At 71.5% G+C, this 57,671-nt stretch carries 40 protein-coding genes, 2 tRNA genes, 3 pseudogenes and 2 other annotated features (1 of these 47 running past the window's edge); of the genes and pseudogenes, 38 read left to right on the top strand and 7 right to left on the bottom strand.

Annotated elements, in window-relative coordinates; all coding sequences use genetic code 11:
* From HP550_RS20515 to HP550_RS20450, 14 genes are all read left to right on the top strand, one after another.
* A protein-coding gene (locus tag HP550_RS20515; RefSeq protein WP_343048298.1) for a site-specific tyrosine recombinase XerD crosses the window boundary here: on the top strand, positions 1-496 show its 3' portion. Its footprint begins 446 nt before the window's first position; the window shows 496 of its 942 coding nt (coding positions 447-942); its start codon lies beyond the left edge, outside the window; it ends in the stop codon at positions 494-496.
* A gap of 115 nt (positions 497-611) precedes the next feature.
* Entirely contained in the window at positions 612-1,427 is an 816-nt protein-coding gene (locus HP550_RS20510; protein ID WP_210768369.1) for a ParA family protein, read from the top strand.
* A complete protein-coding gene (locus tag HP550_RS20505; RefSeq protein ID WP_425484468.1) occupies positions 1,396-2,325 on the top strand; it encodes a segregation and condensation protein A in 930 nt (309 codons plus the stop codon). Before HP550_RS20510 ends, HP550_RS20505 begins: the two co-directional genes overlap by 32 nt.
* Positions 2,322-2,969: an SMC-Scp complex subunit ScpB gene (gene scpB / locus HP550_RS20500; RefSeq protein ID WP_175349545.1), complete on the top strand. Its 648-nt coding sequence runs from the start codon at positions 2,322-2,324 to the stop codon at positions 2,967-2,969. The genes HP550_RS20505 and scpB overlap by 4 nt, the downstream gene beginning before the upstream one ends.
* Entirely contained in the window at positions 2,966-4,453 is a 1,488-nt protein-coding gene (locus tag HP550_RS23145; RefSeq protein WP_343048297.1) for a pseudouridine synthase, read from the top strand. The genes scpB and HP550_RS23145 overlap by 4 nt, the downstream gene beginning before the upstream one ends.
* The gene (locus tag HP550_RS20490; RefSeq protein ID WP_175349544.1) at positions 4,450-5,559 is read left to right on the top strand and encodes a prephenate dehydrogenase; all 1,110 of its coding nucleotides are present in this window, start codon (positions 4,450-4,452) and stop codon (positions 5,557-5,559) included. The genes HP550_RS23145 and HP550_RS20490 overlap by 4 nt, the downstream gene beginning before the upstream one ends.
* Entirely contained in the window at positions 5,541-6,248 is a 708-nt protein-coding gene (gene cmk, locus HP550_RS20485; protein WP_175349543.1) for a (d)CMP kinase, read from the top strand. The genes HP550_RS20490 and cmk overlap by 19 nt, the downstream gene beginning before the upstream one ends.
* Positions 6,245-6,934, top strand: coding sequence for a 1-acyl-sn-glycerol-3-phosphate acyltransferase (locus HP550_RS20480; protein WP_175349542.1), 690 nt, complete (start codon positions 6,245-6,247; stop codon positions 6,932-6,934). The genes cmk and HP550_RS20480 overlap by 4 nt, the downstream gene beginning before the upstream one ends.
* Positions 6,931-7,734, top strand: coding sequence for a class I SAM-dependent methyltransferase (locus HP550_RS20475; protein ID WP_175349541.1), 804 nt, complete (start codon positions 6,931-6,933; stop codon positions 7,732-7,734). The genes HP550_RS20480 and HP550_RS20475 overlap by 4 nt, the downstream gene beginning before the upstream one ends.
* Before the next feature lie 56 nt (positions 7,735-7,790).
* On the top strand, positions 7,791-9,266 hold the full coding sequence (gene der / locus HP550_RS20470) for a ribosome biogenesis GTPase Der (protein ID WP_175349540.1): 1,476 nt from the start codon (positions 7,791-7,793) through the stop codon (positions 9,264-9,266).
* Positions 9,263-10,306 carry a hypothetical protein gene (locus HP550_RS20465; protein ID WP_175349539.1) on the top strand — a complete coding sequence of 348 codons (1,044 nt, stop codon included), beginning with the start codon at positions 9,263-9,265 and terminating at the stop codon, positions 10,304-10,306. Before der ends, HP550_RS20465 begins: the two co-directional genes overlap by 4 nt.
* Positions 10,307-10,333: 27 nt before the next feature.
* Positions 10,334-10,407, top strand: a tRNA-Pro gene (locus tag HP550_RS20460).
* A gap of 966 nt (positions 10,408-11,373) precedes the next feature.
* Positions 11,374-12,117, top strand: a complete 744-nt coding sequence (locus HP550_RS20455) for a hypothetical protein (protein WP_210768358.1) — start codon at positions 11,374-11,376, stop codon at positions 12,115-12,117.
* A 124-nt stretch (positions 12,118-12,241) separates the two neighbouring features.
* Positions 12,242-12,511: a hypothetical protein gene (locus HP550_RS20450; protein WP_175349537.1), complete on the top strand. Its 270-nt coding sequence runs from the start codon at positions 12,242-12,244 to the stop codon at positions 12,509-12,511.
* A gap of 774 nt (positions 12,512-13,285) precedes the next feature.
* Here HP550_RS20450 and HP550_RS20445 read toward each other — a convergent pair.
* The gene (locus HP550_RS20445) at positions 13,286-16,708 is read right to left on the bottom strand and encodes a P-loop NTPase fold protein (protein WP_175349536.1); all 3,423 of its coding nucleotides are present in this window, start codon (positions 16,706-16,708) and stop codon (positions 13,286-13,288) included.
* Between the two features lie 1,635 nt (positions 16,709-18,343).
* Here HP550_RS20445 and HP550_RS20440 point away from each other — a divergent pair.
* Both HP550_RS20440 and HP550_RS20435 read left to right on the top strand, forming a co-directional pair.
* Positions 18,344-19,885, top strand: coding sequence for a membrane dipeptidase (locus tag HP550_RS20440; RefSeq protein WP_175349535.1), 1,542 nt, complete (start codon positions 18,344-18,346; stop codon positions 19,883-19,885).
* Positions 19,886-20,409: 524 nt separating this feature from the next.
* Entirely contained in the window at positions 20,410-21,405 is a 996-nt protein-coding gene (locus HP550_RS20435) for a hypothetical protein (RefSeq protein WP_175349534.1), read from the top strand.
* 494 nt (positions 21,406-21,899) lie between these two features.
* Here the strand turns inward: HP550_RS20435 and HP550_RS20430 are convergent.
* The 4 genes and pseudogenes from HP550_RS20430 to HP550_RS20415 all read right to left on the bottom strand — a co-directional run.
* Positions 21,900-22,843, bottom strand: a pseudogene (locus HP550_RS20430) (IS3 family transposase); the annotation flags it as partial.
* Positions 22,410-22,544 (bottom strand) — a sequence feature (AL1L pseudoknot). Its footprint overlaps the pseudogene before it by 135 nt.
* A gap of 161 nt (positions 22,844-23,004) precedes the next feature.
* Entirely contained in the window at positions 23,005-25,734 is a 2,730-nt protein-coding gene (locus HP550_RS20425; protein ID WP_175349533.1) for a patatin-like phospholipase domain-containing protein, read from the bottom strand.
* 346 nt (positions 25,735-26,080) lie between these two features.
* Positions 26,081-26,530, bottom strand: coding sequence for a DDE-type integrase/transposase/recombinase (locus tag HP550_RS23235; RefSeq protein ID WP_425484472.1), 450 nt, complete (start codon positions 26,528-26,530; stop codon positions 26,081-26,083).
* A 379-nt stretch (positions 26,531-26,909) separates the two neighbouring features.
* Positions 26,910-27,203: a transposase gene (locus HP550_RS20415; protein ID WP_175349531.1), complete on the bottom strand. Its 294-nt coding sequence runs from the start codon at positions 27,201-27,203 to the stop codon at positions 26,910-26,912.
* A 709-nt stretch (positions 27,204-27,912) separates the two neighbouring features.
* Between HP550_RS20415 and HP550_RS20410 the strand changes: the two genes are divergently transcribed.
* The 18 genes from HP550_RS20410 to HP550_RS20325 all read left to right on the top strand — a co-directional run bounded on the left by HP550_RS20410 (position 27,913) and on the right by HP550_RS20325 (position 52,162).
* Entirely contained in the window at positions 27,913-29,901 is a 1,989-nt protein-coding gene (locus HP550_RS20410; protein ID WP_175349530.1) for a phage tail sheath C-terminal domain-containing protein, read from the top strand.
* 13 nt (positions 29,902-29,914) lie between these two features.
* Positions 29,915-30,436 (top strand): phage tail protein, encoded by a 522-nt coding sequence (locus HP550_RS20405; protein WP_175349529.1) that lies wholly within the window; start codon positions 29,915-29,917, stop codon positions 30,434-30,436.
* Positions 30,437-30,444: 8 nt separating this feature from the next.
* Entirely contained in the window at positions 30,445-31,239 is a 795-nt protein-coding gene (locus HP550_RS20400) for a hypothetical protein (protein WP_175349528.1), read from the top strand.
* A gap of 68 nt (positions 31,240-31,307) precedes the next feature.
* On the top strand, positions 31,308-32,129 hold the full coding sequence (locus HP550_RS20395; protein WP_175349527.1) for a hypothetical protein: 822 nt from the start codon (positions 31,308-31,310) through the stop codon (positions 32,127-32,129).
* Complete coding sequence (locus tag HP550_RS20390; RefSeq protein ID WP_175349526.1) at positions 32,126-32,857, top strand: Pvc16 family protein; 732 nt, start codon at positions 32,126-32,128, stop codon at positions 32,855-32,857. The genes HP550_RS20395 and HP550_RS20390 overlap by 4 nt, the downstream gene beginning before the upstream one ends.
* On the top strand, positions 32,854-34,839 hold the full coding sequence (locus tag HP550_RS20385; RefSeq protein ID WP_175349525.1) for an ATP-binding protein: 1,986 nt from the start codon (positions 32,854-32,856) through the stop codon (positions 34,837-34,839). The genes HP550_RS20390 and HP550_RS20385 overlap by 4 nt, the downstream gene beginning before the upstream one ends.
* Entirely contained in the window at positions 34,836-35,102 is a 267-nt protein-coding gene (locus tag HP550_RS20380) for a type 2 periplasmic-binding domain-containing protein (RefSeq protein ID WP_210768357.1), read from the top strand. Before HP550_RS20385 ends, HP550_RS20380 begins: the two co-directional genes overlap by 4 nt.
* Positions 35,103-35,395: 293 nt before the next feature.
* Positions 35,396-38,692, top strand: coding sequence for an eCIS core domain-containing protein (locus HP550_RS20375; protein ID WP_175349523.1), 3,297 nt, complete (start codon positions 35,396-35,398; stop codon positions 38,690-38,692).
* Between the two features lie 35 nt (positions 38,693-38,727).
* Entirely contained in the window at positions 38,728-39,384 is a 657-nt protein-coding gene (locus HP550_RS20370; RefSeq protein WP_175349522.1) for a hypothetical protein, read from the top strand.
* The gene (locus HP550_RS20365; RefSeq protein ID WP_175349521.1) at positions 39,381-39,704 is read left to right on the top strand and encodes a hypothetical protein; all 324 of its coding nucleotides are present in this window, start codon (positions 39,381-39,383) and stop codon (positions 39,702-39,704) included. The genes HP550_RS20370 and HP550_RS20365 overlap by 4 nt, the downstream gene beginning before the upstream one ends.
* Entirely contained in the window at positions 39,691-40,809 is a 1,119-nt protein-coding gene (locus HP550_RS20360) for a hypothetical protein (protein WP_175349520.1), read from the top strand. Before HP550_RS20365 ends, HP550_RS20360 begins: the two co-directional genes overlap by 14 nt.
* A complete protein-coding gene (locus tag HP550_RS20355; protein ID WP_175349519.1) occupies positions 40,806-41,321 on the top strand; it encodes a phage baseplate assembly protein V in 516 nt (171 codons plus the stop codon). Before HP550_RS20360 ends, HP550_RS20355 begins: the two co-directional genes overlap by 4 nt.
* A 25-nt stretch (positions 41,322-41,346) precedes the next feature.
* Complete coding sequence (locus HP550_RS20350; protein WP_175349518.1) at positions 41,347-41,679, top strand: hypothetical protein; 333 nt, start codon at positions 41,347-41,349, stop codon at positions 41,677-41,679.
* The gene (locus tag HP550_RS20345; protein ID WP_175349517.1) at positions 41,676-42,050 is read left to right on the top strand and encodes a GPW/gp25 family protein; all 375 of its coding nucleotides are present in this window, start codon (positions 41,676-41,678) and stop codon (positions 42,048-42,050) included. Before HP550_RS20350 ends, HP550_RS20345 begins: the two co-directional genes overlap by 4 nt.
* On the top strand, positions 42,047-44,578 hold the full coding sequence (locus HP550_RS20340) for a baseplate J/gp47 family protein (protein ID WP_175349516.1): 2,532 nt from the start codon (positions 42,047-42,049) through the stop codon (positions 44,576-44,578). The genes HP550_RS20345 and HP550_RS20340 overlap by 4 nt, the downstream gene beginning before the upstream one ends.
* A 134-nt stretch (positions 44,579-44,712) precedes the next feature.
* Complete coding sequence (locus HP550_RS20335) at positions 44,713-47,196, top strand: baseplate J/gp47 family protein (RefSeq protein ID WP_175349515.1); 2,484 nt, start codon at positions 44,713-44,715, stop codon at positions 47,194-47,196.
* Complete coding sequence (locus tag HP550_RS20330; RefSeq protein WP_175349514.1) at positions 47,193-49,658, top strand: hypothetical protein; 2,466 nt, start codon at positions 47,193-47,195, stop codon at positions 49,656-49,658. The genes HP550_RS20335 and HP550_RS20330 overlap by 4 nt, the downstream gene beginning before the upstream one ends.
* A complete protein-coding gene (locus HP550_RS20325; protein WP_175349513.1) occupies positions 49,655-52,162 on the top strand; it encodes a DUF6519 domain-containing protein in 2,508 nt (835 codons plus the stop codon). The genes HP550_RS20330 and HP550_RS20325 overlap by 4 nt, the downstream gene beginning before the upstream one ends.
* Before the next feature lie 414 nt (positions 52,163-52,576).
* Here HP550_RS20325 and HP550_RS20320 read toward each other — a convergent pair whose 3' ends face one another.
* Complete coding sequence (locus HP550_RS20320) at positions 52,577-52,903, bottom strand: hypothetical protein (protein WP_175349512.1); 327 nt, start codon at positions 52,901-52,903, stop codon at positions 52,577-52,579.
* A gap of 23 nt (positions 52,904-52,926) precedes the next feature.
* A pseudogene (locus HP550_RS20315) lies at positions 52,927-54,165 on the bottom strand (IS3 family transposase).
* Positions 53,770-53,886: a sequence feature (AL1L pseudoknot), on the bottom strand. (Overlaps the previous pseudogene by 117 nt.)
* 294 nt (positions 54,166-54,459) lie before the next feature.
* Here HP550_RS20315 and HP550_RS20310 point away from each other — a divergent pair.
* The 4 genes and pseudogenes from HP550_RS20310 to HP550_RS20295 form a co-directional block, all read left to right on the top strand.
* A complete protein-coding gene (locus HP550_RS20310) occupies positions 54,460-55,479 on the top strand; it encodes a hypothetical protein (protein WP_175349511.1) in 1,020 nt (339 codons plus the stop codon).
* A gap of 199 nt (positions 55,480-55,678) precedes the next feature.
* Positions 55,679-56,350: a hypothetical protein gene (locus HP550_RS20305; RefSeq protein ID WP_175349510.1), complete on the top strand. Its 672-nt coding sequence runs from the start codon at positions 55,679-55,681 to the stop codon at positions 56,348-56,350.
* Positions 56,351-56,679: 329 nt separating this feature from the next.
* Positions 56,680-56,759, top strand: a tRNA-OTHER gene (locus HP550_RS20300).
* A 377-nt stretch (positions 56,760-57,136) separates the two neighbouring features.
* A pseudogene (locus tag HP550_RS20295) lies at positions 57,137-57,671 on the top strand (hypothetical protein); the annotation flags it as partial.

The following is a 57,671-nucleotide window of genomic DNA, read 5'->3' as shown; positions in this document are numbered from 1 at the left end:
GCTGGTCTACGGGACCGGTGCGCGCATCTCCGAGGCGGTCGGCCTGGATGTCGACGACCTCGACCGGACCCCGGGGCGCGCGTCCGTGCGGCTGTTCGGCAAGGGCAGCAAGGAGCGCGTCGTGCCGCTGGGCTCGTTCGCGCTCGACGCCGTCGAGGCGTACCTGGTCCGGTCGCGCCCGGCGCTGGCCGTGGGGAGCAGGGGCGGCTCCCCGGGGGTCTTCCTCAACACGCGGGGTGCCCGGCTCAGTCGGCAGAGCGCGTGGGCGGTGCTACGGGTGGCCGCGCAGCGCGCGGGACTGGCGGGCGCGGAGCACATCTCGCCGCACACCCTGCGGCACTCGTTCGCCACGCACCTGCTGGCCGGGGGAGCGGACGTGCGGGTGGTCCAGGAGCTGCTCGGTCACGCGTCGGTGACGACGACGCAGATCTACACGATGGTCACGGCGGACACGCTGCGTGAGGTCTATGCGGCGTCGCACCCGCGGGCACGATGAGCGTCTCGCGTGCGTCGGACTGTCGCGCGGTCATCGGCGGCCGTGCTCCGGTAGGTTGTCCCGCGTGGTGAGCCAGCAGACGACCGACCCGCAGCTCGACGCCGTCGGGCGGCCGATGCCCGTGTTCCCCGAGCCTCCGCCGCTCGCGTCGCACGGTCCGGCGCGAGTGATCGCGTTGTGCAACCAGAAGGGTGGCGTCGGCAAGACGACGACGACCATCAACCTGGCCGCTGCGCTGGCCGAGTACGGGCGCAAGGTGCTCATCGTCGACTTCGACCCGCAGGGCGCCGCGTCCGTCGGCCTCGGGATCAGCCCGCACGAGCTCGATCGCACGGTCTACAACCTGCTCATGGAGCGGGACGCGGACATCCGCTCGATCATCCAGCACACCGCGACGCCCGGTCTGGACCTGCTCCCCGCCAACATCGACCTGTCCGCCGCCGAGGTGCAGCTGGTGGGCGAGGTGGCGCGCGAGTCCGTGCTGGCCCGGGTGCTGCGCCCGATCCTCGACGACTACGACGTCGTGATGATCGACTGCCAGCCGTCCCTCGGGCTGCTCACGGTCAACGCCCTCACCGCCGCGCACGGCGTGCTCATCCCGCTGGAGTGCGAGTTCTTCGCCCTGCGCGGTGTCGCGCTCCTCGTGGAGACCATCGAGAAGGTGCGCGACCGGCTCAACCCGCGGCTCGAGGTCGACGGCATCGTCGCGACGATGTACGACCCCCGCACCCTGCACGCGCGGGAGGTCGTCGCCCGGGTCAGCGAGGCGTTCGGCGACAACCTGCTGCACACGGTCATCAGCCGCACGGTGAAGTTCCCCGACGCCACCGTCGCCGCCGAGCCGATCACGACGTACGCCCCGACGCACTCCGGTGCAGCGGCCTACCGTCAGCTGGCACGTGAGCTCGTCGCCCGTGGCGACGCCGCCTGACGAGCGCGCGGTCCCGCCCGAGCAGCCCACACCCGGTGGGTCGATGTCGGCCGCGCCCGTGGGCACCCAGGCCTTCGAGGTCCATCTCACCAACTTCAGCGGCCCGTTCGATCTGCTGCTCGGCCTGATCGCCAAGCACAAGCTCGACATCACCGAGGTTGCGCTGGCGCAGGTCACCGACGAGTTCATCGCCCACATCCGGGGCGCCGAGAAGCAGTGGGACCTCGGCCAGGCCAGCGAGTTCCTGGTGATCGCCGCGACGCTCCTGGACCTCAAGGCCGCGCGGCTGCTGCCGTCGGCCGACGTGGAGGACGCGGAGGACCTGGAGCTGCTCGAGGCCCGCGACCTGCTCTTCGCGCGCCTGCTCCAGTACCGCGCGTACAAGCTGGTCGCGGCGGACCTGGCGGAGCGGTTCGCCACCGAGGGGCGCCGGTTCCCGCGCCTCGTCAGCCTGGAGCCGCACCTGGCCGCCCTGCTGCCCGAGCTGATCTGGCAGATCGGCCCCGAACAGCTGGCGGCTCTGGCGGCGAAGGCCGAGCAGCCGAAGGCGGCGCCGCCCGGCGTCGACATCAGCCACCTGCACGCCCCCGCGGTGAGCGTCCGCGAGCAGGCCGCCGTCCTGGTGGACCGGCTGCGGCACGGCGGGTCCATGTCGTTCCGAGCGCTGACGGCCGACGCCGGCGCGACGGTGGTCGTGGTGGCCCGCTTCCTCGCCCTGCTGGAGCTGTTCCGGGAGGGTGCGGTCGCGTTCGACCAGGTCACCCCGCTGGGCGAGCTGACCGTGCGGTGGACCGGCGCCGAGGACGGCGAGATCGAGGTGTCCGACGACTTCGACACGCTGGACACGACACTCGACGAGGAGCTTGCCCGCGACGGGGCACCCGAGGAGGACGCATGAGCGAGCAGACGGTTCCGCTGGACGAGTCAGAGACGGCCGCAGCCGATGAGCTGGCCTTCGACGTCGACGACCTGCCCGGGGGCGCGCTGGCCGCGCTCGAGGCGGTGCTCATGGTCGCCGACGAGCCCATCCCGGCCGTCCGGCTGGCGACCGTGCTCGCGCTGCCGACCTCGCGCGTCGAGGCGCTCCTGGACGAGCTGGCGCGCGAGTACCGCGGCGAGACCGGGGGCCGCCCTCGCGGGTTCGAGGTGCGACGGGCCGGCGACGGCTGGCGCGTCTACTCGGCGCCCGTGTACGCGGACGTCGTCGGGCGGTTCGTCCTGGAGGGACAGACCGCACGGCTCACGCAGGCCGCGCTCGAGACGCTCGCCGTCATCGCGTACCGGCAGCCCGTGACCCGCGGGCAGGTCTCCGCCGTGCGCGGCGTGAACGTCGACGGCGTCGTACGCACCCTGACGACGCGCGGTCTGGTGGCCGAGGTGGGCACCGATCCGTCCAGCGGTGCGGTGCTCTACCAGACCACGGGATACTTCTTGGAGCGGATGGGGCTGTCCAGCCTGGACGAGATGCCTCCGCTCGCGCCCTACCTTCCTGACATCGACTCCTTCGAGGGTGTCGATCAGGCGATCGGAGACAGCAGATGAGCCCGCAGGAACGACGGTCAGGGGGCGCCGGCTCCTCCGGTGGTCAGTCCGGCGGCGGACGGAGCGGCGGCTCCGGTGCACCGCGCGGCAGCGGCGGGTCCGGCGCGAGCCGCGGCGGCAGCGCCGGCGGATACCGGGGTGGGAGCTCCGGCGCCTCCGGTGGCGGCGGCTACCGCGGGGCCGGCGGCGGCGAGGGCTACCGCGGGGGCAGCACCGGCGGCGCACGCGGCGGCAGCTCCGACGGGTACCGCGGCGCCGGCACCGGGGGTGGGTCGCGAGACGGCGGCGGCTACCGCGGCGGTCAGAGCGGCGGCGGGTCGCGCGACGGTGGCGGCTACCGCGGCGGTTCCGGTGGTGACTCGCGTGACAGCGGGGGCTACCGCGGCGGTTCCGGTGGTGACTCGCGTGACAGCGGGGGCTACCGCGGCGGCTCGGGTGGTGACTCGCGTGACAGCGGGGGCTACCGCGGCAGTTCCGGTGGCGACTCTCGCGACAGCGGGCGCTCCCGGGGTGCCGACTCGCGCGGCAGTGCCGAGGGCTACCGCGGTGGAGCCTCAGCGGGCGGCAGCGCCCGTGGGGCTACGGGCGGAGCGTCGCGCGGCGGGCCGAGCTCGTCCTCGCGCGGCGGCGCACCCCGTCCCAAGAGCGGTAGCGGCTACCCGCGCAGCGGTGGGACCGGGCGTCCTCGCACCGACGGGGCGTCGAGCCGGCCCAAGAAGCCGAGCCGCACCCCCGAGGTGACGATCGACGTCCACGACCCCGACGGCGTGCGCCTGCAGAAGGTGCTCGCGGCGGCGGGCCTCGGCTCGCGGCGGTCGTGCGAGGACCTCATCTCGGCGGGCCGCGTGACGGTCGACGGCAACAAGGTGCTCGAGCTCGGTGTGCGCGTGGACCCGCTCACGGCGGTCATCCACGTCGACGGCATGCGCGTGCAGCTCGACTCGTCGATCATCACCATCGCGCTGAACAAGCCCAAGGGCGTGGTCTCGACCATGCACGACCCCGAGGGCCGGCCGTCGATCGGGCAGTTCGTCTCCGACCGCGAGGAGCGGCTGTTCCACGTCGGCCGCCTGGACGCCGAGACCGAGGGCCTGATCCTGCTGACCAACGACGGGGACCTGGCCAACCGCCTGTCCCACCCGTCGCACGGCGTCACCAAGGTCTACCTGGTCCAGCTGGAGGGGCGCGTCACGCCCTCGCTCGGTGCACGGCTGATCAAGGGCGTGGAGCTCGAGGACGGCCTGGCCAAGGTGGACAAGTTCCAGATCGTCCAGACCACCCCGCAGGCCAGCCTGGTGGAGATCGAGCTGCACGAGGGCCGCAACCGCATCGTGCGTCGCATCTTCGACGAGGTCGGCTACCCGGTCACGCAGCTGGTCCGCACGCAGATCGGCCCGATCCGTCTGGGCGACCTGAAGCCGGGTCGCACGCGCGTGCTCTCGAAGACCGAGGTGGGCTCCCTGATGACACGGGTGGGCATGTGACGCTGGCGACGCGAGGCCCGGTGCGGATCGTCGGCACCGGGCTGCTGGGCACGTCGGTGGGGCTCGCGCTCGCCACCCACGGCGTGGACGTCGTCCTGCACGACCCGTCGCGCACGGCCCTGGCGCTCGCGCGCGACGTGGGCGCCGGCCGGCCGGCGGGCCCGGACGACGCCCCGCCGACCCTGATCGTCGTCGCCGCGCCGCCCGACGTCACGGCGGACGTGGTCCGAGCCGAGCTCGCGGCGTACCCCGACGCGGTCGTCACCGACGTGGCGAGCGTCAAGGGCTACGTGCTGGCGGAGCTCAAGGCCGCCGGCGCGGACCTCACGCGGTACGTCGGCTCCCACCCCATGGCGGGCCGCGAGCGCTCCGGACCGTCCGCCGCGGTGCCGGACCTGTTCCTCGGGCGGCCGTGGGTGATCGCCGACTCGGGCACGTCGAGCCCCGACGCGGTGCTGGCCGTGCGCTCGCTCGCCGTCGACCTGGGCGCGGTGCCTGTGACGATGGACGCCGACGCGCACGACGCCGCGGTCGCCGCGGTCTCCCACGTGCCGCAGGTCGCCGCGAGCCTCGTCGCCGCGCGCCTGCGGGCGACCGACGAGGCTGCGTTGGGCCTCGCCGGGCAGGGCCTGCGCGACGTCACGCGCCTCGCGGCCTCCGACCCGGCGCTGTGGACCTCGATCCTCGCCGCGAACGCGTCGGCCGTGCGCGACGTCCTGGTGGAGCTGCGCACGGACCTCGACACCGTGATCGACGCGCTGCGCCAGGCCGCCGCGGCGGACGGTCCGGAGACGATCGAGCTGGGCGCGCTCGCCACCTTGGCCCAGGCGATCGCCGACGGGAACGCCGGCGTCGCGCGGATCCCCGGCAAGCACGGCGGCGCGCAGCGGACCTACGGCGTCGTCACCGTCCTGGTGCCCGACGCCCCGGGGGAGCTGGCGCGGCTGCTCACCGAGGTGGGCGAGGCCGGCGTGAACCTGGAGGACCTGCACCTCGAGCACGCGGCCGGCCGACCGGTCGGCATGGCGGAGATCTCGGTGCTGCCCGGCAGCGTGGAGCACCTCGAGGCGGAGCTGACGGCCCGCGGATGGAGACTGGTGAGTTGAGCAGGGCGATGGTCGTGGCGATCGACGGACCCTCGGGTTCCGGGAAGTCGAGCGTCTCGCGGGGCGTGGCGAGCGCGCTGGGGCTGGCGTACCTCGACACAGGCGCGATGTATCGCGCGGCGACGTGGTGGTGCCTGCACCAGGGGGTTCCGCTCACCGACACCGCAGCGGTGGCCGCGCAGGTGCGGGGGCTTCCGCTGGTCATGGGGACGGACCCGGCAGCACCGACCGTCCACGTCGGTGGGATCGACGTCGGCGAGGCGATCCGGGAGACCGCGATCTCGTCGGCGGTCAGCGCGGTGGCGACCAACCTCGAGGTCCGTGCCGAGCTCGGCCGGCTCCAGCGGGTGGCCATCGACGAGGCACGCGAGCGCACGGGGATCGTCGCCGAGGGGCGGGACATCACGACCGTCGTCGCGCCGGACGCGGACGTGCGCGTGCTGCTGACCGCCACCGAGGACGCGCGGCTGGCGCGGCGCGCGCGCGACGTGCACGGCTCCGACGACGCCGCCGCGGTCGAGGCGACGCGCGACCAGGTGCTGCGTCGCGACGCCGACGACTCGACGGTGGTGCAGTTCCACGTCGCTGCCGACGGCGTGGTCACCGTCGACTCCTCGCACCTCGACTTCGACCAGACCGTGCAGGCCGTGCTCGACGTCGTCGAGTCGGTCGTCGGCCCTCGGTCGTGAGCACCACCGTGGGCCCGTCCGAGAGCGGCCCGCGCTGGGCGCGCTGGATCGGCCGGTTCCTGGCGCGCGTCGTCTGGAACACCGAGGTCGTCGGCTCCCACCTGGTGCCCACGGACGGGCCGGTCCTGTTCGCCGCGAACCACACCGGCATCATCGACGGCCCGATCGTGCTCGGCGTGTCCCCCCGGCCGTCGCACATGCTGGTCAAGTCGGAGATGTTCTGGGGTCCGGTCGGCTCGGTGCTGCGCGCCGCGGGGCAGATCCCGGTCGAGCACGACGGCGGACGCTCCGCGCTGAACAACGCGCTGGTCGTGCTGCGGCGCGGGGGTGTCGTCGGCGTGTTCCCCGAGGGCAACCGTGGCAAGGGGGATGCGGCCAGCGCCCGCGCCGGGATCACCTGGCTCGCCCTCAACGCGCATGCGCCGGTGGTGCCGGTGGCCGTGCTCGGCACCCGTCGGACGGGGGAGTCGGTGGGCCACGTCCCCGGTCTGCGGCGTCGGCTCGCCATCGAGTTCGGGGCGCCGCTCGTCCTGGAGCGCGCCGCGGGGACGTCCGGCCGGGTGGCCCTGGAGAACGCCAACGAGGCGATCCGCATCGCGCTGGCGCAGCTGGTCGACGGCGCGGTCGTCCGCACCGGCCTGGCGCTGCCCACCGACGACCCGAACCGCGAGGGCCCGTCGCGATGACGCCCTGGGAGTGGGACCGGTCGCTGTTCGCCGGCACCGCCCGGCACTACGTCGTCGGCCGCCTGCCGTACCCGCCGGAGCTGGCGGACGCGCTGCGGGACGCGCTCGGCCTGGACGGCACGGGCCGTCTGCTCGACGTCGGCTGCGGACCTGGCTCGCTGACGCTGCTGCTGGCACCCCTGTACTCGGCATCCGTCGGGGTGGACCCGGACTCGGACATGCTGGCCGAGGCGGCCCGCGCCGCGGGCTCGGCACCGGTGCAGTGGCGGCAGCTGCGCGCCGAGGACCTGCCTGCCGACCTCGGCACCTTCCGCACCGTCGTGTTCGCCCAGTCCTTCCACTGGATGGACCAGCCCCTCGTCGCCGAGCGCGTCCGCCCGATGCTCGCCGCCGGCGGTGTGTGGGTGCACGTGGCGGCGATGACCCATCGCGGGCTCGACGGCGATCTCCCGCTCCCGCACCCGCCCTGGGACCGGATCGACCAGCTCGTCGTGGACTACCTCGGTCCCGTCCGCCGTGCGGGGTGCGGGGTCCTGCCCGAGGGGACGCGCGGAGGCGAGGAGGACGTGATGCGCGCGGCGGGCTACCGGGGACCGGAGCGGCTGGTGGTCCCGCGGGGCGAGGTGGTCGAGCGGACCACCGACGACGTGGTCGCGGCCGTCCTGTCCCTGTCGAGCTCAGCCCCGCACCTGTTCGGCGACCGGTTCGTCGCCTTCGAGCGGGACCTGCGCGAGCTGCTCGGCGGGGGCCCGTTCGCCGAGCGGGCGCGCGACGTGACGGCTGTGATCTGGCGGCCGTGACCGGGCTCTCGCGCTGGTAGTCGTCCTGCGGTCGGTGCGCAGGGGACAATGGGTGCATGACTGAGCCCGATCCCACGCCCGCGCTGCCCGACGAGGCCACCGAAGCCGACCGTGAGCGGGCGCTGCGCGCAGGGCTCACCGACTACGAGCTCGAGGACGAGGACCTTGCCCTCCTGCACGCCGGGGACGTCGGCGAGATCGGCGAGGAACCGGTCGTCGTCTTCCCGGTGCTCGCCGTCGTCGGCCGCCCCAACGTCGGCAAGTCGACGCTGGTCAACCGCATCCTCGGCCGCCGCGAGGCCGTCGTCGAGGACAAGCCGGGCGTCACGCGCGACCGGGTGAGCTACCCGGCCGACTGGTCGGGCAAGCGGTTCACGCTCGTGGACACCGGCGGGTGGGAGGTCGACGTCGCCGGCATCGAGGCCAGGGTCGCGCAGCAGGCCGAGGTCGCGATCTCACTCGCCGATGCCGTGATCTTCGTCGTCGACGCCACGGTCGGCGTCACCGAGACCGACACCCAGGTGGTCAAGCTGCTCCGCAAGGCCGGCAAGCCGGTCGTGCTCTGCGCCAACAAGGTCGACGGACCGGCCGGCGAGGCGGACGCGGCCAACCTGTGGTCGCTCGGCCTGGGTGAGCCGTACCCCGTCTCCGCTCTGCACGGCCGCGGCACCGGGGACCTGCTCGACGCCGCGATCGAGGCGCTTCCCGAGGTCTCCGCGCACGGCACCCCGATCCCCGACGGGCCGCGCCGCGTCGCGCTCGTCGGTCGCCCGAACGTCGGCAAGTCCTCGCTGCTCAACAAGGTGCTCGGCGCCGAGCGCGTCGTCGTCGACTCTGTCGCCGGCACCACGCGCGACCCGGTCGACGAGCTCGTCGCGCTCAAGGGCAAGCCGTGGGTGTTCGTCGACACCGCCGGCATCCGCCGCCGCGTGCACCAGACGTCAGGCGCCGACTTCTACGCCTCCCTGCGTACGCAGGCCGCGATCGAGAAGGCCGAGGTGGCCGTCGTCCTGGTCGACGCCTCCGTGAAGCTGACCGAGCAGGACACCCGGGTGATCACGCAGGTCATCGAGGCCGGTCGCGCTCTAGTCATCGCGTACAACAAGTGGGACCTCATGGACGAGGACCGCCGCCCGTTCCTCGAGCGCGAGATCGAGCAGGACCTCGTGCAGGTGCAGTGGGCGCCCCGCGTGAACATCTCCGCCAAGACCGGCTGGCACACCGACCGCATGGTGCCGGCACTCGAGCGCGCGCTCGAGTCGTGGGACATGCGCATCTCGACCGGGCGCCTCAACGCGTTCCTGGGCGAGCTCGTCGCGGCCCACCCCCACCCCCTGCGCGGAGGCAAGCAGCCTCGCATCCTGTTCGCCACGCAGGCCTCGACCCGGCCTCCGCGGTTCGTCATCTTCGCCACCGGCTTCCTCGACCCCGGCTACCGCCGGTACATCGAACGTCGCCTCCGCGAGACCTTCGGCTTCGAGGGCACGCCCATCTCGATCTCCGTGCGGGTGCGGGAGAAGCGCAAGCGGTGACTCTCGACGGGCCGGTGCAGCGGCGACGGCCTCTGCTGAGGCTCGGGCTGCCGCGCGACCCCGCGTCGAGCAGCCACATCACCGGCTTCCTGGTGATCACGCTGGCCACCGTCATCGTCACGCGCCTGCTGCTCAGCCTCACCGGCTTCCCGCAGCTGGGCGGCGGGGGAGTGCACATCTCCCACGTGCTGTGGGGTGGCCTGCTCATGGCTCTGGCGTTCGTCGTGCTCATGACGTTCCTCGGTCCGGTCGTGCGACGGTTCGCCGTCCTGCTCTCCGGCATCGGCTTCGGGCTGTTCATCGACGAGGTGGGCAAGTTCGTCACCTCCGACTACGACTACTTCTGGGAGCCGACGGCGGCGCTCATCTACCTGGTCGTCATCGCCCTGGGCCTGTTCGCCGACGTGCTGCAGCGCCGCCACCCGCGCGACCCCGCGGAGTTCCTCGCCGCCGCCGCCGACCAGGCCGTGGCGGGTCTGGCGGGGGGCTTCAGCGCCCGTGAACGCACCCGGGCGCGCTGGTACCTGTCGCGGGCCGGCGACGCCCCAGGGGCCGACGCGGTGGGCGCGCTCCTCGACGCCGTCGAGCACGACGCCGTCGAGGTGCCGGACCCGATCGGAGCCCTCTCGCAATGGATCGTGCGGGCGTCCCGGTGGCTCGTGCGCGCCCGCTGGGTGCCGTGGGTGACCGTCGCCGTGCTGGTCGCGACCTCGGTCGTGACCCTGGGACGCGGCATCTACGGCTGGTCCGCCAGCGCCGACGAGCCGGTGTGGCTGGTGGTAGGGATCGTGCTCAGCGGACTCGCGTCGACCGCGTTCGCCGTGGTCGGACTGGCCAGGGTCCGCCGTGACCGCGAGGCGGGCTACCGCTGGTTCCGCCGCGCCGCACTCGTCGCCCTGCTGGTGACGCAGATCTTCCTGTTCCGGCTCTCGCCGTGGGACGCCACCATCGGGCTCGCGGTCGACCTGGTGATCCTCGCGGTCGTCGCCGCCGAGCTCGACGTGATCGCCGGTGACCGGACCACCTCGCCCGTGGGGTAGAGTTTCGGAGGCTTCTGCGGGAGCCATCGGGCTGTGGCGCAGCTTGGTAGCGCACTTGACTGGGGGTCAAGGGGTCGCAGGTTCAAATCCTGTCAGCCCGACGTATCAGGCCTGGTGAGACGGTGTCTCACCAGGCCTGAGATTTGATCGGCGGGCCGAAGCCCCACGCAAATCCCACACTTTCGATCGGTCCGCGCGGCGGCAGCCGAGGGTGTTGTGCAGCGTCGTGCCTGGTGGGAGCGGTAGCGCGGCCAGCGGCGGACCGCCCGCGGGGCGGCGGGTCGCAGGTTCAAGTGCGGTGAGGCCGCTCTATCTGGCCTGGTGAGGCGCTCGAGCGCCGTCTCAGACTTGATCGACGGGCGCGGGCGGTCGCTGGTACTCGCCGACTCGACCCCGTAGCCCAGCTACGTTGGCCTCGGTGAACGGTGCCGTACGCGGCCCCGCAGTCTCCCCGTCCGCTCGGCCCCGGCGTCCGGCGCCGAGCGGACAGATCCCGGGCACGACGGGCCTCAGGCGGAGGGGAGCGCGTCGGCCGGTGCGAGCCGTGTTGCGTGTGCTTCGGGGTTGAGCCTTACCGCCTCTCGACGACGAACACTGAGCCGTAATCGACGTCGATGCCTGCTTGGTTTTCAGCCGTCGTTGACGTCTTCCAGACCGACGCGTACGGCCGTGGGGTCTGCCGCGGGAGGAGGTCAGAGTGTCACCTATCCGTGCAGCAGACCCACGCGATCTCGGCTGGCGGGTGCTCACGTCGTACAGTCAAACGGTGAGCACAGCATCGTGGTGGCTATCACTGAGTCCTCGCCGGAGGAGGAGGAGCGGATGCACGGAGCGCTCCTGACTCATCATCCAGAACATGGAGCCGCCCTTCGGCTCGCCTTGACGGCGACTGAAGACTTCCGCGAGGACGGCGGAGCGAACCCTCCGACCCGCTCGCCGCAGCCGCGCGATCGAAACGAAGCATTGGGGACTCGACAGCGCTGCGAGATGGTCATCGATGTGGTTGCAGCCCGTCGAGTATCGTGCCGAACGTGGTCGAAGATGCGAATCGCGCGCCCATTTCGACGGTGGACGACCTCGCGACGACCCTGAAGAAGAACCCGTCGACCGTTCTGGCGATATTCACTGCGGTCGGGTTCCTCGTGGGCGCCGCCAGTCTCCTGGGGATGGCTTGGGGTGTAGGAGCCACGGTGGCGGACTTTGGGCTCGACCTTAGAGGCACGGTCACGGTCGCGGCCAGTTCGGTCATCTATCCGTTGGTTCTCCTCGGCGCCGTCCTCTCGCTTGACTCGCTGTTCCGCGACGGGCGCCTCCTTGATCGATGGACACCGTGGTCGAGCATCGGCGCTTTGGTCGTCTTTGGTGCTCTCGTAGCCGTCGCCGCCCGCTTCCTGTTCGGCGACGCGCTCTCAGTAGGGACGTTGGTGGGCGCCGGGGTCGTAGCGGTCGCTGGAGTGCTCGGAGTTTCCCTCATATTCCCGAGCGAGGCGCCATCATCACAGGCGTTTGCCGTGCTCGGCTCGCTGCTTCTCGTGATATCCCTCTTGGCGTCGGCCTGGAGCAGCTACCGCTGGGGGCAGGCCATCAGCGACGGCAGCTACCGCGACCTTCGAGCTCCGATCCTGATCGACCTCACGGTGACCACTTCCAGGGGCTACATAGCGCACGATCACGTCTCGGCGTGCGTCGATCGGGTCGGACAACGTCTCTTCGTTGGTCAGGACGCGCGACTCTCACTTGGAAGCCCCGAAGGCTTCGTGATCGTCAACTGTGAGCGGCAGGACATCACGGGGCTGTTCGCCAAGCCGTAGGTGGCTGGTGGCGGTACTTGCGCTCGATCGCTTCGGTCGCCGATATGGAACGTCTTCTAGTGGAGGACGGTCTGACCGGAGCGCTCTCCTGCGCGTACGCGACAGGAAACGGTACTCGCAGGCTGTGCCGGAGAGGCTGCCGGAGTGGCGCGACACAGTCGTCGGGCTGCGTTCGGACGCCTCGAGGCATGGCTACGACGCTCAAGCGGTCGCCTTCCTCGACGCACTGCTCATCGTGCTCGACGGATGGCCGGCGGATCTGCCGCTCGACAATCTCTACCGGCCCTTCCTCGGCATCGCAGTGCAGATGGCCTCCGAAGAGCAGCCCGAGCACGCAGCGACCACCCTGATAGTTCGTCACCGCCGTCAAGATCATCGCGCATCAGGGCGTTGACCTCATTAAGAGCAGATCTATACGATCTTCGACGCCCTCAACTTGGGCGACTGTCGCGGTCGGAGCGCAACAGAGGCCGCCGACAAGTTCAAGGGAAAGGCCAAGCAGAAGGACGGCCTGCCGCCCTGGGCACGGGTCGAACTGGGCGTCGTCGTGGCCTGCTGCTCAGCTGCGAAGTCCGCCCTGAACGAGCGCAACGAGGCGATCCATTCGGTCTTCGTCCACCTGCTCTCGTCCGGCGCATGGGAGCCCCGCGCGAAGGCCACCAACGGCAAACGCTCGATGCGGCCGGTCGACCTAGCGCGCTACGGACGACGTCTTGAAGCCCTCAGAGCCGCGAGTCGTGACGCGGTCGAGTCTGGCTGGGCCTGCTCCCGTTGCTGGCCCCACAGGTCTACGACCAGAGGTTCGGCCCACTCGCGGGTGATCTCGTCCTCCTGCACGAGGGCGGAGGATGGCCGGTGAAGCCTACGGGCGAGGACCTTGCGGGGCTGCGTAGCGCCTTCGACAGGCGCTACGCGCCTGGGGCTTGATCCACCCCTGTCCACGGATCGCGTCTCACGTCCGGTTTCACAAACCGCGCACCACGCTGGCCGCCGAGCCTCGGGCGAAGAGTGCTCGCTGCGAGGGGACTGCTGCGGGGTCACTGCCACTGACCATCCAGCCCTGCAGCTGCCAGCCCGTAGCTCCGTTCGAGCGGCGCGTGCCGGCCGACGGGGCGAGCTCTGCTGCGCCACGGAGCAGTGTCTCCCTGGCGCCTGCCGCGTTCTGCGCTCAGCCAGCCACTGGGTTCGGACTGGTCGTTCCCGGCCTCGGCCCCCCGTCGACGCCCGACCTGAAGACGAACTGTCGGACCCGGTTCACGACGGGCGCGAGCTCCCCGCAGGTCAGGTCCACCCATCCCCATTCGCTCGTCGGGATCTCCAGCCATGCGCGGCTCTCGGGGTCCCAGGTCCCGACGATGTCGGCGAGGGTGCGTTTGGGTGCGCTGGAGGCGATCTCGGCGAGGAGGCGCTCGCCAAGTGCGGGTCGCCCGGTGGCGATCGCAAGGAGCAGCCGGGCGGAGCGGAGCTGCTCCGGCTCGATCAGCGCCTTGAGCAGCCGGTAGGTGTTCAGGTAGCGCTTGAGAGCTCGCGGCGATCGTGCGAGCAACGGCGCGAGCCGGCTGATCTCCGCGCGTTCGTCGACAGCGAGGTCGATCTGCTGCGGGGGTGACGTGCCGAGCGCGACGTCGCGCGGTAGATCGGGTGGCGCGGCTTGCGCCGATGTCTGCGGTGAGCCGCCGGATCGAGGTCGCTGCTGCGACCCGGGGGTCGCTGACGATGCGTCGACGAGCGGTCGCCGGCTCGCCGGTGCGGCTTCGGCCAGCAGCTCGCGAGCCATCCTTGACGCCGCCTGGGGCGTCGGGCTGTCCAGCCAGACGGGCAGCTGGAAGATCTTCTCGAGGTAGTTGTCCGGTGTGACGTCGCCGGAGAGCATCGTGGGGTAGACCGAGGCGAGCGACTTGGCGATCCAGTGCGCGTCGACTGCGACGACGACGACGAACAGCGGGAACGAAAGAAGCATGGAGACCGACTCGAGCACTTTGACGACGACCTCCGGACGGCACCGGTCGAGGTCGTCGACGTAGAGCACCACTCGGTTCACGGTGTCGTCGCCGGGCACCTCGTCGCTGGTGATCTTGTCGTTGTGCTTCTTGACCGCGCCGGAGATGACGTCGAGGTCGCGCCGGACGATTCCGATCAGACCGAGCCGCTCGCGGTACTCGTCGGCCTGGTCGCGGCTCACCAGGTAGTCGGCGAGGACCTGGTCGGGGGAGGTGGCCTTGGCCGCCTCGCGCTTCTGCGCGAGGACCGCCTCCGTGCGACGGAGGTTCTGCTCGGCCTCGATCGCCTGTTTCGCCGCCTCGGTGGCGGCGTTCTCTCTGGCCTCGGCCTCTTCGAGCCGCTTCTGCGTAGCGCTCGCGAACTGGCTCAGCCACCGCAAGATCGTGGCGATAGCGGTGGCGCCCACTGACAGCACCCCGACGAGCCCCGCCAGCTGCGCCCGGAAGAACCACGCCGTCACGGTGAGGACGACGGCGACCACCACACCGATGAGGACGAAACGGATCAGCCCGAGCCGCTCCTGGTCCCGACCGAGCAGGTCGCGGGTCGCCCTCGCGGATCGGCGTGTCCGAGCCAGGTCGACCGCCGCCTTCTCGATCGACCCGCCGAGAGCCGTCAGGTCGCGATCATTGGAGGCGCCGAGCGCGGTCGCGAACCCGAGTGCGACGTGCTCACCCTTCTCGACCATCGTCACCTGGGCCGTGTCCGCAACCTTGCGGGCATCTGCCACGGCTTCCTCGGCACGGCGCACGTCCTCCTGCGCCTGCTCGACCGCCCCGACGAGTCGCCGGATGCGCTCCTCCTCGTACTTCGTGAGCCCGTCCGTCGGGATCTGCAACGGGCGGCCGCCTCCCGTGCGGGGGGCTGCCAGCTCACGGATGAGCTGCTCGAGCATCCCGGCCCAGACGTCCGCGCCGGCGTACTGCCACGCGTTGAACCGCACCTGGGAGACATTGCGCCACGCCCACAGCTGCGCCTGCGGTCGGCCCGACTCGCGCGACTCGTCGCACAGCTCCTGGATCCGTCGCTGCAGGTGGCCCATGAAGAAGCTCTTGCCAGAGCCCCAGGCGCCGAACAGACCCACGGACAGCGGCGGCTCGACGGCGCGGGCCGCGACGACAGCGGCGAGCGCTTCCACGGTCGGCCGGATGTCGAGCAGGTCCTCACCGTCGGGTGCGTCCGATGTGTAGGACGTGAGCCGCAGCTGGGCTGGGGAGTCGATCCGCCACAGCCGCACGAAGCCCCGACCGCCGACCGCCAGCGTCCGCTCGTCCGGGCCGAGCGTGACACCGGTGATCTCCTCACCCTCGGCCATGGCCCAGCGGGCGACGACCGACGTCCCGCGGATCAGTGCGACCTGGCGCGTCGAGGCGGCCACGACGAGCTGCTCCGCGGCCGCGATGAACTCGATGCTCTCGCCGGCGAAGGCCCCCACATATGTTGCGGACGGGTCGTCGCCTTTGTCCGCGAGCCACGGGATGACAGCGACGGATCCGTTGCCGCGGCCTACGTACACGTGATCGGCCGTGGCGGCGATGCAGGTCGAGGGGGATCCCGTCGGTCCGCCGCGCGGCCGCTCCCATGGACGATCGTGACCGCCGGTCACGATCCACTCGTCGCGGAGGAAGGCGACGCGTTCGCCGTGGACGGCCACCAGGTCTTCCGGGCTGTCGTAGCCGTCTGGTAGCGCCTTCGGGACGTCGCTGTCGACCCGGCCCCACAACGCCGAGTCGCTCGCAGGCGCCACGACGATGACGTCCCCCGCGATCGCCGCCGCCCTGCCTCCTGGCCAGGCTTCGAGCACGCTGTACGGGCCGCCGGCCCGGTCGAAGAACAACACACCTGAGTCGTCACCGAATGCCTGGACGACTCCCAGGCCCCGCGACGTCCAGCCCAGGGCCACGACCCCGAAGCCCTCGCCCGACGGGAGGGCGGGCGACAACGACCGGCCCTCGCCGATGTGGAGCACACGGCTGAACACACCCGCCCACCGACCCACCAGACGACCGTCCGGGGCCACGTCGACCGCAAGGACGTTCGAGGTCATGCCCTCGACGTACCGACCTGGAAGGTCGACGACGGGCGGGATCGCGCCGAGCGACATCGCCACGAGGCGGGCACGACGGCGGAGCACCTGCAGCCCGACGGGTGACAGGAAGTCGGAGATGTTCGGGGTGACCTCGGAAGCGATGCCGCCAAGCAGGCCGCTCGACTGAGCTTCGCTCGCCACGTCATCGTCGAGCAGGCACCAGCCGAAGATCGCGAGGCGTCCAAAGATGGTGGTGTCGTCGCGGAACAACCGAACGAGCTCTCGCTGCCACCTGTCCGCCGTCTGACGGCGGATGTGCACCGGGACCCACCTGTCCGGCGCCTCCTGCCGCATAGGGCTCGGCCACGAGGGTCGCCGCCACGGCCACCCCACGAGGTAGTCGTCGCGGTGGCTCGCCAGCAGTGCGTCCACGAGCTCGGTGACCGCGACCGGTCCACCACCGACAGAACGGACGGCAGCAGTCGTCGACGCCGACCACTTCACCTTGGTGGTCGGCACCTCGTCCAACGACTCGACAGCGGTGGCCTGGAGGCTGGACAACGGCTCGGCACCGCCGCCGCGCGACCCACCCGCCGACGCCGGCGGGAGCGGGCCCTGGTCGCCGGTTTTCGGCAGCCTCGTGGCACGAGACGACGAGGACCCCGGCGCTGAGGGGCCTGGCGCTTCGGACATGGCCCCACGGTAGACCCGGCCCTAAAGGCCACACGCAACCGGCTAGGTCGGATAGCCGGGAACCGACACCGTCGCGGGCCACCGTAACCAGCGTCTCGCGCTCGTGGGTCACCGGGTCGATGGTCACCTTCATCTCGTACGGGACCGTGACGCTCTGCCCAGTCGGGGACAAGACAACTGATCCGCGTAGGGCCGCAGCATCAACGCGAACCTTGCCCGTCCTTGCCACTCCGCTAGACGCATCAGTCGCCGTGACGGTCACCTGCAGCGAGCCCTTGACCGGCGCAGGACTCGGCGGGCGTGACCGAAGATGCAGCGGGGCTTGTGCGAAGAGGACGGCTAGCCTCCCTGGCCACGGGTGAGGAACTGCCGTGAACTCCCCGGCGTCGCTGGCCACGCTCGAGTGTGGCGCGGGCGGACCTGCGCAGGCCAGAGCCTCGCCGGGGTTATGCAGCACGTCGACGGAGAGCAAGGGGAGCTGGGCCCGTACCTGTCGTGGTCAGAGTGCCGGCGCCCGCGGGTCGTGGCAGTGGGCGCGACGCTGACCGAGGACGTGGTGTAGCTCGGCACTCACGTCGCCGTGTCGCTTCCCGGTGGGCAGCTGCAGCGATGAGCGGCTGTGTCCGGCGATCGTGGTGTTCGCGACGCCGGCGCACACCCGCTCGCGTCATCGGCTGCCGGTCTGGGCCGAGTTGCCATAAGGCGCTCATCGCCCCTTGACCTTGCAGCCGGGCCGTGGAAACGTTCTGCCCGAATCGTCCTGTATAAGCATGGGGGCCTTGACAGGCGCAGCGATGGTGGGGCGGAGGCCTGATTCGCGATCGTAGCTCCGATGACTCGGCGGAATGACCCGCCGTCGACTGTCGCTCCCTATTGGGGGTCACCCTCAAATCGTGGACCTGCGGCTGCTGCGGCGGATCGCGAGACAATGCCCAGACCCGTCACAAGTTGCTCCACACTCAAAACACCTGGGAGGAACCATGACGGACGAATCTGGCGGACCAGGTTGGTACCGGTGCCGCGTGCTGCGCACCGGACCGGCCGAGGACGGCAACATCTACGTGATGCTGACACATGACCACCCCAATAAGGTCTTCGAGGGTGCGTAGTTCGCCGCCGCAGAGCTTGTGAGGCGCGAGATGCTCGCGACCGCCCTCGCCGCCGTACAGACGGGTTGGGTCGTAAGTGCATCGCTGACCGACTCCGAGCCGTACTCCATCTGCAACCGGCTCTACATCCAGAGGTTCGGGTAGACCGCCGCGATCTGCGAGAAGTAGCAGCGCAGGGCGCCAGCCGTCTTCGCGGTGCAGTGGTGAAGCGCGCTCATGCTGGCGCGGGGCCGGGCCGAAACAGGTGGGGGCACGGATGATTCGAGGCTTTATAGACGCGCACAACCACCAGCACGCAAACCTAGGCTTCGGCGGCAAGGCAGTCTGGGGGCGTGCGTGGGGCCCGATAGAGCAGGCGTTGCGATGGTGCACCCCGTACCACGGTGACGCTGGAATGGGCGACATCCTGGGCAACGTGGCCCGCACTATGATCACCAAACAGCCCTGGTCCGCAGTCGCCGGGCACCTCGTCGGGGGCTACCCGCAGTTCGACGGCTGGCCACGATGGGACAGCATCACTCATCAGAGCGTCCACGAAGACTGGCTGCGCCGAGCGGTGGACGGCGGCTTGCGCGTCCTGGTCATGCTCGCTGTGAACAACGAGCCCTTGTGCGAGCTGGCGAACAAAGAGCCCGGGCGCACGTGCGACGACATGGAAGCCGTCGACCTGCAACTGGCTGCCGCTCGGGCAATGGAAGCCGACATCGACCGTCGCTCCGGCGGGCAGGGCAGGGGCTGGTACCGCATCGTCGAAACTCCACAGGAGGCGCGGGAGGTTGCCGAGAGCGGCAACCTGGCGGTGGTCCTCGGGATTGAGGTCGACTACATGTTCGGCGCCCGTCCCGACGCGAAGATCAGCGAACCGCAGCTCGAGCAGCGGCTGGACCGGTACTACGCGGCAGGCGTCCGGCACATCTTCCCGGTCCATTTCGGCGACAACGCATTCGGGGGGACAGCGTTCTCGCTCGACCTACAGGGCAACGCCGACGACGTGCCGGCCTGGTGGAAGGCGGCTGGGTTCAAGACCATCTTCCCGCCGTTCCCGGTGAAGCTCGAGGCTTCCACTGAGTACACGTACCGCGGCAGCGTACGCAACGTGCGCGGCCTGACACCTCTGGGCGCGACACTGGTTCGAATGGTGATCGACCGCGGCATGCTCATCGACGTCGACCACATGTCTCAGCGCACCCGGGCCGATACCCTCGCCATTTGCGAGAACGTCGGTTATCCGGTCATCTCCGGCCACACGGGGTTCGTGGAGATCAGTGGCAGCGAGAAGGCTCACGAAGGGAACCTCTTAGCCAGCGAGGTCGAACGCATACAGGCGCTCGGCGGCCTGGTTTGCCCAATCGTCCACCAGGGCAGCAGCCTCGATGACGTACGCACATGGCGCGGCGGGCGACACACCGTTGAGCACACCCAACCGGACACCTCGAACACGTTCCTTCAGGGCTACTCGTACGCACAGACGTACGGTCGCGGCGCCGGAGTCGGAATCGGGACAGACATGAACGGATTCGCCGGCCTCCTTCGCCCGCGCTTCGGGCCGGAGGGCGCCAAGCCGGCTGCCGGCATGGCACCAGAGATGACGTACCCCTTCATCGCGCTGGCCACCGGCAAGGAAATGGGACGAAGCGTGGTCGGGCAGAAGGTATTCGATCTGAACACCGATGGACTTGCGCACATCGGCATGCTGCCTGACCTGATTGCGGACTTGGAGAACCAGGGCCTGGACCAGGAGGACCTCGCACCGCTGATGGGCTCTGCCGAGCAGTACGTCCAAGTCTGGGAGCGGGCGGTCGGTGTGCGGCCGCGCGCGACACACGCGGGGACGCCGGCCGCCGGCGCGGTACTCCTGGATGCCTCGCCTATCGCATCAACGCCGCAGTTCGACGACGTCGGGATCGCGGGCATTGTCGACCTGCCGCTTCTCTGAGCAGGCGTGCGCGCGCCCGCCTCGCCGCACGAGCAAGGTCCGTCAATTCGACCCGCCGCCCTGGGGCGCCCTAACTGCGCGGGCCAGGGTGTCGCAGCGGGTGCAGCACGTCGACGGACGGCTAGGGGAACTGGGCCCGCGGGTCGTGGCAGTGGGTGCGGCGCTCACCGAGGACGTGGTGCGGCTCGGGACGCGCGTCGCCGTGGTGCTTCCTGGTGGGCAACTGCTGCCGGTCTCGGCCGTCCAGAGATCGGGCGTCTCGCGTTCGACCCGGGCACGTTGAGGTTCGTGCTGCGGCGTTACCGGAGCGACCATCGACCGGCAGACGGCGGCGCGCACCCTGCCTCGCCCGCCAAGGATGGCGGTCCGGAATGTCACGGTTGTACCGTTGCTTTCGTCTGGCAGGCCGGTGGGGGCGCGAGCCTGTCCGACGCACGGCCTTCGACGTCGCCCTCCGAGGTCGGGCGCATCGGGGGTAGGCGATGTTCTTTCAGAGATGGCGGTTCTGGTTCGCGGTGGCACTCGTGGCGGTGCCTGTGGTGGGAGCCATCCGTTGGTGGAACGACAGCGATGACGCGGGGCGGGATGTGGCGCGGGCGTGCGCGGTCGGTGGGGTCTTCCTGATCGTCTTGCTTGTCACGCTCGAGGTCGCCGGAACAACGAGTCCACAACAAAAGCGCAAGCGCTTCGGCTACTTCGAGGTCGTCCTCGGCGCGGACGGACGGTTCTCGACCAGCAAGAGCATGGTCGCCGCATGGACGCTGGTGCTCGCCACCGCTCTGGTGTTCCTCAGTGCGATGGTGTGGTTCAGCGACCTCACGCCGGCAAAGGCCTTCGGCCAGGAGTGGAACTCCTACTTCCTCCTGTTGGGCGGCCCTTTCGCGGCTGCCGTCGCGGCCAAGGGGATCACCGCCTCGAAGGCGGAGAACGGCGGCAAGACCTCGAGCGAGTCGGCGAGTTCCGTCGGCGTCGCGACGGTTCCGCCGACGACCACCGACGAACCAACGCTGGGCGACATCAGCCGCAACGACGCGGGGGGACTGTCGCTGACAGACACCCAGTACTGGATCTTCTCGCTCGTCGCGATCATGTACTTCCTGGGCGCCTTCGTCGTCACGATCGTCGAGTACGCCGAAAAGGCTGAGTCGACGCTTGCGTTGCCAGAGATTCCTTCGGCGATCCTTGGACTGACGAGCCTCGCCGCGCTGACGTATGTCGGCGCCAAGGCTGTCGCCACGGAGGGACTGCGGATCGCCTCGATCACACCGCACCCCACGAAGGCCACTGACAAGCTGACCATCAGCGTCGTGAACATGCCCGCGTCGGTGACGTGGAATCAGATCTACGTCCGCTTCTCTGGCCCCTCAGCGGTGCCCTTGGACAGACCGCCGACGCAAGACGTCGTGCGCCGCGGCGGGGCGACCGAGCTCGTCGTGGCGCCCGTGCCGACAGGTGAGTACACCGTCGTCGTCGTGACACCGCATGGTGTCTCCGGTCCAGACACCCTCACGGTGGAGTAGGTCGGGCGACCGCACCCGTGGTCTGGGAGCATGGCCTGAGACGCGTCACGGCCACTGTTCTCCGGAGTCGTCGACGTGAGCAGGAGCGAGCGCGCGGGCTGCTCGCCGCCGACCCCCTTGGGGGTCCGGTTCGGGATCGAGTACGGTCGGGAAGATCGGGTCCACCAGCCCGCCGCACACCGGCGCACCTCGGACGCGTCTTCCAAAGCTGCGTCGCTCAGCATGCGCGGCGGCGCGGTGTCGAGCGGCGTGCCGCCGGGCAGTATGTGCACCTGGCGGCGTGCTCGCGCCGCCGGGGCGACGGCATGACCACCGGCGCAGCGCCACACGGTCGCTCGTCGGCCCTGAGCGACGCGGCGAATTCCGCCGACCGCTCCTGTCTCTGCGGCGGCCGTTCCGGTGGCGGCTCTGTGCCACGATGCGCCACGGCTTGACTCGTGCGTCCGTCACTGGCGTCGAGCGCGCCGCGCAGCGCCCGCCCTCGAAACCGACCACCCGGCATCGCTGTGACAGGTCAATCCCTCGAGGCGGGCCCCGCGGGACCAGCGGGCCATCTCGATCGCGTCCAGCACCATCTCGGTGCGCATGTGCGACGCGCCGCGCCAGCCCACGATCATCCGGGAGTAGACGTCGATGATGAAGCACACGTAGGCGACCCCGGCCCAGGTCGGCACATAGGTCAGGTCGGTGACCCACAACCGGTTCGGCGCCGTCGCGGTGAAGTCCCGGTTGACCAGGTCCGGATGCCGGGCCGCGACCGGGTCGGCCCAGGTCGTGCGGACCCGCTTGGTGCGCACCACGCCCTCGATCTGCTCGACCCGCATCAGGCGTGCGACTAAGTCACGGCCCACGCCGCAGCCCGCCCGGCGCGCCGCCTTCCAGAGCTTGCGTGCCCCGCAGACCCGGTAGTTCGTCTCCCACAGATCGCGCAGCGCCGGGCGCAGGACACCGTCACGGCCGGCCCGCGCCGACGGTGGGCGGGACTTGGCCGCGTAGTACGTGCTCGGTGCCACCTGCAGGACCTCGCAGATGAGCTCGACACCGAGCCGGCTGCCCTCGACGACGTCCTCGCGGTTGGCGTCGATGAACGTGACTACTTCTTGTGTTGGCGGTCGAGCTCCGCCCCGAAGAAACTCGCGGCCCTCTTGAGGAGCTCGTTGGCCCGCCGCAACTCACGGTTCTCCTGCTCGGGCTCGCACATCCGGGCCGACTCCGAGGTGCTCACCCCGGGCGCGTGCCCGTCATCGATGTCGGCCTGGCGGACCCACAGGCGCACCGACTCCGTCCCGTAGCCCACCTGGGTCGCGACCCGTTGGACCGTCCCGTGCTCGGCACCGATCTCGGCGCGCAAGGTCCGGACCATCCGCACCGCCGCGGCCTTCTCCTCGGGTGAGTACCGGCGCGTGGTCGGCTTCCCCTTCGACAGATCTCTGGGCATGGCTCCATCCTCGTTTCCAAGGTCGGGAGCCTCCAAGCAACCCAGGGCGATTCATAGTGAGGAGGTTGGCATTCGAGGAAGGACCTGGCGCGCCCGTGCCACTGAGCCAAACGGACCGTGTTCTTCTCGGGCCGTTCGCGGTTAGGGTCGAGTTGGCCTCATCAGATCCGCGGCACCTGGCGGAGCTCCGGTGCCGGCTTCGGTGTGTTGCGGGAGAGGACCCCGTCCACCGGTGCCGCTCCGGCGCCTCTGCGCGCGGTTGCGTAGGTGCGTAGTGGTTCGAGGAGCCCGCGCACAGCCATCCAGTACTCCTTCTTGTCGCGGTCTGCGACGAGATAGGTCGGGACGGGTGGCAAGTTGAGTCGAAGCCGTGCGTTCTCGTTCTCGGGGTCGCCCGGGAGCGTTGCGAGAGGCGTACCGGACGCGAAGCCCGGGTAGGGCTCACCTTCGAGCGCGTCCGCGACGGTCCGGGCGAGCTCGTCCAGGTTGGCCAGCGCGGCGCGCATCCGGATCCACTGCGCCCGTTCGCGGTACTCCGACGACTCGAACCGACGGCGCAGCCGTGCCCCAGCCACGACACCGCGAAGGCACATCGACGCGACGCGGTCCCTCGGCATATATAGGTTGGCGCCACCTTCATCCGAGAGCTGACGGACCCACGCGATGCGGCCGCGGCAGCCGGGCATGAACATCTGTTCGTTGTCGCGCCACCCTCGCGCGGTGTTGACGATCGAGCCGAGGAAGGCGGCCAGATTCGACCCGAAGATGCCTGTCGGCGCGCTCTTCAAGTCCCAGTCCTGCGGCAACCAGACGTCCTGGCTCCGGTAGCCCGGTGGATGTTTGCTAAGACTGACGCCGAACGTCGGCCACCTCGGCAGCGGTGAGTCGAAGAAGTGGATCGGGAAGTTCGACGTGACCCCGCCGTCGGTGAACCAGAGGCGCTCGCACCAAGTTGCCTTGCCCACGCTCGGCTCGGGCGGGTACCGGACCTCCACACCGTTCTTTGTCAGGGTCCTGCCGAACTCGTCCCGGACGTCGCCGGACGCCACCACGCGGTACATCGACACGGCCTGGAACAGCCCGGGCAACGACATGCTCAGGCGCATCGCGAAGACGACCGGGAGGTCCCGCGGATCGGGAAGCGGGACGAGCGTCACCTGCTTCTTCGTCCGGATGTCGGTCGCCATAAGCTGCTCGGCGTGGCGCGCTTTGAGTACCGTGCGAACGGCCGCGGGCACGAGGTGTGGCCCCTTATCTAGGTCCGAGAGGTCGAGGTAGAGCGCGCTGCCGTCCCGCTCCTTCAGTTCCTCGGCCGTGGCGAGCGGGAATCGGTAGGCACGGCCCTGCACGACCTCCGACGTGACGAGCTCGAGGTTGACGAGGCGGGAGCGCGGGTCATCCATCATCGTCGTGGTCGCGTGGTCGTCGGGCGGGCTCTGGGGGTCGTAGCCTGCCCCCCACCAGAGGTGTCCGAACCGTAGGATCTCCCCTCTCTCCAAGCCTGCCAGCTCGGAGAGGGTGTCGGAGAGCCAGCAGAGCAACGGTCTGCTCGCATCGTCGATCTCCGCCTCCGACGGTTCGGCTCCTGGGATGAGGCCGAACCCGTGGTCTCCCGCCGTGCGCATCACGTGCCAGAGCCCGGCGGCGAGGGCGACCGTCACGAGCAGGACGTAGGCGAGCATCCCGCCGACGACGGCAACCCACAGCAGGTCGGCCGCGTCCGTGAGCCACCAGGCGACGAGTCCTGCCGCGGCGGCTGTCACGAGGCCGACGAGCGCGATCTTCGCGAGCCGGCGCACCGGCCTCCGCGGTTCGTCCTTAACCGGGTCGCCGTCGGGACCCTGTCGCTGATCGCTCCAGGGCCCGCGCACGACTGCCCGGATGCCACGCACCACAAGAGCGCCGATTGCGACCAGCGCAGCGAGCCCTCCGACTAGCGCGACAAGCAGGGCGATTATGGCGCCGATCGCCGCGAGGACGGACAGGACCGTGGGCATGCTGGTGGCGCCGGCCTGCGGGCTCGACGCGACGACCGCCCAGCCGGAGGCTGCGGTGACCAGGATCGACCCGGTGACAGACCGCCAGCCTGTCGAAAGCACGAAGCGGACAGGCACTAGCCACCAACGTCGGCGCATCACCGCGACCGCTACCCCGAAGAGCGGGCGCCCAGGCCCGTTCGCCTGGAACATCCGCCCGAGCCGGTATCGCTCCTTCGACCTAAGGAGTCCGTCCGGCTCGTCGTCGAGCTCACACAGCCAGGCCATCGCGTCGGCCAGCCCGACGAACCCCGGGCGCACGTGACCGTTCTCCCGGCGCTCCGGGTCGAACGATGGTTCCTCAAGGTCCTGCCGGCGCTGTTCTTGCCGCTGGCGGTCCTGCTCCTGACGCCCGGTCTCCGCGGCCGCGGCGAGCCCAGCAGCGAGAGCGCCTGCGGATGCGCCCCCGACGTTCAGGTGGAAACTTCGGGCGATTTCGCACACAGCGAGCGGATAGACGACGCCGGATGTCGTGCCGCCCTTCATTGTGACGTCGGCGCTCGACTTGTCGTAGGCCTTGCGGTCCTCCGGCGCAAGGTCCCTGGACTCAGCGGGCGACAGCCGAGTTATGTGGTCGGACTCACGGTAAGCCTTGGAATCGCGCAGCGGGGGTACCGACTTGTTTTCGGTCCACAGCCACTCAGGAGGATCGCTGATCGCAAAGCCGTCTGGAGTCTTCAACGCTTCGTCGGGACGTTCGAGGATCCGATCGAGAACGGGGCTGGCTGCAGGGTTCGTCCCCTCGGCTTGACCAGGGCCGGACTTGGCCGGTCCCAGGGCTTGAGCCCCTGGCGGTGCGGCCCCGAGACGTTGGAACAGTGCAACCCGGGCCTGCGACCCTCGTATGACGGCCATGACCTCTCCTCGACGTCCGTGCCGTGGGCGGCACCCCCTCGCTGCCGCAGATCTATTTAAGCTCATGACCCGATGTGTCGGCGAGCACGTCTGTATGGGTTGCGGGACGGGCCGGGCGGTTGCGTCTCGGCCCGCCTTTCCCTGCCCGGTAAGGCGCGTGCAAATTGACGCCGCGACGAGAATCCGCCCCGGGTGCGCGACGCAGCCTGAGGCCTCGTGCGATCGAGCGCTTTCTGCCTGCCCGGCAGCCGCGGCTGCCCGAAGAACTTGGTCGAGCTCGGGGGAGACGCAGGCGGCTTCCCGCATCGCTCCCCGGGCCGGCCGCGTCTTGAGAGGGCGAGGTCAGTCAGCCAGAGGGACAGTGCGCCGAGCTCGACGGCGGCCACCCACCGGCCGCGCGAACGGCGGTTGCACGCCGATCACGAGCAGGGCTCCCAACCTGGACCAGCGCGACCGCTCGGGTACGGAGCTCGGCCGGGTACGCCTTTGGCATGGCTCCGACCTTCTCTCGTGTGGAGCCCGAAGCACCAGTCCGATCTGGTGACCGAACCGTGCCGCGGGTCAAGCTCGCGCAGGACCTTCCTGCGCGGAACTGACTGCCTCGGTCCGAGTGCACGATACGGCCGGCCACGTCACGACGCCGTTGCACTGCGCTGGCCAGGGCGTTCACCGCGATCCGGGACTTCATACGGTCGCTGATCGAGTACCCCACGATGCGATTGGAGTACACGTCCTTGATCGCGCACAGGTACAGCTTCCCCTCGGCCGTGCGTGCTCGGTGATGTCCCAGAGCCACAACCCGGGTCGGTGCGTCCGCCCGGAAGATCCGCAGCACCCGGTCGTCGTGAGCCGGCGGGCTGGCCTTCTTGCCGTTCCTCGCGCACTTCTTGCCGAAGACCGACCACCAGGCGTTGTCCCGGCAGATCCGCCACACCCGCCGGTCACACGCTCGCAGACCCGCACGGTGAGCCTCGTCCGCGAGGAGCCGGTGCCCGAACTCGGGTCGTCGAGGTGGGCGTCGAACAACACGTTCGCCAAGTACGCCTCGACCAGATCATGCGCGGTCACCGGGGCGGTCAGCCAGCGGTAGTACGGCTGTCGGGCGAGCTTGAGGACCCGGCACGTCACCGAGACGGGGATCCCGTCACCGGCGAGCTCTCTCACGAGCGGGTACATCATTTTCCCGGCAGATGCGCCTGAGAAAGGTATGCGGTCGCGCGGCGCAGCACCTCGACCTCCTGCTCGAGGAGCCGGTTGCGGCGGCGCAGCTCACGCAGCTCGGCCGACTCACTCGACGTCACGCCGGGGCGGTTGCCGTCCTCGACGTCTGCATCACGCAGCCAGTTCCGCAGACACGACTCGGCGATTCCGAAGTCGGCCGCGATCTGCTTGATCGGAGCATCACCACGACGAGCGACCGCCACGACGTCCGCGCGGAACTCCTGGGGTAGGGCCTGGGCACGATGCACATCCTCCCAGCGATGCCATCCGGCACCACAGGTCAGGTGTCACCTATCCGTGCAGCAGACCCGTGAGACTGAACGTCGGGTGTCGGGGGTCCTCGTGGAGGCCGACGAGGTTGGGGTGGGCGCGGGTTCCGGTTCGGTTCACGTGCCGGGGAGGACCCGGACCGCGACGACGGTCAGCGCTGTGGCGATCGCGGCCCCTTGGTGCTCTGGGCGGTCTCGCTTCCCGCGGGTGCGAGGTGGGCGCGCGTCCGCCCACGCACCTGCCCGCTCGACGAGCGACGATAAGTCGATGTCTGGCGCGAGACCTGGTAGAACCTGGTCCTCGACACGACCGGCCCTCGGCATTCTGCCCGTCGTCACCGCCTTGGTCGGGCTGCGGCGGGCCTGCTTCGAGCAACCTTGACCGGCGCGCCACATGGCGAGTAAACCTTGGTGTTGACCAACGCCTGCGATCCGGCATTCTCTGGATGTGCTGGAAAGTTTTCGAGGTGTACGAACCGGCCTGCTCGCCCACGGTTCACGCGGCCAGGCAGGCTCCTTGCGCGCGCATTCTTGAACGATTCTTCGACGGTGGGTCCTGAATCACGGTCGAGGCCGGAACTGGGCGCGCCCCATACACATGACGCATCATTCCCGCGGGCGGTGCAGAATGCTATCGACCACATATCCGGGCGTGTATACGCAAGAGCTGAGCTCCGGTGGTCGGACGGTGGCCGGCACGACGACGTCGGTCGCCCTCTTCGTCGGCCCGACGCGGTCGGGCGTCGACAACAGACCCATCCGATGCCTGAACTACGGCGACTTCGAGCGCAGCTTCGGCGGCCTGTGGCGGACCAGCTCGCTGTCGTACTCGGTGCTGCACTTCTTCGCCAACGGCGGCGGACAGGCGTACGTGGTGCGGGTCCCGCCCGAGAAGTCCAAGCCGGCCGCCACGACGGTCCTGCGGGACGACGGCGCACAGACGTCCCTGGTGCTCACCGCCCTGAGCTCCGGGAGCGCGAGCAACGGGATCTTCGTCGAGATCGACCCCTTCGAGATCGGCGCGAACCCCTACGCGTCCGGGTCGCCCGCCCACGACAAGAAGCGCTTCACCCTCACCGTCCTGGACACCGTGAGCGGCCGTGTCGAGCGGTTCGGTGGGCTCACCACGTCGGCGGGGAGCGCGCGCACGGCGGACGCGGTGGTGAACGACCCCGCCACAGGGTCACGCCTGGTCAGGCTGCAGCTGACGGGCGTCGGGGAGAACGGCCCCCAGGCGACCGGCACCGTCCACGTCATCACCAAGCCACCCGGGGCCGTCGGCACGTTCGACAAGGACGTCATGGTCACCGTCGGGGTGAGCCGGCGCGGCGCAGACGGCAAGGTGGACGCCGCCGCGTCGATCACGGCGATGGAGGTCACGGTCTTCCCGAACGGGAGCAGCCGGCCGACGAGTCCCCTGGCGCTGGTCACACAGCTGGTCGCCGCGGTGAACGAGGCGATCCGGGCCAACCCCGGCGAGGCGTCCAAGCTCGGTACCGCTTCGCTCGAGGGGGCGGTGTTCGAGGGCGGCCGGTGCCTGCGTCTGCGGCTGACCGCGCCCACGTCCGTACCGGGCGCCGCCCGCGTCCACGACGCCACCGTCGCACTGACCGCCCCGACCACCGCCGCCGCGAGGTCGCTGATCACCGAGTACGGGCTCGGCACCGGTGCGGTGGTCAATCCCTCGCGCTACCAGCTCGGGCAGCCGTACGACGCGGCGCCGGTGTCCGCCGCCACGGCAGGCGACAACGGTGAGGCGCACGGGCAGCCGACGTCGGCCGCCTTCAAGGCTGCGGTGAGCGCCCTGGACACCCCCGACCCGTTCTTCAACCTGCTCTGCCTGCCGGACCTCGTGCGCCCCAAGACCACCGACGGCCGGGCTCTGCACCACACCAACGTCCCCACCGTGTACGCGGAGGCCGCGCGGATCTGCGCGCGCAAGTTCGCGTTCCTCGTGGTCGACCCGCCTCCGGACGTGCTCGATGTAGGGGCGGCCGAGGCGTGGAAGACGCAGACGATCGGCTTCCAGTCCAGCCACGCAGGTGCCTGGTTCCCGACCGTGCGCGTCGACGACCCGCTCGAGCCAGGGACCGTCATCGCCCACCCACCGTCCGGGGCCGTCGCCGGGGTGATCGCCCGGACCGACTCCCAGAGAGGTGTGTGGCAGGCCCCGGCCGGGACGGAAGCCTTTCTCGCAGGGGTCTACGGCCCGTCGGTGGAGCTGTCCGACGAGGAGCACGGGCTCCTCAACCCGATCGCGGTGAACGTCATCCGCCGGTTCCCGATCTACGGCACGGTCGCCTTCGGCTCGCGCACCGTCGACGGCTCGAACGCCCTGGGCAGCCAGTGGAAGTACATCCCGGTGCGGCGGACCGCGAACTTCATCCTGCGCTCGCTGTCGGAGTCGCTGCGGTGGGCGATCCACCAGCCCAACGGGGAGGCGCTGTGGTCCCAACTGCGAGTCAGCTGCACGGCCTTCATGCAGGGGCTGTTCCAACAGGGGGCGTTCAAGGGCGTGTCCGCACGCGAGGCGTACTTCGTCGCGTGCGACGCGTCGACGACGTCGGCCGAGGACATCGATCAAGGAATCGTCAACATCGTCGTGGGCTTCGCACCGTTGAAGCCTTCGGAGTTCGTGGTCATCAGCCTGCGCCAGATCGTCCAACCGACCGCCTGAACAGGGGTTGATCATGGGTGAGTTCTCCGTCAACGCGACGCGGCTCGATCCGTACAAGAACTTCAAGTTCCGCGTCATGTGGGACGGGCGGTACGTCGCTGGCGTCTCCAAGGTGACCGCGTTCAAACGCACCTCCGAGGTCGTCAAGCACCGCAGCGGCGGAGACCCCTCCTCGTCCCACAAGTCACCCGGCCGCACGGAGTACGACGCGGTCACCCTCGAACGCGGCGTCACCCACGACCAGGCGTTCGAGCAGTGGGCGAACAAGGTGTGGAACTTCGGCTCGTTGCCCGGCGGGGAGGTGTCGCTCGCCGACTTCCGCAAGGAGGTTATCCTCCAGCTGCTCAACGAGGCCGGTCAGGTGGTCCTCAGCTACACCCTCTACCGGTGCTGGGTCTCGGAGTACCAGGCACTGCCCGACCTCGACGCGAACGCGAACGCCGTCGCGATCGCCAAGCTCAAGCTCGAGAACGAGGGCTGGGAGCGGGACTACGCCGTCCCTGAGCCGGCAGAGCCCGTGTTCGTCGAGCCCTGACCGCGCCCGTGAACCTGCCGACCGCACCGACCCCCGCGCCGGACCCGACCCCCGCGCCGGACCCGGCCCGCGTGCTCCGATCTTGGTCGCTGGGGCGCGAGCACAGCGCCGCCCAGCGGGTGACCGCGTTCCTCCGTGTGCTGACCGGTGCCGCCGTGGACGCCCTCGTGCTCGGCCAGCGCAACCAGGCGCTGCTCCGGCTGCACGAGCAGCTGGTCGGTGGCCCGATCGACGCCGTGGTCGTGTGCCCGCGGTGCGAGGTGCCCAACGAGTTCCTCCTGCCGGCGCGGATGGTGCTCGGTCTTCCCGAGCCGCCGGCCGACGCGAGCGCGACCGTCGTCGTGGCCGGGACACGTCGCCGGTTCCGGCTGCCGACCCTGGCGGACCTGGCCGGCGCCGCCGGGATGCCCGCGGACCGCGGGCTCGCGTACCTCGCCTCCGTCACGTGTCTCGACACCGGCACCGGCACCCACACCGACGCCACGCCGGTCGGTCCGCCCGAGCTCGAGCGCCTTCTCGAGGCGTGGGAGGCCCTCGACCCGGCCGGTGCGGTGCGCGTCGCGCTGAGCTGCGCGGGATGCGGTGCGGAGATCCTGGGCGACGCGGATCCCGCCGACTTCGTCGCGCGGGACCTCGACCTGCTCGTCGACGGGCTCATGCGCGACGTCGACGTCATCGCCGGTCGGTACGGCTGGTCCGAGGACGCCGTCATCGACCTGCCCGTGGAGCGCAGACGGCGCTACGTCGACCTCATCACCGGCGCCCGGACGACCGTGCGCTCCGTCCCGGCACTGGCGGGGTGAGGCCGATGCCGGGTGGGGCGTACCGCACCGCGTTGCTGCGCGCGGGTTCGATCGGGCACCCACCTGGGGTGGACGACGACCTCGCGGTGCTCGCCGCCCCGCGCCCGCGCTCGGTGTTCGAACCCGACCCGGACGCCCCCGGTCCTGCCTGGTCGGTCGTCGAGCCGGAGCCGCAGGGACCGGGGACCGTCTCGACAGGTCCTCACACGTCGACCGCGCCGCCGCTCGAGCCCTGGCACGCCGGCGGGGATCGGGTCACCGGCCACGACGACGTCAGCGGCGACCGGTCACGCAGATCCCCCGAGGGCGCCCCGCCCCGGTCGGCACAGGCGGACGTCGTGCTCTCAGCGGCGCCGCGGCGCCCAGGGCCGGTACCCGGGCACGAGGATCGACGGCCCGCACCGGACGGGCCCGATGACCGCGTCCTGCCGTCTGCCGCGGCCCTCGAGCCGTCGGCTCAACGAGCGGTGGTCGAGTCGCGCGCAGCGGGCGACGGGGCGCCCCGGACCCCGGGCGCAGGGACGGGCGACCAGCCGCCGCCGGTGCCCGGCACGCGGGACGTCATGCCCCTCGTCCCGGTCGCAGGGGCGGCTCACCCGGCACGGGCCGATGCGCACCAGGCTCCGCGCGACCCCGTCGCGGTCCTCGCCGTTCCGGGTGAGCCGCCCCCGGCCCCGCAGGCGCGCGACAGCGTCGTCGACGACTCGGACACCACGCCCTACGTCGTCGTCGAGATCGGGCGGCTCGAGGTCACCGTCCCCGCGCCGGTCGCCCCGCCTGCACCGACCTCGAGCGTCAGTGCGGCTCGCCGACCCAAGCTGGGCCCGACCCTGACCGACTACCTCGCGGGCAGAGCCGAACCGGCCGCCTTAGGGCGGGGGGAGGGATGACCGCCCACTTCGCCATCCCCGCGACGACGGTCGTGCTCCGGGCGATCATCCAGCGCCGGCTGGACGCCGCCTACGGCACGCTCGCCGCACCCACCGTCTCCGTAGAGCCGCCACCGCGGCCGGCGCCGCCACCGAATGGCGGAGGTGGGCAGCCCGCCGAGCCCGCAGGGGTGCACCTGTTCCTGCACCACGCGGCGCCGAACCCCGCGTGGCGCAACATGTACGAGCCGCACCTGGACTCCGCAGGCCGGGTGGCGGGCCGCTCGCCGCTCGCGCTGGACCTGCACTACATGCTCGCCGTCACGGGTGCCGACCTGGAGCGGGAAGTGCTCCTGGGACTCGGCATCGTCGCACTGACCCGGCACGGGGTCGTCCCGCGGCCTCTCATCCTCGCCGTCCTGAGCGGGATCACGGTTCCTGCGAACCCGACCTCGCTGATGGACAAGCTCCCCACGGAGCCGCTGCACGACCCCGCCCAGCAACCCCAGCAGATCACCCTCGCGCAGGCTCCGGTCGACGTCGACCTGTCCACCAAGATTTGGTCCGCCCTGCAGTCGCCGATGCGACCGGCGGCCTTCTTCCTCGCCACGACGGTGTTCCTCGACGTGGGCGACACCTACCCTGCGGCGACACCGGTCGACGAGCCGCGCGTCGGGATCCGCCCGGACCCCGGCCGCGACACCGCGATGCCGCCGGACGTGATCACCGTCGCCGAGGCCCTGCCATGACCGCGCAAGCCACCCGGGGCACCGTCCCGGCCGCCGCTGCGGGCACGTTCGCGACGCTCGCCGAGGCGGTGTCGCTGCAGGCGCTCGCCGACGTCGGCACGGTGACCGTGGCGCCGACGACCTTCGCCCCGGTCTGGGACCACGTCCGGGGCTCGTCCCCGTCCGGTGCACTGCGCCGGCTCTGCGACGGGTTCGACCTGACACCCCCGGAGCAGGCGCTGGTCGCCCTCCTCTTCTCAGCAGGATCGAGCGAGGCCGTCGCGCGCGCCGCGGCCGACGCCGTCGCGTCCGCCGGCGGGGTCGCGGGCGACGGTCTGCCGCTGTGGCTGGCGGTCCGGGCCATACCCGGCCTCGGACCCGAGGCCCTCGCCACCGACCGTCCGCTGGTCCGCTTCGACATGGTCTGCGTGGACCTGCGCGGCCCCCGGATCGAGAGCAGGCTCGTCCTGGACCTGGCCGTGCTCGACCGGCTCCTCGGACACAGCGCCCGGGACCCGCTCGTCGTCGCGCACATGCACGAGGTGCCCGTGCCCGCCGGCCCGCGGACCGCCGACCGCCTGAGCCTCGCTCTGGCAGGCGCGCTCGCGTCTGCGGAGACACGGCCGGGCCTACCACCGCTCGTCCTGGTGCCCGGGTCCACCGCCGGCGAGGTCGCTGAAGCGCTGCACGCCCTCGGTCTGCCGCCGTGGCGCATCGCTGCCGCCGATGTTCCCGACGATGCCGGCGAGCGCGCACGGCTCGCGGCGCGATGGACCCGCGACGCGGCCCTCGACGGGGCTGCGCTGGTCCTGGATGCCGCGGCGACCGACTCGGACGGCCGGCTCGCGGCGGCGACGACCGCCTTCGTCGACCGGGTGGTCGGCCACGTCGTGATGACCGGCGACCGGGTTCCGAGCGGCCTGTGCCGAGCCCTCCGCGTCGTCCCGCAGGCCCCCGACGACCCGGTCGCGGCCCGCGCCCGCTGGACGGCGGCGCTGGGGCCGGCGCGCGCGGCCCGCGTCGGTCGCGGTCTGGGCCGCGTGAGCGGCCAGTTCAGGCTCGGCCCCGAGGCAGTCCGCACCGCGGTCGCCTGCGCGGCCGGCGGCATCGACGTGGCTCCCGACGAGCCGAGCGCGACGGCCAGCCTGTGGCACGCGGCCGCGCGCGCGGTCGATCCCGCGCCGCTGCCCGGGGTCAGCATCCTGGAGGCCGCGTACGACTGGGACGACATCGTGCTGCCCGCCGCGACCGAGGCGACGCTTCGGCGCGTCGAGCTGCACGTGCGGCACGCCTCCCAGGTCTTCGACGACTGGGGCTTCGCCGAGCGCACGGGAGGGCGGGGGAGCTGGCGCGGTCGCGGGGTGGCGGTCCTGTTCGCCGGACCGTCCGGCACGGGCAAGACGATGGCAGCCGAGGTGCTCGCCTCCTCGCTCGACCTCCGGGTCATGGCGATCGACCTGAGCCAGATCATCTCAAAGTGGGTCGGTGAGACCTCCAAGAACATCGCCGCGGCGTTCGAGGAGGCCGAGCGGTCGGGCGCGATCATGGTGTGGAACGAGGGTGACGCCGTCTGGGGGGTGCGCGGCGGGGTCGGCAACGCGACCGACCGGCACGTCAACGCCGAGGTCGGCGATCTGCTTCAGCGGATCGAGAGCTTCTCGGGGTTCACCGTCGTGACGACCAACCTCCGGCACGCGATCGACCCCGCGTTCCTGCGCCGGTTCCGCTTCGTCGTCGACTTCCCGCTCCCCTCACGGGACGAGCGGGCGCGGCTGTGGCGCTCGGCGTTCCCGCCGGCGACGCCCACCGAACCCGTGGACGTCGACGCGCTCGCGGCGCTGCCCCTGACCGGCGGTTCCATCCGCAACGTCGCGCTCGGCGCCGCGTTCCTCGCCGCTGGTACCGGCGGCCCGGTGGACCGCTCGATGCTGGAGGCGGAGCTCGCCGAAGAGCTGCGCAAGCAGAACCTGCCGATGCCGCACGTGGCCTGGGGGGACCGATGAACGCCCCACGCCCCGATCGCCCCCACGTGCAGGTCCGCGTCGAGGTCCTGGGCGTGACCTCCGACTCACCGGTCGAGGCCCGCCGCCTGGCCCGGGCGCTCCCCGCGGCGCTGGAGCGGGCGCTGAGCGGCTGGCCGGACCGGCCCGACCAACGACGGCCGGACGCGTACGCGGACCTCACCACCCGGCGTGCCGACGGCGTCGCCGCCGACGTCGCCGACGCGATCCACCGACGGCTCGGTACTCCGGGCGGTGCCACGTGAGACAGCTGGCGCGCACCGCGGCACCGATCGTCCGCGCGCGCCCCCGTCCAGCTCCGCTGCGGGTCCCGAGACGGACCACGCGTCCGACCCCGTCGTTCGCCCCCACCACGTCGACCCGGACGCCGGCGCCGGTGCGGGTGGCGTCGCCCGCGACCTGGGCGACGTCGCCCGCGACACGTGCCCCGGCCACCCGCCCGACGATGCGAGAGGCGGCGCGAGCCGACTCGCACGACCGCTCGGCGACGCGAGGGCAGCCCTCCTGGTCGGCGCCCGTCGCCCTCAGCGTGGCAGCCGTGCTCGCGGAGCCCGGGCACCCCCTCCCAGGGGACCTGCTGGCACAGCTGGAGCCCGGCTTCGGACGGACCTTGCGGCACGTGCGCGTGCACGACAGCGCGTCCGCGAGCCGCGCCGCCGCGGCGCTCGACGCTCGAGCGTTCACGCTCGGCGACCGGGTGGTCCTCGCCCGGGGCGAGTATCGGCCGGACACCGATCGAGGCCGCGGCCTCCTCGCGCACGAGATCGCCCACGTCCTGCAGGCCGGGAGACCGGCGACGGAAGCCGTCACGTCCGTCGTCGAGCCGCACCTGGAGGCCGAGGCCGACCGGGCCGTGCGCTCGCTGGCGGCGGGCGGTCGGCCCGTCCTGGGACGTGGCCCGGCCGGACACGTGCGCCGCAGCCCGCTGACGACCGCGCCTCCGGGCGGTCTGCCCGCCGCGGTGCCGACCCCCGCCTCCACGAAGGCGGCGTCCGCCCCGGGGACCGCCGCCGTCGCGAAGGCGGCGCCGTCGGGGCCGGGGACGGCGGCCGGAGCCGCTCAGGGGCTCCCTCCGGGGCTGACCGTGATCACGGACGAGCCGAAGGGCATCGGCACCACCGAGCTCGTCGTCCAGGTGGACAGCTTCACGCTCCCCCTGGAGAAGGGCGCGGGAACTTGGGTGCAGCAGGCCTACAAGGAGGCCGCGGCCGGCGGCCGACTGGTCTTCACGCCGCTCATCCAGGGCAGCTCGACGGCGTCGTACGAGTCCGTCGCCGCGTTCAAGGAAGGTGCGGAGTCCTACAAGTCGATCTGGCTCGGACGGTACGGGTTCACCTCCACCAAGGCACTGTCGTCCGCGATCGTCGCCGCCGCGGAGGACCAGCAGGCCGCCGCGGACAAGCGGGAGGCTGTGCGGTCCGCGCTAGCCGACCCCCAGGTCAAGGCCGTGGTGACCGGTCTCGCGACCAAGCTCACCGATGCGAAGTGCGACATCGACCACATCGTCGAGAAGCAGCTCGGTGGCACCTCCATCCCCTCCAACCTCCAGCTGCTGACCAGCGACAAGAACCAGGCGTCCGGGCGCATGACGTACGCGGCGCTGGTCCAGATCGTCAACGACATCCGCGCACCCGGGATGCGAGGCACGGGGGTGCGCAGACTGCAGCTGCGGCTCCCGCAGGTCACGGTGCCGGCGGGCAGCGCCGACCCGAGCTTCGTCGTGGAGAACCTGCTCCGGACGGGTGCCGTCGTCGGGTCGGACGCCGTGAAGGCCGCGGCCGACGGCAAGCCGATGGCACTGTCGGCCGGCGGGCAGGGCGAGACCGTGGCCGTGCGTGACACGGGCGAGACGCCGCTCGACAAGCTGGCCAAGCGCATCGTGCCGGGCATGCGGCTCACCACCTACTCCCGTGGCCCGCAGGGGGCCAAGTCCAAGCGCGACGAGGTGTTCGGCGAGCTCGACAGCCGCGCGCTGAGCGCGTCGGGCACGAAGAAGGCGGATTCCCGGGTGGTCCTCGACGCCGTGGTCGGTCCCGGGTCGGCGGCGGACGCCCAGTCGACCGGGGCCGGCGCGGAAGCCGGGGCCGCCGCGGCGCCGTTCGGCGAGTCGCGCAGGCTGCGCCTGGACAGGGCGAAGAACCCGAAGATCGCCTTCTACTACCCCTACATGAGTCCGGGTGAGCTCACCACGCTCGCACTCGACCCGGAGGGCAACCTCACGGGCACCGGGAAGCTCTTCCCCACGATCCCGTTCCTCGGACCGCTCAACGTCGTCTACACCAAGGACGAGCTCAAGCTCGTCGCACCCATCCCGGCCGAGAAGCTCAGGTCGCCGCTGCCCGCGGCGTTCCGCTTCACCGGGGGCGAGCTGGCTCTGCAGCTGTCGCCCGAGCTCGTGCCCAGCGGCCTGCTCATGTTCTCCGTCGGCCCCGCGCCCAAGCCGCTCATGCTGGGCAGGCTCACGGTCGCGTTCGCGAACGGGACGCTCGTCGCGCAGGGGACGCTGACGCCCGCAGGGGCGATCCCCGGCATCAAGGCCGCCGAGGGGCTCGTCGAGTGGAGCTCGGCGAGCGGGTGGTCGGGCAAGATCACTGCGTCCACGGCCTCGATCCCGGCATCGGACGCGAACGTCACGATCGGCTTCCGGACCCAGGACGGGCGCTTCGACCCGTACGCCGATGGCGCCGTCACGACCAAGGTCCGAGGGGCGACGCTCGTCCTCGGGGCGAGGTGGGACGGCCAAGGGCTGGGCTACCGGGGCTCGGTGACCGTGCTCAAGCCGCTGCCCCTGGTGGACAAGGTCGACCTGTCCGGTCGGTACAACGACCGGGGCCTGTTCCTCCAGGGCGCCGCGGCCGTGGTGTGGAACAACACCGCGGCGTCGATGACGGTGGTCTACACCCGCAAGGAGGAGGACCCGGAGGGAAAGTTCTCCGGCCAGGCCACCGTCGCCGTCAAGACCTCCAAGGCCGACGGCACGGTCGACCTCAGCTTCGACGAGGAGGGTCGGTACTGGGGCAAGGGGTCGGTCGGCTACCAGGTGACGCCGACGCTGCGGCCCGTGCTCGGCGTGGAGCTCACCAAGGAGCGGCGGGTCAAGCTCACCGGCCAGGTCGCCCTCGGCGACATACCGCTCACCAAGATGTGGCCCTCGCCGGAGGGCGGGAAGGTACCGATCATCAAGGGGGTCGGCGTCAAGTTCCCGATCCCCACCCCCGTCCCCGCCGTCACCGCCTTCGGGGAGATCCGCGGGTCGCTCGGCCTGGGGTACGGGGTCGGACCGGTCGTGCTCCGTGGCGTCGTCTTCACCGGGGAGCTGTACCCGCTGGAGGACGACCCGAAGGTCACCGCAAAGCTGGTCGGCGTCCTCGCCGTGCCCGCCTACGGCGAGCTGTACGGGACCTTCGGCGCGTACATCGGACTGGAGGTCGCCGCCGGGGCGGTGGGAGCCAAGGGCGGGATCGAGGTCAGCCCGACGTTGCGGATCTCGGCCGAGGGTGGCGTCAAGGTGGCGGCCGACTACGACAAGGACGGGTTCGCGTTCGAGGCCGACGCGTACGCCAAGGGCCGGCTCACTGCTCAGGCGAAGGTCGACCTCGTCGCCGACCTGTATGCCGCATGGGGGTTGTTCTCGCACCGCTGGACCTACAACGCGGCATCGGTCTCGGCGCAGATCGGGCCCGAGGTCCGGCTGACGCTCGGGAGGATCGCGTACGCCAAGAACGGCGAGATCACCTGGCCCAGTCTCAGCCAGATCAAGGTCGAGCCGGAGGGCATCGACCCGCTCGATGCGGTCAAGGAGATGCTCGGCCGCGGCGAGGCCAAGGAGGTCTGACCTGTGCGCAGAGAGACGGAGCGAGGTGAGCGACCATGACGACCTTCCCGCGAGCGCCCCGGCTACTGCGAGGCGGGTTCGTGGTGATGGACGCCGACGGCCGCCGCGTCGTGCGCGCGATCCCGTTCCAGTACAACCCGGAGACGCTCACCCGCTCGGTCTCCCCGCGCGGCGCGACCACCGAGAACGGCGACCGGCTGGAGGCCCTGCGCCTGGTGGGGCCGCCCCTCGAGACGCTCCGGCTCGAGGTCGTGCTCGACGCGACCGACCGGCTGGAGAAGCCGCGCTCCAACCCCGCCACGGTCGCCGACGGCATCGCCGCCGACCTCGCGGAGCTGGAGACCATGGTCGCGCCACCCGTCGCGGCGCTGCAGGCCGCGAACGCCCTCGCGCAGCGCGGGGCGCTGGAGATCCTCCCGCTGCCGTCACCGCTGCTGCTGCTCGTGCTCGGCGCCAACCGCACCCTGCCGGTGCGGGTCACGGAGCTGTCCGTGACCGAGGAGGCGTTCGACCCGCGTCTGAACCCCACCCTGGCCAGGGTGGGCCTCGGGCTCCGGGCGCTGTCCACGGACGACCTGCCCTACGGGTCCAAGGGCGCAGCGCTGTTCCTGACGGCCGCCCGACGACGTGAACGGCTCGCGGGGCGTCGCGGCGCCGGCGTCCAGGCGCTGGGGCTGGGAGGCATCTCGTGAGCATCGCGTCTTTCGGCCCGTCCAGCCGCTACAACGCCGTCCCGGTGCTCACCTGGACCGGTGAGGACGGCACCGTGGAGGTGTACCTCGGCCGTCGGATCCTGCCCGCCGTCGACCGCCACGTCGCCGCCGAGCACCGACGGGTCCGACGAGGAGAACGTCCCGACACGATCGCCGACGACTCCTACGGCGACCCCGAGCTGTGGTGGCGCATCGTCGACGCGACAGGCGAAGCGGACCCGGCGCAGATCAGTGACGTCGACGGTCGGCTCCTCATGGTGCCCCTCCCGCTGGAGGTGTCCGACGATGGCCACGCTTGACGCGGTCACCCTCAGCGTGCGGATCGGCCCGGTCGCCGTGGCGCCCGCCCCCACCGCCGTCGTCGACGCGCTCGACGGTGCCACCGTGACGCAGGCCGTCGGCGCGCGTTCCGGGTTCCAGCTCAGCTTCACGTACTCCAAGACCTCGCCCATCGCCCGCACCCTGCTGCCGACCGGCTTCTTCGACCCGATGATCCGCGTGGTGCTCGTGGCGACCCTGCGCGGCGTGCCGACGGTCCTCGCCGACGGGCCGATCAAGCGCCAGGACGTCACGGCGACCGGCCGGCCGGGTGAGCACCGGCTCGTGCTCACCGGCGAGGACGTCAGCGGCTACATGGACGCCGTCGACCTCACGGGGTTCCCGTACCCGGCGATGCCGCCGTTCGCCCGGGTGGCGTTGATGATGGCGAGGTACATCCCGTTCGGCGTGGTCCCGGCGACGGTCCCGTCGCTCATCCAGGGCGTGGAGAACCCGATCGAGGGGTACCACCACCAGCAGGGCACCGACTACGCGTACGCGACCCAGCTGGCCAAGGACGCCGGGTACGAGTTCTACGTCCGGACCGGTCCGGTGCCCGGGGCGAACACCGCGTACTGGGGGCCGCAGGTGCGCACGGGCCTCGTCCAGAAGGCTCTGAGCATCGACCTCGACCACGACGCGAACATCGACTCGATGAGCTTCTCGGTGGACGGCAATGCCGCCGTCCTGCCTATCGGCCACGTCAAGATCGCCGGCCTCTCCGTGCCCGTCCCGGTCCCCGACATCGCGCTGCTCAAACCGCCGCTGGCGGCCCGTCCCGTCATCCCCACCAAGACGACCTTGCTGGAGACCGAGCGGATGAAGATGCCCGAGGTGCTCATGGCGCTGCTCGCAGGTCGAGGGCTGGCGGACCCCGTGACGGCGACCGGCACCCTCGACCTCACCCGGTACGGCCGTCCCCTCGCCGCACGCTCGCTCGTCGGCGTGCGGGGGGCGGGGGCGGCGCACGACGGGCTCTGGTTCGTCCGCTCGGTCACCCACACTCTCGCGCGCGGCAGCTGGAAGCAGGCGTTCCAGCTCGCCCGCGGCGGTCTCGTCTCCAGCGTGCAGGAGGTCTCGCCATGACATCTGGCCCGCGGTACTTCGGCAAGTACCGCGCGACGGTGCTCCCCGGCCTCGATCCACTGGTTCAAGGACGCATCCAGGTGCAGCTCGCGGACCGGTACGGCCTGTTCCCGTCGACGTGGGCGCTGCCCGCGCTGCCGTTCGCGGGCCGGGGGTCCGCCGCCGTCGTGGCCCTGCCACCGACGGGCAGCATGGTCTGGGTCGAGTTCGAGGCGGGTGATCCGGACTGCCCGATCTGGACCGGGGCGTTCTGGCCCGAGGCGAACGGGTTCCCGGTAAAGGCCCTGGTCGGGGCGACGCCACTGAACCCCAACATCCACCTGCAGACGACGACCGGGGTGTCGGTCACACTCTCCGACCTGCCCGCCACCCAGGTGCAGGTGCAGACGCCGACCGGCGCGATGGTGGTCATCGGTGAGGCGGGCATCTCGATCACCAACGGCAAGGGAGCCTCGATCGTCATGACCGGGAAGTCCGTGATCATCAACGAGGGCGCTCTCGTCATCACCTGACCGACACGCGCGACGAGGAGGCACCATGCCGGGACCCATCCTGCATGCAGGCGCGTCGGCGACGTGCCCGCACGGCGGCACGCTCACGTTCACGCCCAAGTCTCCGCGCGTCACGATGTCGGGCGCGCCGGTCATGGTCCTGACCGACCAGGCGCCCGTCGTCGGGTGCGCCTTCACGGCAGGCAACAAGCCGCAGCCGTGCATCAGCACCACGTGGACGGCCGGGGCCACCCGGGTCGTGTCGCTCGGCAGTCCGGTGCTCGTGAACCCCTCCGGGGGCGTGTGCCAGTCGGCCGAGCAGATCCCCGGCGGGCCGCCGGTGATCTCCGGCAGCCAGACCCGGGTGGTCGCGACATGACCCGGCTCGCGTTCCCGTTCGGCCCCACCGCGCTGGGCCGCTCCTCGACCGTCCGCTACGGCGACCGGTCGCACGTCCGGCAGATGCTCGAGCTGCTGCTGCTGACCTCACCCGGCGAGCGCGTGATGCGGCCCGAGCTGGGCAGCCCGGTCCGCCAGATGGTGTTCGGTCCTGGCGGGGACGCCACCGCCATCGCGCTCGACGCCGCGCTCGAGGCGACCGTGCAGCAGTGGCTCGGCCACGTGCTGACCCTGCTCGACCTCACCGTCACCGCGATCGACGACGACGCGGCGCTCGAGATCGTCGTGACCTACGAGGTCAGCTCCGACCGCACGGCGGACGAGACCCGCGTGCGTCTGGACCTCACATGAACGGCGTGCGCTACGAGTGCTGCGACGAGCGGCGGCGGGCGGCCCTCGTCGCCCCGGGCGCGCCCGCAGGGATCTCCGGCATCGACTACGTCGAGGTCCGGCAGGGCGACCCGGTCTCCGAGCCGACCGAGATCGACGTCGTGCTCGTCAAGCCGCTGCCCCTGCCGATGGCCGGCCTCACCGGGGCCAACATCCGGCTCACCGGGGGACTGCGGTTCCCCCCGCCCCGGGTGTCGCCCGTGGTGACCGCCGTGCCCGGCGGCGCAACCGTCAGGACCTACCGGGTGCAGATCCCGGGCGGGCAGCCGACGGACTTCTCGACCTACCGGCTGGCCGTCGTCGCCGGGTCCAGTTCGGCCCAGCCGCCCGCGTTCCTCGACCCTCGCCTCAGCGTCGTCGACCTGAGCTTCAAGGTCGACTGCCCCAGCGACGCCGACTGCGCCCCGGACGGACGCGAGCTGCCCGGCGCGCAGACGCCCGAGCCCGCGTTAGACCTCATGGCACGCGACTGGGGGACGCTGCGCCGGCTCATGCTCGACCGGATCTCCGTGCTCGTCCCCGGCTTCCGTGAGGACGACCCCGTCGACCTCACCACCACCCTCGTCGAGGCCCTGGCGTACCGGCTCGACCAGCAGAGCTACTCCCTCGACTGGGTCGCCACCGAGGCGCTGTTCGACACCGCCCGCACCCGAACCTCGGTCACCCGGCACGCACGGCTCGTCGACTACCCGGTGGACGAGGGCGCGAGCGCCCGGCTCGTGGTCGCCTTCGAGCACCGGCCCGCCATCCCGGCCCGCGACGGCGTGCTGCTCCGCGCCGGGACGCCAGTGCTCCCTCGCACCGAGGGACTGCCGACGGTCGTGGCCGCGGCGGCGTACCCCGCACTGTTGCACCAGGGTGCCGTCGTCTTCGAGACCGCGGCCGACGTCCGGCTCTGGCAGTGGCGCAGCTCGATCGCGATCCACACCTGGGCCGACGACCTGTGCTGCCTGCCCGCAGGCTCGACGTCGGTCACGCTGGACTCGACCGCGTCGGCCGGGAGGGGCCCGCTGGTCCCTGGTGACCTGCTGCTCCTTGCGCAGACCGCCGCACCGGACACCGGGGAGGCCGCCGACGCAAACCCTGCCCGGCGGCACGTCGTCCGGCTCACCGAGGTCACCCCCACCACCGACGTGCTGGCGCCTGGCCTGCTGCTCCTGGACGTCGCGTGGGACGCGGCCGACGCGCTCCCGTTCGACCTCACCGTCGCCGCCGAGGTCGAGCGACCGGCCGGGCCTGCCGAGCGGGTCGTGTGCGCCCGCGCGGTCGGCAACCTCGTGCTCGCCGACCACGGCGCGAGCCTGCCGCCCGCCGACCACCTCGGCCTGCCGCCGGCGGTCGTCGCGGGCCTCGCGCCCGACCTCGAGCCCCCGTCGCCCGAGGCGGGCGTCCCGTGGCGCCCACGGGTGCACGGTGGCCTCGGACCGCTCTCCCGGGTCGCGCCGCTGCCGTCCGGGACAGCCGTCGAGGTCCCCGCGAGCGCGCTGCTCGCCGTCGACCCCGACCGCTGCCTCCCGGAGCTGTCCCTGCAGGACGCCTTCGCCACCTGGACCGTGCGCCGCGACCTGCTGGCGTCCGGCCGGTTCTCCCGGGACCTCGTCGTCGAGACGGACGCCGGTGGCGGGCCCGCGCTCCGCTTCGGTGGGGGCACCGGTGGCACGGGCGGCACCGGTGGCCTCGCGCCGGACGTCGGCGAGCGGCTGACGGTCAGCGGCCGGTTCGGCTCCGGCGTGGTCGGCAACCTCGGACCGGACGCGCTGGGCCACGTCGTCGTGCCGGACGCCGACGCAGCCGTGGACATCACCGCGGTGACGAACCCGCTGCCCGGCACAGGCGGACGCGCGCGGGAGGAGATCGCCGCGGTCAAGGTCAGGGCGCCCGAGGCCTTCCGTCGCCAGCAACGGGCGGTCACGGCCGCCGACTACGCCGAGGCGGCGCGCCGGTTCGCCGGCGTCGCCAACGCGATGGCGGTCGCCCGCTGGACCGGGGCCTGGCAGACGGTCGTCGTGCACGTCGACCGGGTGGGCGGCGCGAGCGTCGACCGCCGGTTCCGCGACGCGCTGCTGGCCCACCTGGAACGCTTCCGGCTCGCCGGGTTCGACGTCGCCGTGCGTGGCGCCCGACCAGTCCCGCTGGACGTCGCCCTCAGTGTGTGCGCGGAGCCGCGCGAGCTGCGCAGCGAGGTGGGCCGTCGCGTCCGGGCGGCACTGTCCCCGTTCGGCTCGCGTGGAAGGCCAGGGTTCTTCCACCCCGACCACTTCACCTTCGGCACACCCGTGTTCCTCTCCGCGGTCGTGGCGGCCGTCATGGCGGTCCCCGGGGTGCAGAGCGTGCGGCCGCTGGTGTTCCAACGGTTCGCCCGCGTCGGGCAGGACGAGCTCGGGCTCGGCGTGATCCGCCCGGCCGACGCCGAGATCCTCGAGCTCCGGGACGACCCGAGCTTTCCCGAGCGCGGGCGGCTCACGGTGACGATGGGGGGCGGGCGATGACCGGCGGGCTCGGGTGCGGTTGCGGGGCCGGTCGCGGGGCCGGTTGTGGCGGCGGCTGCGGGTCCGGCGCCTGCGCGGGGGGTGCTGATGCCGAGCGGCTCGTCGCGGCCCTCACCCCGGGCGACCCCACGTCGATGTCCCACAGCGCGATCCTCGAGCGGATGCTGGACCGGGTGGCACAGGCGGGGACCGCCGGCGGACGGCCGCTCGCACGGCTCGGGACCCGTTCGACGGAGGACCCGGCGATCGCCCTGCTCTCGGCCACGGCGGGGGCTGCGCACGTCCTGGCGTGGAACGTGCACCGCTCCTTTCGTGACTCGACCCTCGACGGGACCCGCGACCGTGCCGCGCTGGTGTCCCTGACCGGACTGCTCGGGCACGTCCCGCGACCGGCCATCTCTGCGACTACCGTGCTGGCGTTCGAGCTCGACACGTTCCCCGGCTCCCCGTCGTCCGTCACCGTCCCGCGGGGCACCCAGGTGGCGTCCGTTCCGGGCCAGGGCGAGGTCCCCGTCACGTTCGAGACCGATCGCGAGCTCCGGGCCCGCAGCGCCTGGAACACCCTTGCCCCGGTGCGAGCGCCTGCGCCGGTGACCATGACGACCTCGACCGCGCAGGTCGCCGTCGCCGGGAGCAGCACCGGCGTCCGCGTGGGGGACAGCGTCCTGGTGGTCGGTCGTCGGACGGGCACCACGGTGACGTGGATCCACGCGCGCGTGACCCGTGTCGAGACCGACCTCGTCGGGACGCCACCGGTCACGACGCTGTTCCTCGCGGGGCAGCGCGAAGTCAAGGCCGACACGGGCGTTACCGGCCCGGTGCCGGACGGCACGGTGATCGTCCTCGGCACCCACGCCCGACCGTTCGGTGCGGCGGCTCCCGACTTCAGGCTCATGCCCAAGGAGCTCACCGGGCTGGGGACCCCCACGCCGAACCCGACGGAGTGGAGCGGCTTCACCGTCGGGAAGGTGACGGGAGACCCGACCGCCAAGGTCTGGACGATCCACCTGGACGGCATCCACCCGGGAGCCGCCGCCGGCAGGGTCGTCGTCCTGGAGGGCGGGTCGGACGGCACCGCGCTCGCGGTGGAGCGGATCACCGCGGCGCGTGAGGCGACCCGGTCGGACTTCACCCTCTCGCTGGCGTGCACCGTCATCACGGTGGGCGCCGACCACGCCGCGAAGTTCGACACCGCTGTCCGGCAGACCGTTCTTCTCGTGGAGACGTCCAGGCACGACCTCCTGGTCCCGCTCGCCGATCCCGACCTCCCGCTGACGGACCCGGCGACGAGCGTCCGGCAGCACCCCGCCCTCGCCGGGGAGAACCGCGCCGACCGGATCTGGGTCCACGGCGAGGTCCCGCTCGAACCCGGTCGCCACGTGGTCCTGGTCGGGCGGGGGAGCGGCGGCGCGAAGGTCGTCGAGGTCGGCACCGTGCTGCGGACGTCGACGACGCCGGCCACCGCCGGGACGGACGTACCCGCCGGCGGAGCGACCCTCGTGGTGCTGGACGGACCGCTGTCCGGGCGCTGGCGCGCATCGAGCCTCACGATCCTCGCGAACGCGGTCCCCGCGTCGCAGGGCCAGACCCCGGTGCGGGGTCCGGAGACGATCGGCTCCGGTGACCCGGCACAGCGATGGCAGCGGTTCAGGGTGACCCGTGGCTCGCTCGCGCACGTCCCCGCGCCCGGCGCGCCCGGGTACGCGCCCGCGGTCGACGTCCGCGTCGACGGACGTCGGTACGAGGCGGTGGCAAGCCTCCTGGACGAGGGTCCTGAGAGCCGCGCCTACCGGGTCGTCGAGCGGCGTGACGCCGGCAGCGACGTGCAGATGGCCGGCAGGCTGCCCAGCGGGACGGGGAACGTCACCGCACTCTTCCGGACCGGGGGCGGTGGGGCCGGCAACCTGCCCCCGGACCGCCTCACCCAGGTCATGGCCCCCGTGCCGGGGATCCGGACGGTGACGAACCCTGTCCCCGCGGACGGTGGCAACGACCCGGAGAGCGTCGCGGACCTGCGGTCCGCCGCCCCACGGGCGATCCGCACCCTCGGCCGGGCCGTGTCGCTGGAGGACTTCCAGTCCTTCGCTGAGCAGTACCGGGGCATCGGCAAGGCGTCCGCCGACGAGCTCCGGGCGGGGACGCGCCGGATCGTGTGCCTCACGGTCGCCACCACCAGCCTGGCACCGCCGACAGCGGGGTCGTCGCTGGTGCGCGACCTGCGTGACGCGCTGCTGGCGGCGGCACCGCCGGGGACGCACGTGAGGGTCGAGGGATTCGTCGACCTGCCCGTCTCGCTCGTCCTCGAGCTCCGGGTCGACCCGGCGGTGCACCGCAGCGAGGTCGAGTCCGCGGTCCGCGGCGCGCTGGAGCGGCGGTTCGGACGCAGCGCCATGGGGTTCGGCCGGGCGATCCACCGGTCAGAGGTGCTCGCGACGGTCCAGGGCGTCCCGGGGGTCGTGGCGGCCCGGCTGACGAGCCTGTCCGCTCCCGGCGTCGTCGAGGATGCCCAGGGACGCCTGCCGAGCGGCGGTCCCCGCCTCATCGGCGGGGTCTTCGAGCCCGCGCGACTGCTGTCGGTGCAGGGCGCGGCCCTGACGCTCACGGAGATGACGACGTGAGCGCCGCCGGCCAGGGGACGGGCGCCGTCCCGCAGGCGCGGGTCGAGTCGGTGGCCGGTGCGCTCCTCGCGCTCCTGCCGGCGCACCTGCGGACGACGGACCTGGCGGCGGGCGGCGCGCTGCACGCCCTCGTGGAGGTCCTCGCCGGGTCCCTGGCCGAGGTGGACGCGCACCTCCAGGAGCTCTACGACGCCGCATTCGCCGAGACGGCCGGGGAGGCCGGGCTCGAGGCGATCGCCCGCCTGGTGGGAGCGTCCCCGCTGCGACCGCCGCCCGGGGCGGCGGGCGGCTGGCAGCGCGCGTACGTCGCGAACACGGTGCGCTACCGACGCGGCAAGGGCACCGCGCGCGTGATCGAGGCGCTCGCGGGCGACGTCACCGGGCTGCCCGCGGTGGCGGTCGAGTACTACCAGCGGCTGGTCCGCACCTCGCACCTGCTGGACGTGCGCCCCGACCGGCCCGGGACCGCGATGCTGGTGCCGGGTGAGACGGCGATGCGTGCGGGCGGCGCTTTCGACCTGCTGCCGCGGCTGCTGGACGTTCGCCCGGTGGGGACGGCGCGCCGGGGGCGGCCCGCGGGCCGTCACGGCATCGAGGCCGTCGGCGTCCACGTGCTGCGCCCCGCGGTCACGCACTATCCGGCACCTACGCACGACCCGGTGCCCGCCGCGGCCCTGGCCGCGGTGCCGCCCGCCCGCCCGTGGGTGATCGGCGGCGTCACCCACGCCGGCTACTTCCAGCTCGCGGCCCAGCCGGGCGCCGTGCTGCGCATGTTCGCGGCGGACCGTCGCGCCGACGCCGACGGCCGCCGCCTCGGGTGGCCCGACCTCCCGGACCGCCTGCAACGTCTTCCGCTGCACCTGGAGACCGACGAGCTGCGGCGGGCCGGTCTGGAGGGCCGTGACCCGCGGCTCGGCGACCGCCCGTGGTTCGACACCGCGGGACACCCGTTCACCGTGTTCCTGCGGCGCGACGGTGACGCCGGCTTCACGCGCGTGCCTGCCGCCGAGGTCCGCATCGTCAACCTCGAGAAGCCACCGTCGCCACCGGGCGCGCGTCCGGCGGGCGCGGTCACCTCCACGTGGTACGAGCCGGGGCCGACGCCCCACACCGAGGCGCACACGGTCACGGTCGCCGTCGATCCCGTCACCGGTCGCGTCCTGACGCCCGAGCCGCCGAACAACGTGGCGGAGGTGGCCGAGATCCGGGTCGCGCACGCGGTCGGTCGCGGAAGGGCGATCGGCGCCGGCCCGCAGGACCGCAACGACGACGGGCACCCGTTCGAGATCCGGGACGGCGCGGGCGCCCGGGACCTGCTGTGGGTGGTCGACGCCACCGCCCCTGCCGGCGGCTCGGCCGAGTCCGGCGGGCGGGTGGTGGGCTCGCTCGCCTCAGCGCTGACGGAGGCCGCCGCCTCGGCGGCCGGCCGTCGCGCGCTCGTGCTGCTGGTCCGCTGCGACCGCGAGACAGCCTCCGCGCCGGGCGCGACGATCGACGTCACGGTCCCACCGGAGTCCCACCTTCACCTCGTCGCCGCGCAGTGGCGCCGGCCTCGGGTGCTGCCGGGGGTGCCCGGCGACCCCGACCTGCGCGGGTTCGTGGTGCGCCGTGAGCGCCGTTTCACGCTCGACGCTCCCGTCCGGGTCGTCCGGGGTACCGGCGGAGCCGGGCTGCGTCCGGGCCGCCTCGTGCTCGACGGCCTGGAGCTGACGGGAGGACTCACGGTGGGCACCGAGTCGCTCGCCGAGCTCGAGCTGCGCCACGTCACCGTGCGGTCACCCGGCGCCGTGGCCGTGGCCGTCAAGGGCCCTGCCACCGGCATCCACCTGCTCGTCGACAGCGCGATCGTCGGTCCTGTCGCGACGACCGGCACCGCCGTCACCGGCCGGCTCACGGTCACCGACAGCGTGGTCACGGCGGACGGCGCCGCGTTGCCCGCCCTGGCGGCAGCCGACCTGGACCTCGTCCTGTGCAACGTCACGGTGCTCGGGGCGACGTCGGCGCGCTCGCTGGAAGCGACCAGCACGGTGTTCGCCGAGCCGGTCAAGGTCACCCGACGCCAGTCGGGGTGCGTGCGCTACAGCAGCGTCCCGGACGGTTCCTCGACGCCACGCACGTTCCGCTGTCAACCTGCCCTCGCACTCGCGGCGGCGTCCTCGGGCCCCACCGGCCGGCTCTCCAAGACCGAGGCGGAGCTGGTCCGGCTGTCCGTCAGGCCGGTGTTCATGGACGTCTCCGCTGACGAGCCCACCCTCGCGATGCTTCACCCGCTGTGCCCGGACGCGATCCGGTCAGGCGGCCAGGACGACGCCGAGATGGGTGCCTTCGCCCGTGCGGCGTTCGGCGTCGCGGTCGACAACGTCAGCTCGCTCTTCCCTGAGTACCTCCCCTTCGCCCTGGCTGCGCGCGTCCTCGACGACACGCGGTCCGGGTCCGTCGCCTCCAGGAGGAACCGGCCATGACGAAGCGCAACGACGCGACGAGGCTTCGAGTCCGGACCGAGGACGGTCGTCGGGCCCGCGCCGTGGTCGCCCGACAGGGCCAGGTGCTGCTGGACGCGGACGTCGACCAGCAGTCCGACCACGTGCTGGACCGGGTCGACACCGGCGCCGACGACACGTTCGGCAGCCCGGGGCGCCTCGTGGTCCCTGCCGGGTCGACGGCCTTCGCCGTGACCGCCGCCTCGACGCCCGCGGCCTGCAGGCTCGGGACCGGCCACGGGTATCTGGTCGGGTGGCTGGTCGAGAACGTCATCGAGGACTGCACCCTGGCGACCCAGCCGCACCCCCGCACTGACGCCACGCCCACCGCCCCCGTGCTCCTCGCGCTGAAGTGCCTCGAGCGGTTCGTGGACCCGGTGGAGGAACCGGCGCTGGCCGACCGAGCGCTCGGCGACGCGCAGGCGGCCGGCCGGGCCCTGCTGGACTGGCAGGTGTTCCCCTTCGCCCCCGCCGCGGGATGGAAGGGTCGGCTCACGTGCGCCACGTCCGGCGACGACCCGGAGTGGGTGAAGCTCGTGGCACCGTCGACGGGGACCCTCGCGGTCGTCCCCGACGCGACACCCCCGTCGACCGACCCGTGCAGCCTCACTCCTCAGGGCGGCTACTCGCGCCCCGAGAACCTGCTGTTCCGCTGCGAGGTGGACGGCGGCAAGCCTCGGACCGACTACTCCACGGCGGACGGGCCGCGCTACGGCCTCGAAGGACTGCGGCTCAAGGTGTCCCGGCGCAACGCGTCCGTGCTGGCGCGCGTCACCGCGAAGACCGGGACGGAGCTGACCGTCGAGCCGCCAGCCCTCGACCCCCTCAACTGGTTCGCACCCGGCCTGTTCGCCGAGATCGTCTCCCCGCACGACGACGTCGACCCGCGTGCGGCCGCCGCCGGCGGACGGCTGTTCCGCGTCGCGCTGGCGAGCGACATGGTCGTGACCCTGGAGGCGGCCGCCGGACCCTCCGTGGACGCCCTGAAGCTCGCCGACGGCTGGTACCTGCGCCTGTGGGACACGTTCGCCGACGGGAGCGGGGCGGCGGTCGTGTCGACCGCGGGGGACCCGACCCGATCCCAGCTCATCGACCTCGGGGACGGTCTGAAGGTTCGGCTCGGCAGTGGAGCCGACGCCACCTTCCGGCGAGGTGACTACTGGACGTTCGCCGCCCGGGCTGACGGCACCGTGGACTGGCCCAAGGGCAACCCGTTCGAGCGCCCCCACGGGCCGTCGGTCCGGTACGCGCCGCTTCTCGCTCTCGACGCAGCGGCCGGGGGCGGTGAGGACTGCCGCATCCAGACCGGCACGCTGACCGATCGCGTCCTGCTCTACCGCGGTGGAGACGGACAGTCCGTCCCGCTGGGTGGCGGGGGCGACGTCACCCTGCCCGGCCGGCTGCGGGTCGCGGTGATGCGCGGGCAGACGCCGGTCGCGGGCGCGGCCGTCGAGTGGAGCGTGCCCGCCATCCCGGCCGGGAACCCGCGCACGACCCTGGACGGGGTGTCGATCACCGGGGGTGCCATCAGGACCGTGACGACGGATGCCGCCGGACTCTGTGAGGTGCGGTGGGCGATCGACGCGAAGCAGCCCGACGTCGTGCACCGGGTCCAGGCCAGGGTGGCCGGGCCGGGCGGGACGGATGAGAGCCCGCCGGTGGTGTTCACGGCGAGGTTCCGGACCGCGGCCCTGACGAGCTACCGGCCGGGAGCATGCACCCTGCTGTCCGCGTCGCCGACCGTCCAGGACGCGCTGGACACTCTGTGCAAGCACATCGGCGGGCCGCCCGAGCCGGAGACGCTGCTACTGTCCTCGATCCGCCTGCGCGGGGCCACGGCCGGGGTGCAAGACCTCCTGAACGAGAAAGTCATCCTCAACGGGCTCGAGGTCCCTCATCACTCGTTCGACGAGGGCGTCGGGATCGGGATCGTCGCCGCCGTCCTGGAGTGCACGCCCGAGCCGTTCGACCCGATCGTGGAGGTCACCGTCGACCTGCCGTACCCGACCACCGACTACGACAAGCTCTACTGGGCCCGGGCGTCGAGCGAGGACGGCAAGCACGAGGGGATCACGGGGCCGTTCGGGTTCAGGTCCGTCCGGCTCGAGGGGACGGTCGAGGTGCTTCAGAGCGACGACGGCAACGGGTTCGAGGCCGGCCTCGTCTGGCTGCCGTCGACGCAGACCAAGATGTTCCTCGCGACCGTCCCGTCCCACCTGTTCGGGCACGCGTGGGTTCTCGCGGGTGAGCTGGACCAGGCGGGCTGGCAGTCGGTGGGCGCCCCCGAACGCATCCTCTGCCGGCTGCGCGTCCGGTCGGCCCACGTTTGGGCGACGAGCAAGGACACCGGTGACCGGGTCTACCTGAACGCCGAGCACCTGGGGGACTCGCTCGGCCAGACGAATCGGGAGCTGCTGACCGACGTCCGCGACCCAGGACGGGCGGCGGACCTGGACCTGTTCTTCTACCTCCTCGTGGACGGATGACCGTCCGGGACCCGGTCCGATCCTGAGTCGCGAGTCGTCTAGCGAGGCGCCACGACGGAGACCTTGCTCGCGCGGTCAGGGGTGCCCCGTGCGGATGAGCCGTTGTCGGCGGCCGCCAGCGAACTGAGGGTGAGTGCCAGCACGCTTGACCGCAGTGCGTGCTCTACCAATCGGGCCGCCTCAAACCGCGTGCGGAGATAGAAACCCGGACGTAATCGCGGATCTGTACTCCGCACGGCGGACCCGACACGCCGAGGCTGTGGAATCTATCGAGAGTGCATGTGTGCAAAGTGCAGCCCGCGTCGACACCAGCCCCCCGAGCTCGGGTACGACCGCGTGATGTCGTGGTCGTTGCGGGACACGAGGCGGACGCTGCCACCGTCGACTTACGCGACGGCGCGCACCCGTCCCACTTCATCTCGTATGCGCAGCCGTCGTCGTTCGCAGGCAAGTCGCCCGGGACCGCGGGCATCGGCCGCACGAGGTCAGGCAGAGGTAGCGGATCCTGGCGTGCGGGCCTTTCGATGATGCGCACCTCCCGTTCAGAGGTGGTTGCCTGCGCGAGATACCGACGTAGAGGAGCACCGCGTCGTCGACGACGCGGGAGTTCTTGACCGGAACCTCGGGCGGGGCGCCGGTGACGAACCAGGCGTACACCCGGCAGTTGTTGGCATCGGTGATGGTCCGGGGAACATCGGTTCGTGACCAGAGGCGGGGCGGATGCACGAACTCGCTGCTCATGCCCACATTGTCTCGCCCCAGCTTCAGTGGAGGCTCGCAACTGACGCTTCGACGTTCGTCGCAGCGGTGTTCTGACGGTAGTAGGTGTCTTCCAGCTCGGCGGGTGGGATCAGTCCGATCTCTCCGTGCAGGCGTCGGTGGTTGAACCAGTCGATGTATTCGGCGACCGCGATCTCGAGGTCGTCGATGCTCTTCCACGGGCCCTTGTTGCGGACCAGCTCGGCCTTGAACAGCGAGTTGAATGCCTCGGCCAGGGCGTTGTCGTAGGAGTCGCCGGTCGACCCGACCGAGGCGACAGCGCCGGCCTCGGCGAGGCGTTGGGTGTAGCGGATGGTGACCTATTGACGCCCTTGTCGCTGTGGTGCGTCAGCCCAGTGACGTCGTGGCCGGCGCGTTGGCGGGTCCAGATGCCCATCTCCAAAGCGTCCAGCGCGAGGTCGGTGCGCAACGACTTCGACAGCTGCCAACCGACCACCCGCCGGGAGTGGACGTCGGTGACGAAGGCCGCGTAGACCCACCCGGCAAACGTGCGGACGTAGGTGATGTCCGCGACCCACAGCTGATCGGGCGCGGTCGCGGTGAAGTCCCGCTCGACCAGGTCCGGACGGGTCTCAGGACCAGAGCCCGGGATCGTGGACCGCGGGCCCTTCGCCCTGGTGATCCCGCGCAGTCCCGCCGCGTGCATCAGACGCTCGACCGTGCACCGGGCGACCGGGTGGCCCTGCCGGCGCATCTCGGCATGGACCTTCCTGGCCCCGTAGACCCCGAAGCTGTCCTCATGGACGCGCGCGATCACCGCACTGGTCGCCGCGTCCGTCACCGACCTCGCCGACGGTGGGCGGGTCTTGGCGGCGTAGTACGTGCTCGGGGGCGATCTGCAACGTCCGGCAGATCGGCTCGACCCCGAGGCGCGCCTTGTGCTCGTCGACGTAGCCGACGATCACTTCAGTCGGCGGTCGAGCTCCGCCGCGGCGAAATACGCCGACGCGGTGCGCAGGATCTCGTTGCTGCGCCGCAGCTCACGGTTCTCCCGCTCGAGCTCGGCGATCCGGGCTTCCTCAGCCGTCGTCGTGCCCGCCCGGCCCCCCGCGTCGACCTCGGCCTGCTTGACCCAGTTCCGCAACGTCTCAGGGTTTGATCCCGAGCTGCTCGGCGACCCGCGCCAACGCCCCGGGCCGCGTCGCCGGATCACGCCGCAGATCGACCGCCAACCGGATCGCCCGCTCCCGAAGCTCCTCGGGGTACTTCCTCGGTGCTGCCATGACTCTCATCCTTCCCAGGATTGAGAGCCTCCGTCAGACCCGGGGCGAGACACGAGCGACGTCGCGGACCCCGCGACCGCCGTCCACCACGAGCGCGGCCGCCTGGTGGCGAAACTCGGCCGGGTACTTCCTCACTCGACCGATCGGAGCCCCCTTCCCTGGCTGCTGCCAAGTTTGGAAGCGTCCGGCCCGCGGGGTCCCTTCAGTCGGCAACTCCACCATCACCGCGCCTTTGCTTCTCAACGTGCCGAATGCCCGGGCAGACTGGCTTCACGAGTCACGGGAGGGTGAGAGATGGTCGCGTGGCTGCGATTCGCGGAGGCTGCCTTATGGCCGCTGGTGGTGCTCGTTCTCTGCATCGTGCTTCGCGGTCCGATCGGCAGATTCCTCGGTTCGCTTGGCGGCCGGGTCAGCAAGCTCTCGGTTCTCGCGGTGTCCGTGGAGCTCGCGGTGACCGAACCGGTGAACCTGCCCTGGCAGGGCTACGCCGGTGACGACATCCGAGGGCTCGTTGTCGCCGACCAGGTGAACAACTCCTACTTCTCGACTCTTCAACAGGCCTTGGGGCGAGGCGACGACGCCGATTACCTCGTGGTCGATCTAAGGCGCAGCGACGAGGAGTGGCTCACGAGCCGGCTCTATCTGTTCGGCCACCTTCTCAGCAAGCTCAAGGGCGTCCGAGCAGTCGTCTTCGTCGCGACCCGTGACGAGGTAGGCAGGGTCTTCCTCGCTTGCGCACAGGTCGATCAGGTCCTCCGTGCGTTAGGGCGTGCACAGCCGTGGCTGAGCCGGGCTCGCCTTGACCTTGAGGACGTCTTGATCGACAGGCGGCACCCTTCGCCGCCCCGGGCCGCGGGCGTGGATCCGCAGCCGTTTGATCCAGGCTCGAAACAACCGGAGGCCGCGGACGCGGATGAACGCTGGGAAGCGACAAAGGCGGGGACGGGCGGCCGTGATTCGCTGTACCTCGCGCAACAGTTTCTGCTGAGCCTTCAGCGGACCATCCCGGAGGGAACGGAACCGCCTGAGGGCTGGCTCCAGCTGCCCCGCCAGCCCGGGAGGCCGCCGATCATCGAGCACGCGACCTGGCTGCGCATCGAGGACCTGACCGACGGGCTCCTGCGCGATGTAGTGGAACCGGACGCGTATGTAATCGACGACCCGACCTGGAGTGCCGAGGAGCGCGTGCGCGCTGTTGCCACGCGGGAGGGGCAGTTTGTTGCGCTTCTGTCACCGTCTCGCCGGTTCTTGCGGCTAGTGGATCGCGAAGCGCTCCTCGTAGCACTCGGCGAGGCCGCGGCACGCGCCACGTAATCCAGATCGCATCGTCGCAGCCGCGCCGACCGCCACCGCCGCCTCCGAGCCCAGCGCGGACAGGTCCCAGTCCTGCGGACGGCGAGCACCCGAGCCAGTGGAGTCCGGAAGTCACCCCTGCTGCCTGCAAGGGTCACTGGGGCAGGTTGGCGATGATTGCTACAAGACGCAGACTCAGCGCCGATCTACGCTTCGCGTTGTGAGCTCAGAGCTTGTTGCTGTCGCCGTCGCTGGTGCCCTCGGCATCGCGGGAACGATCGTGGGCATCGTGATGACCACCTGGCTCGGAAGATCATTGGAGCGCCAACGACTCTCGGCCGAAGATGACAGACGTTGGCTCGCAGACCGTCGAACGGTCTACTCGAGTTTCCTCACCCTTGCAGAATCGATGCTGCGGGACGTGGACAGCTTCGCCTGCTTCCTCTCCTACGACGGCGTCCAGACGGTCGCCGACGAGGACGAGGAGTTCATCGCAGAAGGTCTGCTGGACTACTTCAAGCGATGGGACACGGAGCTGCAGCCCGTACTCGGAGATGTGCAGTTGCTGGCTGGTGCCGAGGTGGCGGACCTGGCTGACAGAGTCAGTGGCGCCCTCATGCAGATCACGGGTGTCATTGAGCAGCGTCGCGCCTTCGTCGAGTACTACCCAGGCTGGTTCCGAGCGGGTGACTTGCTCGCGGTACTGCGAAACGCAATGAGAAGCGAACTTGGACTGAAGGACGAGATTCACACGTACTTGCCGCGCTCCGGTGACTGGCCCTGGCTCGAGGGTCGCCCATCCGAGGAGGACTACGTCCGGCGCCAACTCGACATCCCCGGGCGGCCTCCGTTGACGGCTACTGAGTTGTCACGTCTCAATCACGAGGAATAGGTGACGCCGGCGGCGAGCAGGGCTCCCGAACGGGCACGGCGGGATCGTCTGGGACGAACTCGGAGATCACTCCGTGGGCGATGGCTTCCAGGGCGAGAGCATCGTCAACGTCGTCGGGAGGTCGTCGCATCAACATCTGCGCGGTACGGCCAGGGTGGAGTTAGGCTCTGAGTCTTGTGCGCCGCGGGGCAGAGCGCGGGCGCAGGAAGCCAGTCGGTCCCCGCGTTTACCCCGCGAAAACGCCGGCAGAGGACGCTTGCTTGTGCGACTCGACGCGTGTTGAGGGCCGGGCGGCAAGAACCATAACCGCAGATGACGCACAGTTTCGCAAGGCTGTCGAGGTGCCACGGGTGATGAGCGTTGCCGCCCTCGAGTCTCCAAGGGGTCGCAGGTTCAAATCCTGTCAGCCCGACCGATGTACGCGCAGTTCAGGGGGCCATCACCGTTCAGCGGGGGTGGCCCTCAGTCATGCGTACGCCAACTGGGTCTAGAGGTAGAGGGCCATCGCCGGCCCGTCCGAGGCGGCCTGTCGGGCGTCCTCGGACCGGTGCAGGTAGATGTCTCCCGTGGTGCCACCGACGAGTAGCCGAGCACGTCGGACATCGTCTTGACGCTGGCCCCGCAGGCCAGTGCCATGTCCGCCCCCGACTCCTCGACCGTCACGACGCAGCGACCGCCTGCCCGATCGGGCACCCGCAGGTGCCCGCACGCGGGCGCGCGCATCTCTGGGCGGTGCCCCACGGACCGCCCATCGTGGGCCCTGACCCACGAGCGGGGGGCTGCGGGGTGGACGGACGTGGGCGTGCGCGACGGCCGGACGACGAGGTGTCGACGGCGGACGCCCGCGCGCACGGCCGACCTGCGAGCGTCCGCGTCGACGTCCCGGTCACCGTCGAACTGCCACGGGACCGGGTCACGGCGCCTGGCCTGCAGCGGCTGCAGCGGCTCGCGGGCAACCGCGCGGTGACGCAGGCGCTCGGGCGCGGGGCGCCGCGGGCACCCGGCGTCGCGGCCGGGGCCGACCCGCGCACGGTGCTCGACCAGTCCGTGATCCGCTCCGAGCTGTCGGCAGTCGCCTCCGAGCCCAACGTGGGAGTCGCACCAGGCCCCGGAGGTCGGCACCTGCTCACCCCGCAGCAGGGGCCGCCCCCGGTGCCGGCACCACCGCGACCGGCCGAGCGGGCGCCCGCCACGCCACCGCCCGCGCCCACCCGGGCGGGCCCGCCGGTGCAGGAGGAGATCGCTGAGGCGCGAGCCACCGCCGCCCCGACCGGCGGTGCTCGCGTCCCCGCCCCGCCCGGCCCACCGCCCGGCGAGGGGG

The sequence above is a fragment of the Cellulomonas humilata genome (assembly GCF_013359775.1).
Lineage (GTDB): Bacteria > Actinomycetota > Actinomycetes > Actinomycetales > Cellulomonadaceae > Cellulomonas > Cellulomonas humilata.
Note: the sequence above shows the minus strand (reverse complement) of the source record. Positions and strands in the feature narration are given on the sequence as shown.

Excerpts from the sequence above, each read along its gene's own strand:
- HP550_RS20370 (WP_175349522.1), top strand. The coding sequence starts at position 38,728 with ATGACGACCTTCCCGCGAGCGCCCCGGCTACTGCGAGGCGGGTTCGTG.
- HP550_RS20475 (WP_175349541.1), top strand. The coding sequence starts at position 6,931 with ATGACGCCCTGGGAGTGGGACCGGTCGCTGTTCGCCGGCACCGCCCGG.
- HP550_RS20320 (WP_175349512.1), bottom strand. The coding sequence starts at position 52,903 with ATGAGCAGCGAGTTCGTGCATCCGCCCCGCCTCTGGTCACGAACCGAT.
- HP550_RS20510 (WP_210768369.1), top strand. The coding sequence starts at position 612 with ATGCCCGTGTTCCCCGAGCCTCCGCCGCTCGCGTCGCACGGTCCGGCG.
- HP550_RS20390 (WP_175349526.1), top strand. The coding sequence starts at position 32,126 with ATGACCGCCCACTTCGCCATCCCCGCGACGACGGTCGTGCTCCGGGCG.
- HP550_RS20340 (WP_175349516.1), top strand. The coding sequence starts at position 42,047 with ATGAACGGCGTGCGCTACGAGTGCTGCGACGAGCGGCGGCGGGCGGCC.
- scpB (WP_175349545.1), top strand. The coding sequence starts at position 2,322 with ATGAGCGAGCAGACGGTTCCGCTGGACGAGTCAGAGACGGCCGCAGCC.
- HP550_RS20440 (WP_175349535.1), top strand. The coding sequence starts at position 18,344 with ATGGGCGACATCCTGGGCAACGTGGCCCGCACTATGATCACCAAACAG.
- HP550_RS20325 (WP_175349513.1), top strand. The coding sequence starts at position 49,655 with ATGACGAAGCGCAACGACGCGACGAGGCTTCGAGTCCGGACCGAGGAC.
- HP550_RS20345 (WP_175349517.1), top strand. The coding sequence starts at position 41,676 with ATGACCCGGCTCGCGTTCCCGTTCGGCCCCACCGCGCTGGGCCGCTCC.
- HP550_RS20405 (WP_175349529.1), top strand. The coding sequence starts at position 29,915 with ATGGGTGAGTTCTCCGTCAACGCGACGCGGCTCGATCCGTACAAGAAC.
- der (WP_175349540.1), top strand. The coding sequence starts at position 7,791 with ATGACTGAGCCCGATCCCACGCCCGCGCTGCCCGACGAGGCCACCGAA.
- HP550_RS20335 (WP_175349515.1), top strand. The coding sequence starts at position 44,713 with ATGTCCCACAGCGCGATCCTCGAGCGGATGCTGGACCGGGTGGCACAG.
- cmk (WP_175349543.1), top strand. The coding sequence starts at position 5,541 with ATGGAGACTGGTGAGTTGAGCAGGGCGATGGTCGTGGCGATCGACGGA.
- HP550_RS20385 (WP_175349525.1), top strand. The coding sequence starts at position 32,854 with ATGACCGCGCAAGCCACCCGGGGCACCGTCCCGGCCGCCGCTGCGGGC.
- HP550_RS20380 (WP_210768357.1), top strand. The coding sequence starts at position 34,836 with ATGAACGCCCCACGCCCCGATCGCCCCCACGTGCAGGTCCGCGTCGAG.
- HP550_RS20425 (WP_175349533.1), bottom strand. The coding sequence starts at position 25,734 with ATGGCCGTCATACGAGGGTCGCAGGCCCGGGTTGCACTGTTCCAACGT.
- HP550_RS23145 (WP_343048297.1), top strand. The coding sequence starts at position 2,966 with ATGAGCCCGCAGGAACGACGGTCAGGGGGCGCCGGCTCCTCCGGTGGT.
- HP550_RS20355 (WP_175349519.1), top strand. The coding sequence starts at position 40,806 with ATGACATCTGGCCCGCGGTACTTCGGCAAGTACCGCGCGACGGTGCTC.
- HP550_RS20360 (WP_175349520.1), top strand. The coding sequence starts at position 39,691 with ATGGCCACGCTTGACGCGGTCACCCTCAGCGTGCGGATCGGCCCGGTC.
- HP550_RS20350 (WP_175349518.1), top strand. The coding sequence starts at position 41,347 with ATGCCGGGACCCATCCTGCATGCAGGCGCGTCGGCGACGTGCCCGCAC.
- HP550_RS20310 (WP_175349511.1), top strand. The coding sequence starts at position 54,460 with ATGGTCGCGTGGCTGCGATTCGCGGAGGCTGCCTTATGGCCGCTGGTG.